Source organism: Fibrobacter sp. UWB4, assembly GCF_002210345.1.
GTDB lineage: Bacteria > Fibrobacterota > Fibrobacteria > Fibrobacterales > Fibrobacteraceae > Fibrobacter.
Window position 1 is genome coordinate 461,371 of sequence record NZ_MWQI01000001.1, and the last position, 57,671, is coordinate 519,041.

The 57,671-nt window shown below is 49.5% G+C and carries 47 protein-coding genes (2 of these 47 only partly in view); 22 read left to right on the forward strand and 25 right to left on the reverse strand.

The genetic code is table 11. The features are described from left to right. Positions 1-157, forward strand: partial view of an Rpn family recombination-promoting nuclease/putative transposase gene (locus B7990_RS01900; RefSeq protein WP_088639359.1) — the 3' portion only. It extends 827 nt beyond the left edge of the window; the window shows 157 of its 984 coding nt (coding positions 828-984); the start codon falls outside the window, past its left edge; its stop codon occupies positions 155-157. Positions 158-227: 70 nt separating this feature from the next. On the opposite strand, the gene B7990_RS01905 is transcribed toward B7990_RS01900, so the two are convergent. Next, positions 228-1,661, reverse strand: a complete 1,434-nt coding sequence (locus tag B7990_RS01905; RefSeq protein WP_088639360.1) for a sodium:alanine symporter family protein — start codon at positions 1,659-1,661, stop codon at positions 228-230. Between the two features lie 50 nt (positions 1,662-1,711). On the opposite strand from B7990_RS01905, the gene B7990_RS01910 reads away from it, so the two are divergent. The 6 genes from B7990_RS01910 to B7990_RS01935 all read left to right on the forward strand — a co-directional run bounded on the left by B7990_RS01910 (position 1,712) and on the right by B7990_RS01935 (position 9,048). Further along, positions 1,712-2,875 carry a pyridoxal phosphate-dependent aminotransferase gene (locus B7990_RS01910; protein ID WP_088639361.1) on the forward strand — a complete coding sequence of 388 codons (1,164 nt, stop codon included), beginning with the start codon at positions 1,712-1,714 and terminating at the stop codon, positions 2,873-2,875. A gap of 189 nt (positions 2,876-3,064) precedes the next feature. Then, positions 3,065-4,459: an alpha/beta fold hydrolase gene (locus tag B7990_RS01915; RefSeq protein ID WP_176407173.1), complete on the forward strand. Its 1,395-nt coding sequence runs from the start codon at positions 3,065-3,067 to the stop codon at positions 4,457-4,459. Positions 4,460-4,508: 49 nt separating this feature from the next. Continuing rightward, positions 4,509-5,699: a hypothetical protein gene (locus tag B7990_RS01920; RefSeq protein WP_088639929.1), complete on the forward strand. Its 1,191-nt coding sequence runs from the start codon at positions 4,509-4,511 to the stop codon at positions 5,697-5,699. A gap of 8 nt (positions 5,700-5,707) precedes the next feature. Further along, positions 5,708-6,052, forward strand: a complete 345-nt coding sequence (locus B7990_RS01925; RefSeq protein WP_088639363.1) for a MetQ/NlpA family ABC transporter substrate-binding protein — start codon at positions 5,708-5,710, stop codon at positions 6,050-6,052. Positions 6,053-6,098: 46 nt separating this feature from the next. After that, complete coding sequence (locus B7990_RS01930; RefSeq protein WP_088639364.1) at positions 6,099-7,514, forward strand: MATE family efflux transporter; 1,416 nt, start codon at positions 6,099-6,101, stop codon at positions 7,512-7,514. Between the two features lie 148 nt (positions 7,515-7,662). Further along, positions 7,663-9,048, forward strand: coding sequence for a glycoside hydrolase family 16 protein (locus tag B7990_RS01935; RefSeq protein WP_088639365.1), 1,386 nt, complete (start codon positions 7,663-7,665; stop codon positions 9,046-9,048). A gap of 69 nt (positions 9,049-9,117) precedes the next feature. Here B7990_RS01935 and B7990_RS01940 read toward each other — a convergent pair whose 3' ends face one another. Both B7990_RS01940 and B7990_RS01945 read right to left on the reverse strand, forming a co-directional pair. Beyond that, positions 9,118-9,888: a lysoplasmalogenase family protein gene (locus B7990_RS01940; RefSeq protein ID WP_088639366.1), complete on the reverse strand. Its 771-nt coding sequence runs from the start codon at positions 9,886-9,888 to the stop codon at positions 9,118-9,120. Between the two features lie 20 nt (positions 9,889-9,908). Further along, positions 9,909-10,148, reverse strand: coding sequence for a DUF1653 domain-containing protein (locus tag B7990_RS01945; protein ID WP_088639367.1), 240 nt, complete (start codon positions 10,146-10,148; stop codon positions 9,909-9,911). 206 nt (positions 10,149-10,354) lie between these two features. On the opposite strand from B7990_RS01945, the gene B7990_RS01950 reads away from it, so the two are divergent. Continuing rightward, positions 10,355-11,341: a guanosine polyphosphate pyrophosphohydrolase gene (locus B7990_RS01950; protein ID WP_088639368.1), complete on the forward strand. Its 987-nt coding sequence runs from the start codon at positions 10,355-10,357 to the stop codon at positions 11,339-11,341. A gap of 46 nt (positions 11,342-11,387) precedes the next feature. Here B7990_RS01950 and B7990_RS01955 read toward each other — a convergent pair whose 3' ends face one another. From B7990_RS01955 to B7990_RS01970, 4 genes are all read right to left on the reverse strand, one after another. Further along, complete coding sequence (locus B7990_RS01955; RefSeq protein WP_088639369.1) at positions 11,388-13,322, reverse strand: glycoside hydrolase family 44 protein; 1,935 nt, start codon at positions 13,320-13,322, stop codon at positions 11,388-11,390. A 137-nt stretch (positions 13,323-13,459) separates the two neighbouring features. Beyond that, on the reverse strand, positions 13,460-13,897 hold the full coding sequence (locus B7990_RS01960; RefSeq protein WP_088639370.1) for a hypothetical protein: 438 nt from the start codon (positions 13,895-13,897) through the stop codon (positions 13,460-13,462). A 75-nt stretch (positions 13,898-13,972) separates the two neighbouring features. After that, on the reverse strand, positions 13,973-14,437 hold the full coding sequence (locus B7990_RS01965) for a GNAT family N-acetyltransferase (RefSeq protein WP_254917282.1): 465 nt from the start codon (positions 14,435-14,437) through the stop codon (positions 13,973-13,975). A gap of 19 nt (positions 14,438-14,456) precedes the next feature. Continuing rightward, entirely contained in the window at positions 14,457-15,011 is a 555-nt protein-coding gene (locus B7990_RS01970; RefSeq protein WP_088639371.1) for a GNAT family N-acetyltransferase, read from the reverse strand. An 81-nt stretch (positions 15,012-15,092) separates the two neighbouring features. Here B7990_RS01970 and B7990_RS01975 point away from each other — a divergent pair, with 81 nt between their 5' ends. Together B7990_RS01975 and B7990_RS01980 are read left to right on the forward strand one after the other, a co-directional pair. Further along, positions 15,093-16,019, forward strand: coding sequence for an MBL fold metallo-hydrolase (locus tag B7990_RS01975; protein WP_088639372.1), 927 nt, complete (start codon positions 15,093-15,095; stop codon positions 16,017-16,019). A 42-nt stretch (positions 16,020-16,061) separates the two neighbouring features. Further along, on the forward strand, positions 16,062-16,772 hold the full coding sequence (locus tag B7990_RS01980) for an SDR family oxidoreductase (protein ID WP_088639373.1): 711 nt from the start codon (positions 16,062-16,064) through the stop codon (positions 16,770-16,772). Between the two features lie 242 nt (positions 16,773-17,014). Here B7990_RS01980 and B7990_RS01985 read toward each other — a convergent pair whose 3' ends face one another. Further along, positions 17,015-17,767, reverse strand: coding sequence for a ribonuclease domain-containing protein (locus tag B7990_RS01985; RefSeq protein WP_088639374.1), 753 nt, complete (start codon positions 17,765-17,767; stop codon positions 17,015-17,017). A 300-nt stretch (positions 17,768-18,067) separates the two neighbouring features. On the opposite strand from B7990_RS01985, the gene ilvC reads away from it, so the two are divergent. Together ilvC and B7990_RS01995 are read left to right on the forward strand one after the other, a co-directional pair. Continuing rightward, complete coding sequence (ilvC, locus tag B7990_RS01990) at positions 18,068-19,546, forward strand: ketol-acid reductoisomerase (protein WP_073424606.1); 1,479 nt, start codon at positions 18,068-18,070, stop codon at positions 19,544-19,546. Positions 19,547-19,918: 372 nt separating this feature from the next. Continuing rightward, positions 19,919-21,490, forward strand: coding sequence for a hypothetical protein (locus B7990_RS01995; RefSeq protein WP_088639375.1), 1,572 nt, complete (start codon positions 19,919-19,921; stop codon positions 21,488-21,490). A gap of 122 nt (positions 21,491-21,612) precedes the next feature. Here the strand turns inward: B7990_RS01995 and B7990_RS02000 are convergent, their stop codons facing one another. Together B7990_RS02000 and B7990_RS02005 are read right to left on the reverse strand one after the other, a co-directional pair. Continuing rightward, complete coding sequence (locus tag B7990_RS02000; protein WP_088639376.1) at positions 21,613-24,225, reverse strand: YfhO family protein; 2,613 nt, start codon at positions 24,223-24,225, stop codon at positions 21,613-21,615. 301 nt (positions 24,226-24,526) lie between these two features. Further along, positions 24,527-25,480, reverse strand: coding sequence for a metalloregulator ArsR/SmtB family transcription factor (locus tag B7990_RS02005; RefSeq protein WP_254917283.1), 954 nt, complete (start codon positions 25,478-25,480; stop codon positions 24,527-24,529). A 61-nt stretch (positions 25,481-25,541) separates the two neighbouring features. On the opposite strand from B7990_RS02005, the gene B7990_RS02010 reads away from it, so the two are divergent. Both B7990_RS02010 and B7990_RS02015 read left to right on the forward strand, forming a co-directional pair. Further along, positions 25,542-26,426, forward strand: coding sequence for a phosphatase PAP2 family protein (locus B7990_RS02010; RefSeq protein ID WP_088639377.1), 885 nt, complete (start codon positions 25,542-25,544; stop codon positions 26,424-26,426). A gap of 86 nt (positions 26,427-26,512) precedes the next feature. Then, a complete protein-coding gene (locus tag B7990_RS02015; protein ID WP_088639378.1) occupies positions 26,513-27,520 on the forward strand; it encodes an FISUMP domain-containing protein in 1,008 nt (335 codons plus the stop codon). Between the two features lie 335 nt (positions 27,521-27,855). On the opposite strand, the gene B7990_RS02020 is transcribed toward B7990_RS02015, so the two are convergent. Beyond that, the gene (locus tag B7990_RS02020; protein WP_088639379.1) at positions 27,856-28,101 is read right to left on the reverse strand and encodes a hypothetical protein; all 246 of its coding nucleotides are present in this window, start codon (positions 28,099-28,101) and stop codon (positions 27,856-27,858) included. Positions 28,102-28,199: 98 nt separating this feature from the next. Between B7990_RS02020 and B7990_RS02025 the strand changes: the two genes are divergently transcribed. Beyond that, positions 28,200-29,507, forward strand: a complete 1,308-nt coding sequence (locus B7990_RS02025; RefSeq protein ID WP_254917284.1) for a tetratricopeptide repeat protein — start codon at positions 28,200-28,202, stop codon at positions 29,505-29,507. A gap of 162 nt (positions 29,508-29,669) precedes the next feature. Here B7990_RS02025 and B7990_RS02030 read toward each other — a convergent pair whose 3' ends face one another. Beyond that, a complete protein-coding gene (locus B7990_RS02030; protein ID WP_088639381.1) occupies positions 29,670-31,202 on the reverse strand; it encodes an FGGY-family carbohydrate kinase in 1,533 nt (510 codons plus the stop codon). Positions 31,203-31,325: 123 nt separating this feature from the next. After that, positions 31,326-32,528 carry a class I SAM-dependent rRNA methyltransferase gene (locus B7990_RS02035; protein WP_088639382.1) on the reverse strand — a complete coding sequence of 401 codons (1,203 nt, stop codon included), beginning with the start codon at positions 32,526-32,528 and terminating at the stop codon, positions 31,326-31,328. A 186-nt stretch (positions 32,529-32,714) separates the two neighbouring features. On the opposite strand from B7990_RS02035, the gene B7990_RS02040 reads away from it, so the two are divergent. Further along, positions 32,715-34,220: a FecR family protein gene (locus B7990_RS02040; protein WP_254917285.1), complete on the forward strand. Its 1,506-nt coding sequence runs from the start codon at positions 32,715-32,717 to the stop codon at positions 34,218-34,220. 25 nt (positions 34,221-34,245) lie between these two features. Then, a complete protein-coding gene (locus B7990_RS02045; RefSeq protein ID WP_088639384.1) occupies positions 34,246-34,653 on the forward strand; it encodes a VanZ family protein in 408 nt (135 codons plus the stop codon). A 35-nt stretch (positions 34,654-34,688) separates the two neighbouring features. Here B7990_RS02045 and murB read toward each other — a convergent pair whose 3' ends face one another. Next, positions 34,689-35,615 carry a UDP-N-acetylmuramate dehydrogenase gene (gene murB / locus B7990_RS02050; protein WP_088639385.1) on the reverse strand — a complete coding sequence of 309 codons (927 nt, stop codon included), beginning with the start codon at positions 35,613-35,615 and terminating at the stop codon, positions 34,689-34,691. A 27-nt stretch (positions 35,616-35,642) separates the two neighbouring features. Between murB and B7990_RS02055 the strand changes: the two genes are divergently transcribed. Beyond that, entirely contained in the window at positions 35,643-36,779 is a 1,137-nt protein-coding gene (locus tag B7990_RS02055) for a CHC2 zinc finger domain-containing protein (RefSeq protein ID WP_088639386.1), read from the forward strand. A gap of 20 nt (positions 36,780-36,799) precedes the next feature. Here the strand turns inward: B7990_RS02055 and B7990_RS02060 are convergent, their stop codons facing one another. From B7990_RS02060 to dnaX, 6 genes are all read right to left on the reverse strand, one after another. Further along, the gene (locus B7990_RS02060) at positions 36,800-38,092 is read right to left on the reverse strand and encodes a GspE/PulE family protein (RefSeq protein WP_088639387.1); all 1,293 of its coding nucleotides are present in this window, start codon (positions 38,090-38,092) and stop codon (positions 36,800-36,802) included. A gap of 245 nt (positions 38,093-38,337) precedes the next feature. After that, a complete protein-coding gene (locus tag B7990_RS02065) occupies positions 38,338-41,502 on the reverse strand; it encodes an efflux RND transporter permease subunit (RefSeq protein WP_088639388.1) in 3,165 nt (1,054 codons plus the stop codon). A 20-nt stretch (positions 41,503-41,522) separates the two neighbouring features. Next, positions 41,523-42,572, reverse strand: coding sequence for an efflux RND transporter periplasmic adaptor subunit (locus tag B7990_RS02070; protein ID WP_088639389.1), 1,050 nt, complete (start codon positions 42,570-42,572; stop codon positions 41,523-41,525). A 20-nt stretch (positions 42,573-42,592) separates the two neighbouring features. Beyond that, a complete protein-coding gene (locus B7990_RS02075) occupies positions 42,593-43,984 on the reverse strand; it encodes a TolC family protein (protein ID WP_088639390.1) in 1,392 nt (463 codons plus the stop codon). A gap of 146 nt (positions 43,985-44,130) precedes the next feature. Beyond that, positions 44,131-44,439 (reverse strand): YbaB/EbfC family nucleoid-associated protein, encoded by a 309-nt coding sequence (locus B7990_RS02080; RefSeq protein ID WP_173353517.1) that lies wholly within the window; start codon positions 44,437-44,439, stop codon positions 44,131-44,133. A gap of 199 nt (positions 44,440-44,638) precedes the next feature. Next, entirely contained in the window at positions 44,639-46,366 is a 1,728-nt protein-coding gene (gene dnaX / locus B7990_RS02085; RefSeq protein ID WP_088639932.1) for a DNA polymerase III subunit gamma/tau, read from the reverse strand. A gap of 311 nt (positions 46,367-46,677) precedes the next feature. Between dnaX and B7990_RS02090 the strand changes: the two genes are divergently transcribed. After that, a complete protein-coding gene (locus tag B7990_RS02090; protein WP_088639392.1) occupies positions 46,678-47,061 on the forward strand; it encodes a hypothetical protein in 384 nt (127 codons plus the stop codon). Between the two features lie 183 nt (positions 47,062-47,244). Then, the gene (locus B7990_RS02095) at positions 47,245-47,895 is read left to right on the forward strand and encodes a hypothetical protein (protein WP_088639393.1); all 651 of its coding nucleotides are present in this window, start codon (positions 47,245-47,247) and stop codon (positions 47,893-47,895) included. A gap of 164 nt (positions 47,896-48,059) precedes the next feature. On the opposite strand, the gene pheT is transcribed toward B7990_RS02095, so the two are convergent. Both pheT and ispD read right to left on the reverse strand, forming a co-directional pair. Beyond that, on the reverse strand, positions 48,060-50,495 hold the full coding sequence (pheT, locus tag B7990_RS02100) for a phenylalanine--tRNA ligase subunit beta (RefSeq protein WP_088639394.1): 2,436 nt from the start codon (positions 50,493-50,495) through the stop codon (positions 48,060-48,062). Between the two features lie 48 nt (positions 50,496-50,543). Continuing rightward, positions 50,544-51,278, reverse strand: coding sequence for a 2-C-methyl-D-erythritol 4-phosphate cytidylyltransferase (gene ispD / locus B7990_RS02105; RefSeq protein ID WP_088639395.1), 735 nt, complete (start codon positions 51,276-51,278; stop codon positions 50,544-50,546). Positions 51,279-51,396: 118 nt separating this feature from the next. On the opposite strand from ispD, the gene B7990_RS02110 reads away from it, so the two are divergent. Further along, on the forward strand, positions 51,397-51,741 hold the full coding sequence (locus B7990_RS02110) for a hypothetical protein (RefSeq protein ID WP_088639396.1): 345 nt from the start codon (positions 51,397-51,399) through the stop codon (positions 51,739-51,741). 122 nt (positions 51,742-51,863) lie between these two features. Here the strand turns inward: B7990_RS02110 and B7990_RS02115 are convergent, their stop codons facing one another. Next, positions 51,864-52,568 (reverse strand): hypothetical protein, encoded by a 705-nt coding sequence (locus tag B7990_RS02115; RefSeq protein ID WP_088639397.1) that lies wholly within the window; start codon positions 52,566-52,568, stop codon positions 51,864-51,866. Positions 52,569-52,762: 194 nt separating this feature from the next. Here B7990_RS02115 and B7990_RS02120 point away from each other — a divergent pair, with 194 nt between their 5' ends. Continuing rightward, entirely contained in the window at positions 52,763-55,186 is a 2,424-nt protein-coding gene (locus tag B7990_RS02120; protein ID WP_088639398.1) for an ATP-dependent helicase, read from the forward strand. 136 nt (positions 55,187-55,322) lie between these two features. On the opposite strand, the gene B7990_RS02125 is transcribed toward B7990_RS02120, so the two are convergent. Together B7990_RS02125 and B7990_RS02130 are read right to left on the reverse strand one after the other, a co-directional pair. After that, on the reverse strand, positions 55,323-56,426 hold the full coding sequence (locus B7990_RS02125) for an RluA family pseudouridine synthase (RefSeq protein WP_088639399.1): 1,104 nt from the start codon (positions 56,424-56,426) through the stop codon (positions 55,323-55,325). Between the two features lie 136 nt (positions 56,427-56,562). Continuing rightward, positions 56,563-57,671, reverse strand: partial view of an NAD(P)/FAD-dependent oxidoreductase gene (locus B7990_RS02130; RefSeq protein WP_088639400.1) — the 3' portion only. The gene runs 547 nt beyond the window's last position; 1,109 of the gene's 1,656 nt are visible here — the last part of the coding sequence; its start codon lies beyond the right edge, outside the window; the stop codon is at positions 56,563-56,565.

The window sequence follows — 57,671 nt, forward strand, 5'->3', positions numbered from 1 at the left end:
TAGGGCGGAAGGCTTTGCGGAAGGGGCTTCTACCGAGCGGACGAAAGCGGATCAGGAAAAACGCCAAATGGCGAAAAGTCTCAAGGAACAGAATGTCGATGTTTCTATAATCGCTAAATCGACTGGTTTTTCTGAAGAGGAAATTCGCAGTTTATAGCTAAAATTCAGTTTTTAAGAATGCAAAAAAGCAGGCCGCGTGAACGACCTGCTTTTCTTGTACCGTAATTTTACAGCTTCTGACCTTCGTTCCAGTAATCGGTGGGTTGCTCGACGCCGCATTCTTTTGCGATGTAGACGGGTTCGAGGCCTTTCTTCTTTTGGTCGGTGTAGTTCTTGAGTGCCTTGATGGCAATTGGCGAGAGTATCAAGATGACGGGGATGTTCACGAGGACCATGAGGCCTTGGCAAAGGTCTGCGCTGTCCCAGGCGAACGATGCGCTGGAGGTGGCGCCTAAGAAGACGATGGCGGTCGCGATGGTCTTGAATACGTTGCGGATTTTCTTGGTGGGGCGTCTGTTCAAGATGAAGCGGAGGCAGCCTTCGGTGTAGTAGTAGTTCCCGATGAGTGTGGTGTAGCCAAAGAGGCACATGGAGAATGTGATGAAGATGGCGCCGTTGCTGCCGAGGACGGAGGCGAGAGACTTTTGTACGTAAATGATTCCCGAAATGTCCTTGCTGGGTTCGATGTTGGTCGAGAGGCACATGAGGGCTGTGGCGGAGCAGATGAGAAGTGTGTCGATGAATACGGAAAGCGATTGCACGAGGCCTTGCTTGACGGGGTGCGAGACGCTTGCGCTTGCGCTCGCGTTCGGGGCGGAACCCATACCTGCTTCGTTGGAGTAGAGGCCGCGCTTGATGCCGTACATGATGCAGCTTCCGGCGAAGCCGCCGAATCCTGCGTCAAACGAGAATGCGTTCTTGAAAATCGTGCCGAACATGGCGGGAACATTTGAGATGTTGTATATGATAATGCCGAAGGCGACGATGACGTAGATAGTTCCCATGAAGGGGACGAGGTAACTTGTGATGGTGGAAATTTTCTTAGCGCCTTCCCAAATGCAAAGAGCGAAGAGGGCGGCTAAAATGAATCCGACGATGAACGGTGTGGATGCCTGATCGTAGAATTTGTATCCGGTGAGGGAGTCTTGAATGTTGTATGAGGCGAGCAGGTTGTAGCCCACGATATAGGTGAGGAGCACAAAGCCCGAGAAGAGAACGCCGAGCCAGCGCTTGCCGAGTGCAGTCTGAATGTAATAGGACGGTCCGCCGTAGGAGTGTCCCGTGACATCGTCGTGGCGCTTGTAAATCTGGGCGAGGGTAGATTCTACGAATGCGGAGGCAGCGCCGAGGATGGCAATGACCCACATCCAGAAAATGGCGCCCGGGCCGCCGAGGCAAACGGCCGAAGATACGCCGACGATGTTTCCGGTGCCGACGCGGGAGGCTGTCGAAACCATCAATGCCGCAAATGACGAAATTCCGTGCTTGTGCAATGGCTTTTCGCGAGTAACGCGGAATGTTTCAATCAGGTAGCGGACTTGCGGAAATCCCAAGCGAACGGAAAGAAATACCCCGGCTACAATCAAAAATAGCGGGACTATGTAGAAATCGTAAAGGGCGGTGTTAAGCGCCGAAACAATGGGATGTAAGGGGTTTGACATAGAAATCTCCTATTGGATAAATAGTAGAAAAATTTTTAAATTTGCCTGCCATGCAACCGTTAAGTAAACGTACTGAAACTTTTACCGATTCCGTTATCCGCCGAATGACCCGTATTGCCAATGCTTGCGGGGCTATTAACCTGTCGCAGGGATTTCCTGATTTTGACCCGCCTGAGGCGCTCACGAAGCGTCTTTCGGAGGTGGCATTGACGGGTCCGCACCAGTATGCGATTACTTTTGGCGCGCAGAATTTCCGCGAGGCGCTGAGCGACAAGCAGTTCCATTTTAGCGGGCTGCGTTACGATCCGCAAAAAGAGATAGTGATTACATGCGGCAGTACCGAAGCGATGATGGCTTCGATGATGTCGGTCTGCAATCCGGGCGATAAGGTGGTTTTGTTCTCGCCGTTTTACGAGAACTATTCCGCGGATACGATTTTGTGCGGGGCGACTCCTGTCTATGTGCCGCTTTCGCCTGTTGACTTGAGTTTTGATGCGAATGTGCTTGAAAGTGCGATGGCGCAACCTGGCGTGAAGGCGCTAGTGCTTTGCAATCCAGCAAATCCGAGTGGTAAAGTCTTTACGCACGAAGAGCTTTCGATCATCGCATCGCTTGCAATCAAGTACGACTTGTATGTGATTACGGATGAGGTTTACGAGCATATTGTTTTTGCTCCGCATCGCCATACTTACATTGCAACGCTCCCGGGAATGTTCGAACGCACGATTGAATGTAGCAGCTTGAGCAAGACTTACTCGATTACGGGCTGGCGTTTGGGCTACGTACTTGCGGCAGAACCGGTTATGGAACGCATCAAGAAGGTTCATGACTTTTTGACGGTGGGGGCTGCGGCTCCGTTGATGGAAGCGGCAGTGACGGCGCTCCGTTTTGATGATTCGTATTATACGGGCTTGCAAGCGCATTACACGCACATGAAGGATGTGTTTACAAGCGGACTCCGCAATCTCGGTTTGCGTTTTACAGAACCGCAGGGCGCTTATTTTGTACTCGTTGATACTAGCGAGTTCGGGTATGAAGGAGATGAACAATTCTGCATTGATATGGCGCAGAAGGTGGGTGTCGCGGCAGTGCCTGGCTCAAGCTTCTTCCGTGAACCGGTGGACCATCTTGTTCGCCTGCATTTTGCAAAGAAAGACGAAACGCTCTACGAAGCGCTCAACCGTTTGGAAAATTTGTACAAACTCAAACGGTAATGCTGTAAGAGATGATTTTACTTTGAAAATTGCGAGGCTCTGTGCTTCGCTTTTTTTATACAAATTTATTTTGAATAGATTTGTTATAAATAAATTGTATCATCAGTAATGAAATAATAGTATTGGACAAAAGCCTCCGCAGAATCTATCATTGTGCCTACAAAAATCAACTTAACAATGGAGGATTCAATGAATATCTTTAAAAAACGTACGAAACTTTCGACTATTATTTTAGCATCGCTCCTTTCTCTTTCTGCATGTTCTGATGATGATTCAAATTCTGTCGCTCCATCAACCTCTGAAGAACATGAACATCATGCTACAGATGAACACTCCGGTTCTGGCGAAACGCATTCCGGTGCTGCCGATGAACATTCTGGTCATGCTACGGAATCTGGTGACCACAAATCTGCATCAAGCGGCTTGACGCTTGGCGAAGAAAATATTAAAGACTGCATCATCTTCTTGCAAGATACGACGATTGATGGCGTGTTGACGGTGAATGCTTCAACGCCGGGCGCAACAGTGCTTAAAAACGTCAAGGTCACGGGCAATTTGCTAATCAAGCGCTCGGGCCGTGTCGATTTTTCGGGCAGTGCCGATGTGGTTCACGTGGGTAGCAGCAATACGGATGTCTACGCTTTTGAAGACAACGCAAAGGTGAATGGTCATCATTTTATGGGCAAGAACAATACCTTTACGAGCACGAGGTTTTCGGATTATCAAAAAGTTGATTGGACCGAAAAGGCTGCGCATTTGTCTACAGGAATCCACTTGGCTTATACGGTTACGGGTGACGAAAAGGGAACTCCTGTCATTTTGATTCATGGGCTTACGGATGGTCGTGTTTCGTGGTCGCAGGTGGCGCCGGCGCTTGCAAAGAAGGGCTACCGCGTTTATGTTCCGGAACTCCGCGGTAACGGAAAGACGGACAAGCCTATTGAAGAATCCGCTTATGCGGTCAAGGAATTGACTCACGATATTGCAGCCTTTATTGACAAACTAGAACTGAAGAAACCGCATATTGTGGGGCATTCTTTTGGTTCGTTTATTGCTCAGGAATTGGCTGTTTCGCATGCGGATAAAATCGGTTCCATTACATTGATCGGTTCTGCTGCCGCTGTCGATAAGAAAAATTCTACTGTAGATTGGCTTGTGAACGGCTCGGACGATAAGTCGTTCGATGGCGTTTTCGCTTACGATTCCATACAAAAGCTTCCTGAAACGTTCTTTGAAAAGTGGGGCAACAGCACGAATCCGGATAAGGATTTCCAGACGGCTTATTTGGAACATTTAAAACAGGTTCCGTATTACGCATGGAAATTCCTTGTCAAGAGCTTTGTTGCCGTTGACAACGCAAAGCGCCTTTCTTCGATTACATCGGATGTCCAGATTATCTGGGGTACAAAGGACGCTATATTCGATAAAAAGTCGCAGGAAGCGTTGCAGAATGGCCTTTCTAAGGCAAAGAAAGTCGTGTTCCGTGAAGTCAAAGATGCGGACCATAATACACATTGGGGCTCCAAAGCTGCTGTAGAAACTGTGACGGACTACATCGACAACTTTATCAAAGGCGACAAGTAATTAATCATTATAGGGAGGAGCGTCTGTAAAAAGGATGCTCCTTTATTTTATGAATAAAAGAATTTTATCATGCGTTTTATTGTCTGCGGGTGTTGCTTTTGCTGAGGCTCAGCCTAAATTTGACCTTTCGGGAATGGTGATGGTGCATGCCTATGCCGACTGGAATACTGATGAAACGAAGGTGACGCATCGTTTTGAATCCATGCTTGATTTAGATTTTGACTTTCATTACAATGAACGTTGGTCGGCGTGGCTTGAACTCGAAGCGATGGGGATGGCGATGAATGGAATGGAGGGTATGGAAGGTATGGAGGGAATGGACATGGGCGATGGTTCGACCATGGATCCGGTCAACCCTGCGGTTATTTTTAACGGAGCGTATATTCAATACACTCGCTCGGAGCGAACTTTCTTCCGTATCGGTGATTTGAATTTTTACGAAGGCCTGTTCAAGAACTATTATGATTTTGGAGACCCTCGCGATGATGCGGCAGGTATGTCGCAAAAGACAATTCGCGGTCTAGAGTTTCAATGGAACGGCTTGCAGCTTGATGTTGGCTTTGGCACCGCTAGCAATGACCAAAGTTGCTTTTACCACTTTATGTTTGGCGAGTACATGGGAATGGATTGTAAGGATGGCTACACGTATGAGGTTCACACCGCCTACAACTTTGAAATTGCCGAGCAAGTTTTCCATCCTTATTTTGCCTATAAAAGCTACCAGCGCAAGGACTATAACGAACTCTACGCGGGCTTAGATTTATCACTTTCGTTTGAACCATTCGCCTTCCACGGATTGTACGGATTCCACTCCGTGTTCCTTGCGAGCGACGATGCGGTTTCGTATCATGCTCTTTTGGCGGAACCGTCGTTCGAAATTTCGAGATTCTGCATTATCGGTTCATTATTTTATGCGTTTATTGATGATCCGGTACGCACTAGCCTTGAAATAACGAGCCGACCGGAATACTTTTTTGCGGCCATCGAGCCAAGCGTTGCTTTGAATGAATATTGGACGATTGGTGTTCCGCTAGAATTACATACAAATACATTAGATAAAAAAGACGACTTGGGTTCGGTACGTGTTGGCGGACGATTCTACTTTAATGTTCCTGATTTCAAAATCAACGTAATTTCGATGGTGCTTGCTGATATTCCGTATGGCGATGATTGGTCAATCGAAGAGAATAAAGATGATCCTTCCTTTATTTTCGGCGTAGAAGCGATGTTTGATTTCTAGAGGTGCACATGAAAAAGATTCTATTGCTCTGTATTTTGCTGAGTTCCTTTGCAATGGCCCGTTTTGACTGCTGTGCGCGAAAGCGTGCAACTATTAAAAAACAAGAAACTTCATTGACTTTTTCGGTGGGAGTGGTCCGTGATGAAGATGAGTCCCTGCTGAAGAAGGCTTCATCTTCGCTTGCCAAGGAATCTATCACATTACAGATAAAAAAGTGGGATACTCAGGAGCATGCCAACGAGGCGCTTGCCAAGGGCTTTGTGGATGGCCTGTATATCGATAGTCTTTGGTTTAACTCGGATTCCGATAAGAAAGAAGTTCTCTTGAGGCTGAAAAAAGAAATAGGAAAGTAAAATCGGCTGTCGCGCGGTCTTTGATTTTTTCTATCTTTGCCAAGCTATGGTTGATGCTATTTTAAATAGGTTCTATAAACCTTCGAAATTCAAGAAGAACGGGGACGTGAAGGATGTGCTCGTGGTGGCACTCCCGATGCTTCTGTCGATGTCGTTTGATACGTTCATGACGTTCATCGACCGTTTGTTCCTCTCGAAGCTTGGCCCTGCCGAAATGAATGCGGCGCTTGGGGCGGGGGCGGTGCAGCTTGCACTCACGATGTTTTTTACGGGCGCGATTAGCTATACGACGGCAATGGTGGCTCAGCGCTTGGGTGGTAAAAAACGCTGGGATTGCGCCCGCGTGTTCATGCAATCGGTGTACTTGTCGCTGATTTCTGTGCCGCTTTTGTACCTCACAATTCCGTTGGGACATTTTGCGTTTGGACTGGAGCATTTGCCGGCCGACCAGCTTGAATACCAGAAGACGTATTTCAATATTTTGATGTTTGGCGGCGTGATCAACTTGTTGCGTAACGCGGCTCCGTGTTTCTTTAGCGGTATTGGCGAAACCAAGGTCGTGATGAAGGCTGCTTTCGCTGGCATGATTGTGAACGTGGCGTGCAACTTTGTGTTGATTTACGGCTACGGTCCGATTCCTGCGATGGGCGTTGCGGGCGCTGCTTATGGCACGCTTATTGGCAATGTGGTTTCTACGGTGATTCTGTTTGCGAAGTTCTTTAGCAATAGCTGCCACCGCCGTTTCCGTACGCGTTTTGCGTTTGCGTTTAGCTGGCCGTTGACTCGCGAACTTTTGCAAAAGGGCATTCCGTCTGGCGTCGAGATGTTCTTGAACATGGCGGCGTTTCAGTCGTTGATTTTGATGTTCCATGCGCTCGGGCCTGAGGCGGCGACCGCTTCTTCGATTATGTTCAACTGGGACTTGGTGGCGTATGTGCCGCTGATGGGACTGGAGGTCGCGTCGACAAGCTTGGTGGGGCGTTACGTGGGCGCCAAGAATGCTGCTGCGGCAACACGTTCGACTTATTCCGGGCTTAAGCTTGGCTGGGGCTATTCCTTGGTGATGGGTATATTCTTCATCTTCTTGCCGGGAGTGTTGACTGATATCTTTAAGCCGGATGTTGCTGGAGCGACGGATAGTGCGCTTGCGATTTTTAATGCGGCTCGCCCGATGAGCATGTTCATGTTGCGGATTGCGACGTTCTACATTTTTGTTGAAGTCTTGCTCGTGATTTATGCGGGTGCGCTTCGCGGTGCGGGCGATACGGTCTGGGTGATGTTCGCTTGCGGTATCATGAACTGGTTCGTGGCGATTGCCTTGTACATCGTGGCTTACGTCTTCCATTTGCCGGCCCATTACGCTTGGATTGTGGTAGTTGCCGTTTATAGCACGGCTCCGCTGATTTTCTGGCGTCGCTGGAAGAGCGGAAAATGGCGCAGACACGTGATGAACGCTAAGTAAAGCTCGAAAATCGTAGATTCGGGGGCTTTTTTACAACTTTTAACTAGGCTTATCGAAGTGCTGTAGGTATATTTATAAGACCTGCGGCATTTTTGTTTTTGGTGTGGGCTATTTTTGCAGAGGTCGTGGGTGAGGATTGGAATTGGATATGAAGAAAAATCACGTCATTGCGGGCTTCGTTGCGCTCGCATCTATCGCTTTTGCTGCGCCGCCGTCTAATTTTAGCGGCTGGGAACTCGTTTTTGAAGATAATTTTGACGGCTCATCTTTGGATAAAAAGAAGTGGAACCCGACTTACAACTGGGGTCCAACGCACAACCACCGCGCCTATTGTGCCGAAGAAAACGTAATTGTATCCGATGGTACACTCAAGCTCAAGGGCGAAAAGAAAAAGCATCCAAAGGCTACGGGAGACCGTTCCAAGGCAAAGTTCAACAACAAGGAAATTCCTGTCGATTACACTTCGGGCGCTATTGACACCAAGGGCCATTTCGAAGTCAAGTACGGCTATATTGAAGGCCGCTTCAAGGCACCCTCACAAAAGGGAACCTGGCCTGCATTTTGGACTTTGCAAGACGGCTGGCCTCCAGAAATTGACATTTTGGAAATCCCCGCATCGCGCAAGCAGCATCATTACTATCTGCATTACACCGACCCGAGTTGGTACAACAGTCATGGCTCGGCGTGGGATCACGAAGCTTCTTTTGGCGGACATAAGGACGACAATGTGGACCGCTCGGCGGATTTCCACACGTATGCAGTAGAATGGGACGAGTCTACGCTTAGCTTCTATTTTGACGACAAGAAGTTTGCAAGTTACAACCGCCCGACCGAAATCAAGCAGCTTTCGGCTCAGTACATCATCGTGAATTTGGCGATTGGCGGCTGGGCGGGCGACGATATTGAAATCACGGCGGACAAGCCTGCATATTTCGAAGCGGACTGGGTGCGCGTGTGGCAGGCGAAACCCGCAAAACCCGATACCGTGCGTATTTTCTCGATGAACTTTGGTACGTGCATGACGCGAACTGCCGAGAACAAGCTTGCGCTAGGCGACTGTAGTGGCGATAACGCGATTGCGACGATGACTCCGCTTTCATCGACGACTTACCGCATCAACTTTGGCGATATCTCGCTTGATACGCCGAATGAATCAACTGAGGCTGGCATAACGATGAGCCTTTACAAGTGGAACGGCGGCGCTCACCAGAAAGTGGCTATGGAAAAGCAATCGGGTTACGAAGGCAATGTAGTCCGCATGAAAATGCAACACAGCAATATGTACCTCCGTGCAACGACTGACGGTGAACGCGTGGTGCAAAGCTGGGCTGATGACTGGGAATGGAACCAGATGTGGCGCTTGCTCAAGTCTGGTGATGAAATCCCGACGAAGGACCCGTCTGTTGGAATCCACGAGACTGCGCGGACGATTGCCCCTGCTTATGGCGCCAAAGTTTTCCGCAAGAACGGGATGCTTTACGTGCAGTTCGGCGAATCCCGCGCCTACGATTTCAAAGGCCGTATCATTAAATGATTGTCATGCCCGCCGGAGCCTGAACTGAGCGAAGTCGAAGTAAGCGGGCATCTCCATCTTGTATAAAAACTACTCTTTTCTCTTGTATCCGCTGAGCCCGAGTAAAATCAGGGCCGGCGTGTAGAAATACCATACAAAGTTGTTGGCGACTGTGGCCACGATTTCTTGAACGCTGTGGTCGTCGCCGGTCGCAAGTGAAATGCCTACGCACACGTCGCAGCAGACGAATAGAATCATGCCGCGCTTGATGTTCCTGGCGTTTTTAGTAGGGAAGTATCCCTTCTTTGGAACTTGGAGGGCAACGGCGAGCGAACAGAATAGGAATGAAGCATAAGTGGCGATAATTGGAACAGTCGGTCCTTCGAAAATGCGGAACAGGTGAAGCGCGTTCGTGATGAACATGACCGTAAACGGAATAATTAAAATCCACGGTGAACTTTTGTCCGTATCGCTTGTGCGCGTGTGGCGGTAAATGAACAGCGCTTGCACCACCATGAAAAAGCAGATGCCGAGAAGCGTGTAATCGCTGCGGTGTTCCAACACGTGAGCGTAGTTGTGCATGATTTTCAAACAGAAATCCGCGCACAAAGCCATAGCGAAACCCGCCTGCAAAAAGTTACGGTCGCGCTTGCAAAGGCAATTCCCGCCAATGAAAAATACGACAATTGTCATGATGGCGGTAACGGCGAACTTGGCAATGTTCTGGTAATTGCTGCTTTCGACGAGGCACTGCTCGACAGCACCGCAGTTGTAAAATACAAGCCAGTCTCTCACGAAGAATGTAATCATGAGAATCCCGACGATGAAAATAAGCGAAGTTATAAGTGTTTTCTTGTTCATAACATATAATATAATCAATTTTATCCTAATTCGACTTCTTCAAAACGGTATTTTTGTTTGACGTCTGGATATTTTTCGTGATCAACTTCACTTAAGAACATGGATTTCTCGCGGAGCCAAGCAGTGTTGTCGCCGTAAAGAGCGCGGTAGATGACGTATTCTTCTTCGGTCTCGGAATGCTTTGCGATTCCTTCGACAATGTAGTAGCGCTTTTTGAAGTGCTTGTAAATGCCGTGTATTTTAAGTTCTCTGTTTTCCATAAATTTTATCCCTAGTATTCAATTTTTTTTTCAAGTTTTTGAAACTTGTTACAATTCGTGAAGCCTCTTTTACATCTTACGTAATATTTTTGAATTGCAAAAAAATATTTGTTTTGCAATTTACCTTATTTCGTGGGAATTCGCAAGAGCTTTTGTTATATTATGACACGTAAAGACGCGAGTATTTTTGCTTCGGGAGGCGTAAGATGATTTCTTTGAATGACTATCTGTTTTCTGGAAATACGGTGCTGAAAATTTTGCATCAATATTCAAATGATCTCAGAAACAGCGCTAAGGAAACGCATAATAGCATTGATCTTGCGCATTCGAATTTTTTAATTCAGATTATTGAATTGCTAGAACACAATGACTTCTTGACTTCGCAATCTCAACGAATAAAAGAATTCTACAAGTACATGACGAGGGAATATCCCTTCTTGGCATTTACGTTCAAAGGACGCATCAAGTCCTTGATTCGTGCTGAAGAAAAATTCAACGGATATATCCTTGAATATGTTTACGACTATTACAAGAAAAATGGGGTGTTTCCGTCTGAAGCCGAAATTAAAAGTCAGCTAAATTTTCGTGACCTGATTGCTTATCGAATCGTCATTTCGATGCCTGCTTGCCACATCAAGAAGGGCGAAGACCGCACTGAAGTAGAACGGAAATACCTCTACGAAATTGCGAATGTAATGCCAGAATTTTTGGAAGAGCGTGGATTTACGCCAGAAATTTCAAGGCATAAGGATGGCGGTCATTGCGACTTGCTAAAAGATGCTGTCCAGCCGTATTACCATGATTCGGTGGCGACTCCGCGAAGCTCCGGTTACCAATCGTTGCACATAACGATGTATGATAATCTTGCGCGTTGCTATACGGAAGTGCAACTTAGAACAAAGGATATGGATGACTTTGCTGAAATTGGTGAAGCGAATCACTTCGGTTATGAAAAAACGCAAGAAACGCGTCGTTCCAAGCATGACCAAATTCCGAGTGGCGAGTGCGTTTACTTTGACGATGCTTATGAGCGCCTGACGAAATTGCAGGAGCTTGAGCTTTCGAAGCTGGATGTGAACATGTTCAAGGCCATCAACAACCAACTGATTAACGATGGTTGCGGACTTTTCAGAGGTCGTCAGATTTTGCCGTTCGAACACCTGTCTAGATTCCAAAACGACTTGATTGATTAGCGTTCTGGTATGATAGGCTTTCGTTAGTTGTTGCTATAGATAAATTCTACTTCACTGTTATTTTTTGCATTTGCGTTCCGCTTGCAGTTTCTATGCGCACAATGAAATTGCCTTTGCTGAGCACTTCGCTTGCAATGCGGAAGTTTCCGCGGGCGGGCTGCTGTATTTGCAGTACGTTTTGACCTAGACTGTTGAACACGCTTATGCAGCGCACGTTGCCCGAGCCGTTATTGATGAACCAGTTGCCGTTTTCATGGTGCAGCAGGTTCCCTGTGAGTGCGCTTCTCGTGGGGGCTATGGCGTCGATTTGTTTTGGCGTAGTCGTAGTGAGTAGCACCGCGGTGATGGATTTTGCAGGGAGCGTCATCTTGAATCTGTTTATGCTGTAGCTTGTTGCAGTGGTCGTTCCGCCCTGCGCATTTGCTTCAACTGCGTTCTCTTTCAAGGCGTTGCTTGTGTGCGAAACGAATGTCTCGCCCTTGAGATTCTGCAAGGTGAGCGTTTTAACCGTTCCGTCGGAGGCAAAGTTCGCAAGATTGAGGTCTATATCTTGTGCGTCTTTTTCGGCTCGGTTTACAAAAATCACTGTGAGCGAATCGCCCTTGTTACTGATAGAACTGTAGGCGGATACCAGCGAATCATTACTTGAAGTCGACAGCACTCGGTTTGGATGACCATAGCGGCTGAAAAGGTGCACCGTTTCGTACATGCCGTCGCCCCAGGTCCACGGGGTGAAAATCTCCACACCGTTATCTTGCATGGTGCCAAGGAAAGACGCATAGATGAGCGCTGTCACCATAGGATCAGAATCGTTCAGGTCGGTTTCGGTAATGCCGAGTGTGATGCCGTGATTCTTGCCGAAGTACTTTTCGAGCCACTGGTTGATGCGCACGAATATGTATTCCTTGGTAATTTTATTGTCCCAGTTGCCACCGACCATCTTTATGCCGTTTGCGCCGGGATAGTTATAGGTCGTGTCAAACAAGACGCGGTGCCAATTCATTCGCGATTCGTAATCTTTTTCACTCGGATACCAGTGAATGTCGAAAACATCGAGAAGACGTGTGCCAGAGGACTTTTGCGTCTCGGCAACTTTCATGATGAAGTATTCTAGCCAGCAGTAATCGCGATCGGGGCCTTTGGGTCTATCCTGTTTGTTGTACGAGGACACGGAGCACCAGAACCATTCGTTTGCGACCACCGGGCCGGTGAGCTTGATGTCGCCCCAGGCGGCGCGGGCCTTCTTGGCGACATCGATGTAGCGTTCAACGAGAAAGTCTCCCGTGACAGGCAAATCCAGGTCGGAATGTGTACCGCGCCAGATTTCCATTTCGTTATCCATGCTCCAGTACTTGAATCGGCTCATGTCGAACTTAAGTTCGTCTTTCCAGTGCGGGATAATCGCTACCGTGGAATCTGCGGGCCATTCCATATTGTAGAGCGAGGCGTCGCCCGCTTTGATGAGCGTCTTGCCGTCTTCTGAGACTTCGCCGCCGCCCGCAAGGTCGAACGTTTGCGTTGCGTACGTGCCGTGTTCTTGTTTCCAGTTCCAGTCGGGAAAGTTGTAGTCAGTGCTGCTAGCTGCATAGCCTGTGAGCTGGAAGGCGTACATAGCGTCGACTCCCGGCATCTTGTCGAGTACCTTTTGTGCGGTAATCGCCCAATCGTGCGAGTACACGTTGTTATACCAGTCGGGGTGAACTGTCATTTTGTGACGCCAATTGTAGCGCGTGGCGTTGTTGCCGTTGTTCGCTCGCAACATGTGGATGCCTGCTTCGAGCATCTGGTTGATGAAGGCAGACTCTTCTTCGGTCACCTCAGCGTCGCCATCGCTGATTTTGTCGATGTTTCGCCCGTAAAGGTACGGCGAAATTTTCTTGATGCCCGCATTTGCATCAACGGTAATGTCGATGGCCAATGTGGGGGAGATAGCAAATAGCGTGCCGAATGCAGCCACTGTGAAAAAATTTGAATATCCCATAAACAACGCCTTTTAAATGGTCCCTGCGGAACGGTTTTCCTGTAAATATATACTCAAAATATAGTTTGGCAAAAATTAAATAAACGCCTGTGGACATTTGTGACTACAGGCGCATTTTTAGGGATGGGCGTTTTTTTTTACGGAGATTCCGCCTTTTTAGGACTTTTGCGCCATTCCTTGAGCTTCTGCACGCCGTCAGTGGACCAGAGCGCCCAGGCAATCAGCACAGGCTGGAAGAACAGGCGGATAAAACGAGCCTGGTCAGTGTCAAGTCCGAATGCGTTGATGCCGTTCACGTACTGGCTGATGTTGCCCGGGAAAATAGCAACGTAGAACAGCGCAAGCAGTACGCCAACCGTACCCTTGTGCTTGTACAAGAATATCATGCTGAGGCCGAGCAAAATCTCGACGACGCCCGAGGCCAATACCACGAAATCCAGGAATCCCGGATTCTGCGGAAACCACGATGGGACCTGCGCCAGGAATTCCTGCCTAGCGATGGTCAAGTGACTGATACCTGCATAGGTCATAAATAACCCTAGCAGCCCCCTACAAAACATTTTTAAGTATTTCATACTTTTAATATAGGATAAAAAGGGCGGAAAAGTCAAAAAATTTTTTTGCCACGAATGAGTGCTAAAAGGCTAACGTTAAACTAAAATTTCTATTTCAAACAGTTGGTTCGCAAGCCCGACCGTTGGTTCGAAATCAGCAATCTTCTTGAACCCGTATTTTTCGTATAGGCCGTGGTGCTCGCTTTTGAGATAAACTTTTTTGTAGCCGAGCCTTTGGGCGTAATCAAGCGCCGCGTCAATTAAGCTTTTGGATAGCCGCTCTCCCCGGAATTTTTCGCTAACGTAAACGAGATTTATAAAAGGGCTGCAACTGAATTTCGCAGGGATGTTCCCGTTCTCCTCGAGAACGCAAAAGCCGACAACATCTTCACCGTGTACAGCAACGAAAACTTTTTCCCAGTCTAGGAAATCGTTCTTTGACATTCGCTCGGCTAAACGACGCCCCGGCAGCCATGGGCAATCTTTCGCGAAAGCGCGGGTCTTTTCCCACCACGGATCATCTTTGCTAATCGCGATTATCATTGCTTTACCTCCGCTCATAAAGAGCCCTTATAAGATTTTACGGGTACTTCGCTCCGGGAATGTCCTTCAGAATTTCTTTCCAAAAATCGCGGAATTCTTTTTCGGTGACGGAGCCTCCAGCGGAAAGTAGCCGGTAGTGTTCTCCTTGCCAGACGTAATCGACTGGGGAGGCGTCAAAGCCGTTGCGAGTGTAAAATTCGCGCCGGCGGTTTCTGCGTTTGAGTTCTTCCGCGTTCTTGGAATCTTCTTCGACTTCGATATCGACGACGATGCGTGTGTCGGGGTGTTGCCTGCGAATGACTTGTAAAATTTGCGAACCGTACCCGTGGCAACGCAATTCAGGCACAACCGCAAAATAGACAATGTTCGTGATGTCGCCGTGTGAAATGGAATTTGAGAACCCGCAGAACTTGGGAGCCGCGGCGTTCTCGCCATTATCCTTGTTAAAAAATGCCCAAAATTCTCGCTTGATTTTATCGTCGAGCAAATGCTTTATTGGAATGCGTTCGTTCGCCGGGAACGCCGATTCGTACAGCGCCTTGACCTGCGGAAACCAGGGGGCATCTCTTGTGACATCGAAAAACTGGAGCATTTGCAGAAAGAATAGGATAATGAGTCTTGTGTGTCAAGTTTGCGAATGTAATCCTGCGTCTTTTAGTATATATTTATTCTTATGAAACTGTTTGACAATATTTTTATTCCTTTTATCGCAGCGCTTGCTTTGACTGTCGTTTGTTGCAACGAATCGAAAAATTCTACGAAAGAATCTGCGGAAAGTAAGTCTGCGGTAAATCTTGAAACTCCTGCGAAAGTGACGATGCCTTCTGCTGCGGTGAACACGCCTGAAGTCGAGGAAACCAAAACCATTGCGCTTGCGAACGGAGCTTCGGTCACTTGGATTCAAGACAACGAGGGTAAAAAGTTTATGCCTCGCGAACTGTTCAGCGATGCAAGTGATTCGCTTTATGAAAGCTTGAGTATGCTTGCGGGACTTCCGGCTTCTGTCAGCACATTCTTGGTGAAAACGGATGGCAAGTATATTTTGTTTGATGCAGGTCTTGGCGCGTGGGGTGGGCAGCTTTTAAAGCGTCTTGCGACTTTGAGCGTGAATTCGGATTCCATTGGGCTTGTTTACTTGACGCATTTCCATGCAGATCACATTGCGGGACTTGTGAAAAATGGCAGTGCCGGGAAAATGGAAAAGGTCTTTAAGAATGCCGCCGTTTATGCGGGCAAGGTGGAATATGACGCTTGGATGAACGAAATCCCGAAAAATGATTTGCAAAAGAATATCATGGCGCTTTATAAGGATAGCCTTCACTTGTTTGCGTTCGGTGACAGCTTGCCGCATGGTGTGCTTGCGATGGATGCCGTTGGCCACACGCCGGGACACGCTGCCTTCCAAATTTCAAACCTGCTTATAATCGGAGACTTGATGCATGGCTATGCTTTGCAAAAGGACCATCCCGAAATCAATTCCAATTACGACATGGACAAGGAAAAATCTGCCGCAAGCCGCAAACGCATTATGCAGTACGCACACGAACATAAACTCCTGATGGCCGGTATGCACTTGCCGCCTCCCGGATTCGCGGAGTAAAGGCTGTTCACTTGAAAAGAACAGGAATGTATATTTATCCTTATGAAATTGTTTGAAGATAAAGTGGTCGTGGTGACGGGTGGGGCGCACGGAATAGGTGCTTCCATTGTGAGTGAATTCGAAAAAGAGGGCGCAAAGGTCGCGTATATCGACATCCGCGAGAATCCTTGCTTTGTGGGGGATCTTTCAAAGAAAGAGACTTTGGAAAAGTTTGCGCAGTTCGTTATCGAAAAATACGGGCACGTGGATGTGCTGGTGAATAACGCGCTCCCGTTGATGAAGGGAATAGACGAATGTAGCTATGAGGAATTCAGCTATGCACTCGCTGTCGGCGTGACCGCTCCGTTCTACCTTGCAAAACTTTTCGCGCCGCATTTTGCAAAGGGCGCGAGCATTATAAATATATCGTCATCTCGCGACCGTATGAGCCAACCACAAACGGAAAGCTATACGGCGGCGAAGGGCGGGATTGCGGCGCTTACCCATGCGCTGGCCGTGAGTTTTGCGGGCCGCGTTCGCGTGAATTCCATTTCACCGGGCTGGATCGATACGGATTTCAAAACCTACGAAGGCTCCGATGCCATTCAGCAGCCCGCGGGTCGTGTCGGTAACCCGCTGGACATCGCGAACATGGTGCTTTACCTTGCAAGCGGCAAGGCGGGCTTCATCACCGGCGAAAACATCTGTATCGACGGCGGCATGACCCGCCAGATGATTTATCACAACGATTGCGGCTGGAAATTTGAAGGTTAAAGTTTCTTTGCTTGATAGGTGGGTGAGTGGATAACGTCGGCGCTAAAGAATCTTAATGCTACGACGCGCCAAACAGATGCGATAAGAACGAATATACGGCGCTGCCTATAATGATAAGGGCCAATATTATCAGAATATGCTTCCAATTGAGCAACGCAAGCAAAAGATCGGTTAGAAAATTAAATAGAAATCCCATGTTTCTCCTTCCTTAAAACTACCCCAATAACAATTGGGATGGACTGCTAATTTCCGAATTCTATCTTGCTGAATGATTTGTAGTGATCGGTGGTGTAATAAATGTTACAGCCGCTACTATAGACGAGTCGGTTTGTACCGCGATTGTCTCCAAAGTAATCGACATCTGCTTCGTAGTAATACGCTGGCGGGAGTTTACCCTCGCGATTGTCAAAGTAGTCGCCGCCAATCATCACGCCGAGCGTTGTGTGCGGATTGAAATTCCATTTCACAAAAGTTTTGCCAGTCTTTTGTTCGTAAAGCTTTTTACCTTCGCTCTTGGTGACATAATAGACCGGCAGGCGATCGTTGTCGCAGATGTATTTTGCAACGTGGAGCCTCGAGGTGTATTCCTTTTCGGCGGGATTTTCTTTTAATAGGCAGACTTTTTTCTTGCGGGGTGCATCATCGGGGGTTGTGTAAACTACGTATATGTCGAATGCGAATGCCAACGCGATGCATATTGCGGCTATTATTGCAATCTTGGATTTTTTGGCCTTACGATAATTTTTGTGTGCTGAGGAGGTTTGGGCTTGCTCTTCTCGTGAGGCAACTCCTTCGAGTAATCCTTTTTCGATTCTTGCACCTTTCTCTGTTTTGCCGAAGCTGCAAATGATGATTGTGTCGCCGACTTTAGGCGGTCTCACGGGATGCCCTAACGCAGAAATATGGACAAAGTATTTTGTCCCATTTGCGGTTGCAAAACCGAATCCTTTTTCTTCGTTCCATTGCGTGACGGTCGCTTTATTTGTGATGGGCATGGGGAAACCTTTTGTTGTTGGACTTTTTTAATGTAGCAAAGAATTTTTTTGCTGATGAATCCGGGGTGTTAGGGGTGGAGCCCCTAGGAGTAGGGGTAGCGGAAGACTTGCCCTGGAAGGAGGTGCCTGCTCGGTGGCGGGCATGACAATTGGGCAAGGCTGCAGCGAGGGGGAGGCTTCCCCCTCCAGTCCCCTTTTTTCTCATTTTCTAGTAACTAGTAACTAGTAACTAGTAACTTTTTCCACTTTACTTTGCTATCTTTCCGCTTGGAACATTTTATTTAACAGAGGTTCAAAAAAATGAATTATTTCAACTCTATCCCTATGCGTCGCCAACTCGAAGAAATTGGCCACTGCCGTTTCATGGAACATTCTGAATTCAGCCGTGGTGTTGAAGCCCTCAAGGGTAAGAAGATTGTGTTCGTCGGTTGCGGTGCTCAGGGTCTCCATCAGGGTCTCGACCTTCGCGATAGCGGTTTGGATGTTTCCTACACGCTCCGCAAGGAAGCCATCGAACAGAAGCGCCAGTCCTGGAAGAACGCTACTGAAAACGGCTTCAAGGTCGGTACTTATGAAGAAATGATTCCGGATGCAGACCTCGTTTGCAACCTCACACCGGATAAGCAGCACCACAACGTGATCCCGGCTATCATGAAGCTCATGAAGAAGGGCGCAGCTCTCTCTTACAGCCATGGTTTCAACATCGTCGAAGAAGGCCAGGAAATCCGTAAGGACATCACTGTGATCATGGTCGCTCCGAAGGGACCGGGTTCCGAAGTTCGTTCTGAATACCTCCGTGGTTTCGGTATGCCGTGCCTTATCGCTGTCCACCCGGAAAACGACCCTGAAGGCAAGGGCTGGGACTATGCCAAGGCTTACGCTGCTGGTCTCCATGCTGACCGTCCGGGCGTTCTCGAAAGCTCTTTCGTCGCCGAAGTGAAGTCTGACCTCATGGGCGAACAGACCATCCTTTGCGGTATGCTCCAGACCGGTACGATCCTTTGCTACGACAAGATGGTGAAGGAATTCGGTATCGACAAGGCTTACGCTGTGAAGCTCCTCCAGTACGGCTGGGAAACGATTTCCGAAGCCCTCAAGCATGGTGGCATCACGAACATGATGGACCGTCTCTCCAACCCGGCTAAGATCCGCGCAACGGAACTTGCTGAAAAGATGAAGAAGATCATGAAGCCGCTCTATCAGGAACATCAGGACAACATCATCTCTGGCAAGTTCTCCAGCACGATGATGGTTGACTGGGAAGCTGGCGACAAGGACCTCCTCAAGTGGCGTGGCGAAACCGGCGAACTCGAATTCGAAAAGGTTGCCGCAACTGACAAGCAGATCACCGAACAGGAATACTTCGACCGTGGCGTTCTCATGACCGCTATGATCAAGGCCGGTGTGGAACTCGCTTTCGAAACCATGTGCTCTGTGGGCATCAAGCCGATGAGCGCTTACTACGAATCCCTCCACGAAACTCCGCTCATTGCAAACCTCATCGCTCGTAAGAAGCTGTTCGAAATGAACCGCGTCATCAGCGATACTGCAGAATACGGCTGCTACCTCTTTGCTAACAAGTGCGTTCCTCTCCTCGCTGACTTCATGAAGAACGAAGTCAAGAAGGGCGACATTGGCGATATCTTCAACGAAGGCAATACCAACGCTGTCGATAACGAAGAACTCATCAAGGTGAACAAGAACATCCGTCAGCATCCGGTGGAAGAAGTCGGTGCTTGGCTCCGTGACCGCATGTCCGGCATGACGAAAGTTGTCTAATCTGCGCAATACGGCGTTGCTCGCCCCTTCACGTACGTTTTAGTACGCTACGGGGGCTCGCGCCTTGTCTTGCTTGATTATACGACTTTTGATAATCATTCTGCTTGATTAAACTTGCGGGAAGAAGGTTGTGTAATCACACCCTTTGGCTGTCATTCCCGCGCAGGCGGGAATCTCCCTTTTAAAATCTCGTCAGGTAACCCCTGGCGGGATTTTTTTTGTATATTAAAGACAAGATAATAAGGAGGAAATAATGAAATTATTTTCAATGTTTGGGGTTTTGGCTCTTGCTGTCGGTAGTTTTGCCGCAGATCAGGGATCAAAGGACGATCCGCTCACCATCAGTTCCGCAATGCCGTTTTGGATAGCGGTATGTATAAGGGCGTCAAGTTGAAAAACGGTGGCGAGGGCTTGCATTTCAAGCTGACAGAAGATTTGGACTTGAGTACGGTTTGCGGTCGCGATGTTGGCAACTGGAAGCCGATAGGTCCTTTCGAAGGGAGCTTCGATGGCGCAAACCACAAGATTTCGAACTTGTATATGGACGACTCGCTGGGCAGGGTCGGGAATACGGGATTCTTTGGGCCGGTGTTCAACAACGGCAACGATACGCTCTATTTCAACAATGTCTTTTTCGAAAATGCCTACATCCGCACGTCGGGAATTGCTGGAACGCTTGTTTCCCAGGTGGTGACGGGCAAGGTCGTCTTGCGGAACAATGTTGTCAATCTGAAATTCGAATCCATTAAAGACGAGAATGCCGACCTCCAGTTTGGCGGCTTGATGGGCAATACTGTTGCGGATTGGGTTGGCTTCTATGATAATACAGTGAAGGGTTCCATCAGTGTTTCTTCCGTGAAACAGCTTGCTGTTGGTGGCATCATGGGTGTGCTTGTGGATCCGGGTGCGTTTGAACGCAATGTGAACGAGGCTGACATTACTGTCGATGGGAACGGCTATTCTCAGGTGGGTGGCATTGTTGGCGAAATCATTGCTCCCTACACCTTCAAGGATAACGTGAACAAGGGTAAAGTGACGGTCAGTGTCCCTGCGCAATACGCTTTTGTCGGTGGCCTTGTGGGCGTGAACCCGTCACTCCCTTCTGAAAAAAATATAGTCGGAAACGTTAATTACGGTAAAGTCGAGGTGTCGGCTTCGTATGCCGCGGTCGGTGGGCTTTATGGCTATGTTTCGGGAAATACCAATACGGTTCTCGACAGCTGCATCAATAATGGCGATGTCGTTTATCACGGCAAAGAAAAGCAAGAAAATGTTCAGATTGGCGGTATCGCTGGCATTTGGGAAGTCAAGCAGGCGAGCCGCATGGAGAACAACGGAAAAATTATCATTGATAACGCGGTAAGCCCCAAAGTCGGTGGTATTGTCGGCTTTGTTCGCCCAGGTGCTGCAAGCCTGGACTTGTTCAAGTCCGTAAATGCGGGTGATATTTCTATCAATAACGACGCTGTTGCCAAGGGGTGGATTTCGGGCCTTATCGGGCTGACCGATGTGCTTGAAACTGTGAATCTGGACAGTTGCGTAAATAAAGGGAACATCTTGATCGAAGGTGCTACTGATAACAAGGTCCTTTTTGTCGCTCCGCTTGCGTTAGTGTCTACGGGTACAAATCTTAATGCCAAAACAAGTTCTAACGAGGGAACTGTTCCTGAAGGCTTTGATAACCGTGTTTCCCTTAAGAATGTTGCACAGGCTCCTAAAATGCGCTTGCAGAATTTGGGTTCTGGCCGTGCAATCCTTGAAGTTCCTGGCTTGAAACTTTCTGGCCGTGAACAAGTGGAACTGTGTTCTTACAATGGCAAACGAGTTCCGGTGCAGCAGATGCAATCTGGAAATATCTTTTACCTCGAAGGTGTTCCTGCGGGTCGCTATATTGTCCGAATCAGGACTCCGCTTGGAATGCGTTCGTTGCATGCAACGTTCTAAGTTATCTTTCGTTGATGGGGAACGTCGCGAACTCTAGCTGAAAGACCTTGTTGCAGTTCTGCTCTATTAATAGCAAAAGCCCACCGGATGGTGGGCTTTATGCGTTTGAAAATTGCATTTAGCTACTTCGCTTGAACCGTATTGCGGTTTTTTACGAAGACGAACGCTCCGAAGGCGATGAGCAGGATCGCGGCGAGTAAGCTGACTTTGAGGCAAGCGTGGAACGGCTTAGAGCGGTATTCCATGCGGACTTCGGATTTGCCCTTCGGAATTTCGACAGCGCGGAGGTTTCCGAATGCCTTGTAGACCTTGGCTTTCTTGCCGTTGACGGTTGCTTTCCAGTAGGGGTGGTAGTTGCCGGCGACGACCATGAAGCCTGCGCGGTCGCTTTCGACCTGGAACACCTGCGTATCCATTTTCGGGCTTGCGACAAGCTTGGCTTGGCCCTGTGCCACGCCGCCTTCGCCCTTGTTTTGCGGTTCTTCGGAGAGGATGACTTTTTCGCGGTATTCAAATCCGTTCTTGAGCGCGTCGATTGCCTTGGAATCTTCCATCGTGGTGGATTCTCCGTAGATGTAGGCTTCGCCCATGGCGGTCGGGATCGGCATGTAGGTCGTGCCGCGCTGCGTGTCGAAGATGATGGCGTTGATGTTCATCAAGTCGAGGAACGGGTGTGCTGCGCTTTGGTCATTGATGTTCAGGAGGTAGTTCGCATTACCCTGACCACCACGGAATTCGCGGTAGCTTGCAAGTTCGTTGTCGTGGAATCCGTCTGCATTGCGCATGTGGTACTGCGGGAAAATGTTGCCGCTGAGGGCCTTGCTGCGGGAGAGCGAGAGTACACGCGGCTGGTTGATCGGATCTGCTTTGTATGGAGCCTTGAGCGCAGCAACAACGCCGTTATTTGGCTGCAAGTATTCTTTAGCGGGAACATTCTGGATGAATGCTCCGTTGATCGTCACAAGTTCGATGCCTGCGACAAGGGCGAGGATGCCGACCTTGGCGGGAGTGCTTCCTTTCCATTTGAACACGGCGAGGCTTGTGCCGATGACGACGAGAATCAGGATGAAGCTCGGGATGATCTTAGAGGCGGTCATGTTCATCACGACTTCATTCAGCGGCTTGAAGTACGGGGCTGTGACCGGGTCGTTCAGGAGTTTCTGACCGCTCATGAGGAAAATGCCGATGACTGCAAATCCGATAACGACGGCGGCCTGGACGCCTCTCGATGTTCCCGGAAGTTTCGCCTTGAACGCGTCCACAAAGTTCTTGACGTTGATTTCCTTGCCTTGATCATCGAGGCTCATCACGCCGAGGCATGCGGCTGCGTAGATAAGGCAGACGACAAATCCGAACGGGCTGATAAAGAGAGTCCAGTCGAAACGTGCTATCACGACGAGCAATAGCAGGATGACGAACATAGCGGTCCCGTGCAGGAGTGCACGACGGTTCTTGGTCGTATTTTCGTTCGGGTCGCTAACGGCGCGAAGCACTGGGCCTGCCATCATCACGAGCAATAGCGGGAGCCAGAAGAGAGCCATGCCTGGTGCGCGGAAGTTCTTGACGCCCGGCAGAATATTGTACCAGAGCTTGAAGAGCGGGGAATGGTCGCCCATGCCGTAGCTCAAGGCGACGACGGCGCCGAGTCCCCAGAAGCTAGCCCAGCGGCGTTTGCCTGGGAGGAACAGGCAGAGGAATCCGAGGAACGTGAGGAGTGCACCCGCATTGTTATGGTCGAGCTTGAAGCTGTTGTGGCCCCAGTAGAACGGGCTGCCCTGGCTGCCGGCTTCGGCCATCTTGCGGTATTCGTCCATCGAGACATCGACAAAGGAACTGCCCTTGAACGAATTGGACTTTTCATCTTGTTCATAGACATCGACGCCGATAAATCCCGGAATGAGCATCTGTGCCATTTCTTCCTGGTGGAATGACCAGCTCACGGCGTGACCGTAATTGGTATGTTCGCCTTCACCGCGAACGGACTGCGTCGTGGTGTAGAGGTAGGGCGGTACAATCTGGAAACAGCTGAGGGCAAGTCCAAAGGCGAGTGCTGCAGCTGCAAGCCCGATGCGTTTACCGCGTACGGCAAGTGTGTTGCAATGGAATGCGGCTTCATAGAGCGTGTAAAGCCCGGCGCCCCACAAGAAGAGATACGTGAGCTGCAAGTGGCTTCCGAGAATCATCCATGTGATGCTCAGTGCAAAGACGATGAGGTAGGGGAGGCTTCCGTCACGGACAATCTTGCGGATGGCAAGGAGAGCGAGCGGGGCAATCGCAAAGACCATCATCTTTCCGTCGTGACCGCCATAAATGTAAGTGAAGTATTCTGGCGAAAATGCGTAGAGGAATCCGAGAAGCGAACCCCACCACTTGTTGCCGGTCAAGTTCCAGGCGAGGAGCATTGCACTCATGAAGGCGACCCACACGGTCAAGATGAACTTGAAACCGACGGCACGTGCCGGATCCATGATGAACTGCGTCCACACGAGCGGGTGGTAGGCGTCTGCAAAGAGCGCGTCAATTGTCGGAACACCGCCAAGGCGGCTATCGTCCCATTCCGTGAGGATGACGTCGAACGTGCGCAAAATGCGGCTGCCGATGCCGTTCAGCTGGTCGCTGTTGAGCATGAGTTGACTGGAATCGAAAGCGAAATCGCGGAATACGAACAGCAAAATCGCAAAGAAAACTGTGGCCATTGCCACAAAGAATGCGGGTTTCTTGTTGAGAAAATTCATATAAGGAAATATAAAAATACCGCAGAGGTTGCCCGCTACGGTTTGTTAAATTGTTTGCTTTTGAACGAATTTGCGATCGAACCGTTATTCGAGCGTATTTTCGTCGGTCTTAGCCGTCTTGACGAGGCTGTAGATGCCGAATGCAGAAATGATGCAGATGGCAATGAATACGGTATATTTGATCAGTTTGCCCATGAGTTTCTCCTTGAATTTTTTTATAAAAATATTTGATTTTCCCGAAACGGTCAAGTGTTTTTTAGAAGTTAGCTCTGCCAACTAACCACTTCCTACCGCCTACTTCCTACTCTTTAGTAATAATCATGCAAATCACGGGGAGCTTTTTGTCGACTTCGTTTTCGCTTGGGATGATTTCGCTTTCGACCACCTTGCAGTTGAGTTCCTTCACAAAGAATTCGAGCTGACTGCGTTCAAACCCAAGCCAAATGTGGCCATGCGTCGTACGGAACGATTCTTCCTTGTGCTGGGCGAGGTCCAAGAGCGCAAGCATTCCACCTGGTTTCAGGATGCGGGTCGCTTCCTTGAGGGCGAGGCGCGGGTCCGTGGCGTGGTGCAACACCTGGCTCATCAAGACGAGGTCCGCGTAGTTGGAGGGGAGGCCCGTCTGCGTCATGTCCGCGACTTTCGGCGTCACGTTTTCGATGCCCTTCTGGTGCAAAATCTGCTGGAGTCCGCTGATGATTTTCGGATCGTAGTCGAGGGCTGTCACGTTCTTGCAGCGGCTCGCGAGCATGAGCGAGAGGTCGCCGCCTTCGCCGCAACCAATGTCCACGGCATTTTCGAACGGCACCATGAGCTTGCTGAACAGGCTGATTTGCGCCTTGAGGCTACCGCCTGCTTGGTCTAGCTTATGGATTTGCCCTTTGGTCTTGTCGGTGCGTTCTTCGAGCGCTTGTGCGGCGCGGCACTTGAGAATATCCTTGTCCTGCAGTTCGTCGTAGGCTTCGCGGATAATCTGCAACAGGCGGCTGCTCATGTAAAGTTCTTCGCTCAGGCGGTAATAAGCCTTGATGCCGTCGCGGCGGTCTTTCACGAGTCCGCATTGTGAAAGCTTTGCCAAGTGGCGGCTCGCGTTACTCTGGTGGATATCCAGAATGTCCTTGATTTCGTTGACAGTGAATTCGGACTGGTCCAGTAGGAGCAATATCTTGAGGCGCATTTCGTCGGAAATGGCTCCAAAAAGTTCCATGTTCGGGATGATCGGTTCTCGGTTCTGGTTTAAATTCGAATTTGTCACGTGGTCCGCCAATACTTTTGTATGTTTGTGTCTGTGAATATAAATTTTTAGATGGACTTTGATGTTTTCTGGGCGATTTAAAAGCTTATTTCGAGTGCTTTTTGCGGTGCTGTGCTCGGCAACGCTTGCTTTTGGTACGCCCGGCGCATCTGGAATTGCATCCGGCGCATCTCGGAACATGCTCGGCGCATCTGGAATGGCGTCAAGCGCTCGCCACTATGAAGTCTCGGTCCGCTTGGATGTTCCGCTCACGCTCGGAATTGTCATGACTTCGGTGCTGGGCGTTTATCAGTATTACGGGATGTCGCGCATTTCTTCGAGCAATCTGAAGCCTAAATCGGAGCTTTTGCCGTGGGATCGCCCTTTTGCGGGGCGTTACAGCGGGTGGGCGACGACCGTGAGCCATTATTCGGGAGCCTTGGCTGTAGCTCCTTTGGCTTTGGCGGGGTACTCCTGGTATAAGGGCGATGCCGATGGTCATGACTTTGGAACCTTCACGCTCATGTTTGTGGAAGCGATTGCCTTGCAGAACGCCTTGAACCAGCTGGTGCGTTCGACGCAGTTATGGCCACGCCCTTACATTTATGCTGAACGTGGTGAAGGTCGCAAAAAGGCGGAGGCCGCACGTGGGGAAGCTTACGGCTCGTTCTATTCTGGGCATGCATCGGCGGCGTTCACGGTAGCCGTGTTCACAGGGGAGTGGTTCTCGGAAATTTATCCGAATTCTCAGTACAGAGGTCTCGTGTGGGCATCGTCATTGACGCTTGCCGGGGCTGTTGGCGCCTTGCGCGTTGTCGCGGGCAAACATTATCCTACTGATGTTGTAGTTGGGGCGCTAGTGGGAACGGGCGTAAGCTTTGGTGTGCTTAAATTGCATGAAATTTGTAAAAAGAAAATTTCTTTTTGGGCAATTCCGGGCAATATCGGCGCTATTTTTTACTTTTGACAATTTTTTATAGCATTTTTTTTGAAAAAGCGTATATATATTGTGTAGGCTTACTTCGTAAGTCTTTTTGCTAGAAGAGGTTTTTGATGTTGGATGAGGTGTGGCATCGTTTGTGTGCCGTTGCTATTTTGACCGTGTCTGTGGTCAGCCATAATTATGCAGCCGAATTTAAAGATTACAGGGATGGGCGTGTTTATCGCGGAATTCCTTCTGGTTCTCTAAACTGGTTCAAACAAAGTCTCAAGTACAGCAAAACCTCTTACTTTACTGACGAAAATGGGATTCCTTTTTATCGCAGCGATAGCTGGCAAGCATCATGCCCGGAAGGAACGCTGCTCCCGGATGAAACAGACTGGGATGAACTGATTGAAGAAAAATTCTCCGGTCCGGATAAAGTCCAGAGCATGAATGATTTTGTTGGACATTCTGCGCTCGGCTTTTACAAGTTTGAATTTGATGAAGTGGTGAATGCCAGAAAAGGCTTTGCCTATTTTGCGGTCCGTGGCCCTGCCAATCACGCCATAAGGCTTGAAACCAAGCGTGGAACAACGAAGTACGTGGATATCGAAGAAGCCGATGCCATCCAGATCCGTTGCGTTTTTGCACGAGACCAGTTTGCCGAAAAGAATATCTCTCCGAAGGATATGATTTTTACGGACAAACGCGACAATAAAAAGTACAAGGTCGATGTCCGTGGCGGCAAAATCTGGATGATGAAAAATCTCGCATTTAGCGTAACTTCTGAAAAACAGTGCTATGTGGAAGATAAAACTTATTGCGAAAAGTTTGGACGCTATTACACTTACGATGATGCGCTCAAGGCTTGTCCTTCGGGATGGCACCTGCCGGATGACGGCGAATGGCGTGATTTCCAGAAGGACCGCGCCACGCTCGATTGGGATAATTTAGGGCAGGGAGGTTGTCAGGACTGGGATAATTTCTGCGACGGGATGAATTCTGGGCATTACTGGTCGAAAACCTCTATTCAGGCGAATACCGCCCGCTCTTGGGAGTTTAACCGCGCAGACAAGGATATTGAACGCACCGATGCCAGCGTTTACAAAGGACTCTATGTCCGCTGCGTCGCAGATTGATGTTTAGACGTCATCCTGAACGGTCCTTGCAAAACGTCATCCTGAGCAATCGTTGCAACTCGTCATCCTGAACGGCGAAAGCCGTGAAGGATCCAGTTAAATTTTATTAATCGGCTATTGCAAAAAAGGCGTACAGTATAGAAAATACTGTCGCAGAGGCATAGCTCCCCGAAAGGTAAACGAAAAGCCCGAAGACGATTACCGTTAATGAAAGAAGAAATATTTTGCTCGGGCTGAAGGAAAAGTGGATGTTGAACATGTGCGACCTTTAATGATTATCTTTAACTGTTTATAAAATAGATAAAGAGTGTGTCATTAAATGTCACTATATGAATTTACAGTTCGTCTTCGCTTTCTGAAACGTCTCCGAAATGGCTCCCGTATTCGTCAAAATTGATTTCTTCGGCGATGTCGTCGTTGTCTAGGTCTTCGTTGTCGAGGCCAAGTCCAAGTCGTGCACAGATGCGGTCAAGGAGGATGAGATCTACATCGTCGGTGTCGCCCCCCTCGCGTTCATAAGCTTCGATGATGAGCTCTTGTTCGTCTGGTTTATATTTATCGACAGCTTCAGTGATTTTCATTTTTTCTCCTTTGCAGATAATTAAAATTATCCGCGTCTCTGCTTGTAATATCGTCAATCTGTGTCATAAAGTCAATGGTTTTTACTAAATTTTTTACTATGAACAAGAAATTGTCTTTTATCGCACTTGCGTTGTTGGTTGGAATGTCTCAAACTTGGGCTGTGGACCCCCGTATTGAACAGGGTGCCCGCTTTGAGGCCAAGGGTCAATATGACAAGGCTCTTGGGGAATACCGAGCCATGTTGGCTGAAAATAAGAAGAATACTGAAGCCTACATGGCGGCAGGCAAGGTTCGCATGAAGATGAAGGACTATAAGGGCGCTGTTGCAAACTTCCGCCTCGCTTATGGTTATGATCCTAGCTTGACCGAAGCGTACGAAGGTGCCGCAAAGGCTTACGAAGCCATGGGCCAGCAGGCCAAGGCTGACGCTGAACGCGCTAAAATCAAGGGCGCTAAGGCTGCTCCTGCTGCTGCAAGTGTGCCGAAGGCCGAAGCTAAGGCTGAACCTGCAAAGGCCGCCCAGCCGGCGCCTGTTGCTAAAGCTGAACCAGCTAAGCCCGCCGCTCCTGCAAAGGTTGAAGCTCCGAAGGTCGAACCGTCGCCTGCAACGGCTGCTTCTGAAGATCCGTTTGAAAAGGGCAAGGCATTGCTTGCCGAAGGCCGCTATGCTGAAGCCGCTCCACTCTGGAGAGCTGTTCTCTCGAAGAAGCCTGGCGATGCTGGTGCATACTTCTATGCAGGCTTAACCCGTTATGAGATGGGAGAATACGACAAGGCCGAGTTCAACTTGAAGAAGGGTCTTTCGTACAAGGAACGCGGTAATGACGCAAACTACTATTTGGCAAAGATCAACCAGAAGAGCAAGCATACCGATCAGGAAAAGAAATATCTCTCCGCGTATTTGAAGAAGGCCGCCCCGGATGCCAAGTTCCGTAAGGCAGCCGAAGACCGCATGGCTGAAATCAACGCTGTCGCGAGCGCCGCTGCTGAAGAAAAGGCTATGCAGGAAGCCGAAGCTAAAGCTTTGAAGGATGCCAAGAAGAGCGGGAACGACAAGGCGAAGTCTGTTGAAGCTGTCGCTCCGAAGGAAGAAGTTGCTTCGACGGCAACGAATTCCATTGCCAATGCCAACGCCTTGTTTGCGGATGGCTATAACGAAGCCGCTCTCCAAATGTACAAGGCTTTGCTTGAAAATGAAATCACTCCGGATGAACGCTATTTCGCCATGCTCCAGATGGGCAACATCTACCGCGAAATGCGCGACTTCCATAGTGCTGTAACGCGCTACCGTGAAGTTCTTCGTGGATATCCTGATTCGGACTGGGCTGCTGAAGCCGAACGAGCACTCGAAGATGCTGTATGGCTTGAAAAACACGCCAGCGAACTTCCGCGTAACAAGCGCTAATTAGCCATTAGTCAATGGTTTTTAGTTATTAGTTACAACTGAAAGATTTTGTACAATGTCATGCCGGGCTTGTCCCGGCATTAACTTTATGATGTCATGCCTGCTCAGGTCCCTGAGCTTGTCGAAGGGCAGGCATCTCCCTTTCATCTCTCTAGGGAAAAATTATCCCTTCACAAGCTTTCGATCGCTCCTGACTTTTTCCAGGAACTTCTTATAGAGCTTGTTGTAAATCTCGTGATTTTCGGAGTCTGGAGTGTATGTGTTCGTGACTTCGATATAGCTATGGATGTCTTCGAATTTCATCTGTCCAAGGCCGATGGCGGCGACAGCCGCTGCGCCGAGTGCTCCTACGTATTGCGGGTGCTTGACCGTTTCAATTGTATGTCCGGTCACGTCTGCAAGAATCTGGTTTACGATGTTGATTCTTGCAAGGCCGCCTGCAAAGCGGATCGTATCCGATATCTTGCACTTCTTGGCCTGGCATTCCAAAAGCCAGCGGAAATGGAAGCAAATGCCTTCGATGACGGCGCGGAGTAGGTCCCCACGGCTCGTTTCCAAATCAATGCCCGAGAGGGAACTGCGGATTTCGCCATCTTCAAAGGGGGTCTTGCAACCATTCATGAATGGCGTGAACAGAAGCCCATGAGAACCCGGTTCTGCTTTGGAAATAAGCGAGGCGCATTCTTCGTAGCTGTATTGGGAATTGTCTAACTTCCCGATGAGTTCGCGCGCCCAGGCAAAGCATTTACCAGCCGTTTCCAATTCGCCGTACAGATATTTTTGTGCGGGATTCGGGCCTTTGACGGCGATCATCATGATGTCTGCAAACTGGATGATGTGATCGACGACCGTGCATACGGAGCCTGAGGTCCCGCAGTAGATGCCGGTGAGATTGCTTTGCGTGTCGCCGCAGCCGATTGCGACCATCGCGACGTCTCCACCACCTGCGATGACCGGAGTATCTTTTTCTAACCCCATCTGTTCTGCGGCTGTAGGCGTTACATGACCGACTATATCGGTGCTCTGCACGATTTCTGGCAAATGATTTTCATTGATGCCATAAGCCTTGGCCATCGTATGGCTCCAGCCAGAATGACCTTTGCGGCAATCGTTAAGCGCTGTGCAGAATGCGGAATCTTCGGTGCGTACAAATCGACCTGTGGTCTTGAATAGGAGGTAGTCACCGACATCCAGGAACTTGTCGACTTTGGCAAAGTTTTCGGGTTCATTATTTTGTACCCACTTGTACTTCCATACTGGGCTGTAGCCTCCCACTGGGACCATGCTCGTATGGCGCATGGCCTTGATGAGCTTAAAAATGTTCAAGCCATGGAAGCGCAACCCGTGGTTGAAGTAGTCTTTGAATTCCTGATCGGCGCGCCTGTCGAGGAACGTCATTGCAGGGCGGACTGGGGTGCCATTTTCATCGACTAGAACCGTTCCGTTCATTTGTGAACAGAAACTGATCCCCTTGATTTGGTTGCTTGCAATGCCGTAATTTTTGAGCAGTTCCTTTGTGCTGCGGCAGATGGAATCCCACCATTGTTCGGTATTCTGTTCGACGCCTTTGCCACCTAAGGTTGTGGTGCTGTGTGTGCTGACTACGGTTGCACCTACAAATTCAATGGAGTTCGCTATTTTTGTGAGTGTTGCTTTTATAAAGGAATTTCCGATATCATAAGTAACTAGATACATTTCTGACCTCTATAAAACCGTCCACATATAATTTTTTTCTTCTACCAAAATTATAAAAAAATAACGCAGGCTTTGTCACCTGCGTAGTAAGTTTTTTGAAAGTTTTTATATCGGCAGAGTCTGTTAAACGACCTGGACCAGGAGTCCCTTGAGGTATTGCCCTTCGGGGAAGGCTGTGTTTACGGGATGGTCGGCGGGCTGTCCAAAACGCTCGATAATCTGCACACGACGGTGAGCGTCGGCTGCGGCGTCGGCGATAATCTTCTGGAACAGGTCCATTTCCATGAGGCCGGAACAGCTGAACGTGGCAAGCATGCCGCCTTCGGCAAGGAGCTTCATTGCAAGCAAGTTAATATCCTTGTAACCGCGGGCGCCTTTCTGCAAGTTGTCCTTGCTTTCGACGAATTTCGGCGGGTCGAGTACGATGAAGTCGAACGTCTCGGCCTTGTCTCGGCACTTGCGCAAGTACTGGAACACGTCTGCTTCGACATGCGTTGCATGCGCCGTGCTTAATTTGTTGCGCATGATACCTTCCTTAGCGAGCTTGAGGGCGTCCTTGGAAACATCGACCTGGTAGACTTTTTCGCATCCGCCACGGAGGGCGTAGAGGCCAAAACCTCCAGTATAGCAGAAGCAGTTGAGCATCTTCTTGCCACGGGCGAGTTCGCCTACTCGGCGTCTGGCATCGCGCTGGTCGAGGTAATAGCCTGTCTTGTGTCCGTTCTTCACGTCAATCGGGAACAGAATCCCGTTTTCGTTGATGATGACCGGCTCGTCGGGAACCTCGCCATACACAACGCCCGTGCGGAGCGGAAGCCCTTCTTTTTTGCGAACTTCGGAATCGCAACGCTCGTAAATGCCTCGGCAACCCGTCTTTTCGGCGAGCAATTCGTAGATAATCTGGCGGTTGACTTCGGCTCCTGCTGCGAGAATTTCGACGGAGTAGATGTCGGCGTACTTGTCGATGATGCAGCCCGGAATGCCGTCGTTTTCGGCGTTCACGAGGCGGAATGCGCTTTCCTTGTCCTGAATGTCGAACCCGCGGCTTTTGCGCGAGGCTATTGCGCGGTCCAGGATGTCGCTAAAGAATTCACGGTCTATCTTGACGTTCTTTCCTTCGGTCCCGAAGGTCCAGAAACGGCCACGAATCTGGGATTTGGGGGAGTAGGCGGCAAGGCCCAAAAAATCGCTGTGGTAGCTGTAAACTTCGACAACGTCACCAAGTGCGGGGTCGCCAACAACTTCATCAATGGCGCCGCTGAAAATCCAAGGGTGGTAACGGAGGGCGGACTTGTCACGTCCGGCTTTCAATGTAATTGCTTTCATAGCTAAAAATTTAGAAATTTTTATTATATTTCTTTTAGAGCGCTTTTCTGAGAATGTGACGGAGCGCAAATTCTTGTTTTTAATCGAGGGGGTAAAGTGATTGTAAATTTCTTTTTTGAAATTTTAATTACTAGATTAAAAAACATGGTACATTGCCTTCACACAAAGATTTATCGAGTTGGACTATTGGGGTTAATCCTGGTTGTTCTGTTTTTGTGTGCCTGTGGCGATTCTGAGACTTCTCGTAAAAATGAGTCTGTACAAACTGCTCCAGAGAATTCTTTTTTTAATGGTATTATACGCGATATTGTAGGGAGTGCCCGCGTTAAATCTGCTGATGGCGCCGCCAATAAGTTAAACGTTGGTCAGCTGGTCCATGGAAAATCGTCCGTTGTGACAGAAGCGGGTTCCTCGGTTGTGATTTCTGTGGCGGATGGTTCTGCGCTTAAGATTGATGGCCGCTCGGAAATTGCATTCGGTACGGAAAATGTGGAAAACCTGAAACGAAAAGCTTCCGTTTCGCTCCGTTATGGAAAATTGCTGTTTGACGTGCAAAAGCAGGCTGTCAAGGACGAGTTTGAAATCCGCACCGAGAATGTGTCATCTATAGTCCGTGGAACGGCCGGCTTTATTGAGAATGTTGATGGATTGGAAGTTTCCTCTCTCAAGGACGGGTGCCTGGATGTTGTGGTGAAAATGGATACCGTGCCGTCCTTAAAATCTGGGCAAACCATGATTGCCAATGTAAATGGGGTAAAAGTTCTTTCCCTTTCCAGTTCTGGTTCGTTATTTTTGGCTCGTGCGATTGATTCGATTGCGACGGAAATGGCTATTGAATCTGGAGTGCATGCTTCAAAGCTGAATCTTGATAAGGTTGAAGCTAAGTTGTTAGAATTTGATGATCTATACAAGAAAAAGGCTGAGGATTTTATGGTGCGTTCACAGTTGGCTTTCAAGCCGAAAATGCTGAACGAGTATATCGGAAAACCGAGTGTTACGCTAGAAGCTCTGTTTGTTCCTGGAACATTTGTCTCGATACAGGGTGTTGTTGATAAAATCCCTGAAAGTGGAACGTATAAGCGTACTTTTGAATGGGGTGATTCCACGGCGTTTGGTCCGAAGCGTTTTGTTGTAACTTGCAGCAATGGCGAAGTGGAATTCGTTTGCCATACATGGCTTACGAATTTTGTTTCGGCAAAGATGGCGGAGGTCTTGACGAAGGCGGATGAACGCAAGTCGAATGTCGCTAAGGATACGGTTCAGCCTAAGAAGCTCAAGCCTTCGATTGTCGTCGAAGGTTCTGGTCGTGAACGAGTACATGTGCTACCTGAAGAACGCGATATCCCGGCAACGCTCCGTTTTAGTGTCGCAGGCTTGATGGGATCAGGCATGTCGCAAATCAAGAACATTGTCGTGAAACGTAAAGGCGCAATTGTTAAAACCTATAGCGATGATGAATTAACAACAAATTCTTTTAAACTTCCGATTCGCCTCAAGCAGAACAGGATTGCCCATTTTGAAATTATAGCCACGTTTGTGAACGGCAAGAAGATTAAGGCGCGAAAGGTTTACGAGACTTACTGCTTCTTTGAGAATTACGAAGATGGCAAAAAAAGCAATCGTATTAATGACATGACGGCAGAAGAAGAATATAAAAATGTCGTTTCCAAGCATTTGCTCAAGGATGAATAGCGTCTAAAAAGCTAAATTTGGGCGCATGTTTGAATCTTTATTTGACAAGTATCCGTTTTTCAGAAAAGTTCCGGCCATCCTCTGCATGGCAATTATCTTTAAAATTTCTTCGATGACTTCTGTTGAATTGGAAGGCTTCCCGCATGTGTGGGATAAGCTTGCGCATACTTGCGAATATGCGACTCTGGCGGGATGCTTTTGCATGTGGTGGGCGCGCGGTCAGTGGTCTATGAAGCCGTGGCTCAAGGTGCTCATTATCATGGCGATTGCGCTTGCCTACGGTTGCACGGACGAATACCACCAGAGCTTTGTGGAAGGCCGCGACTGTAGCGGTTACGACTTGATTGCCGATGCGCTCGGTGGCATGATCGGCGGTCTGGTCTATTGGCTAATCGTTAAAATCTTGAACAAGTACGATCCGCTTGTTAAGTAGACAGTAGGAATCACCTTCTTGTCGTTTTTTAAATACTAAAATTCTCCGAGCAGAATCACTTCTCTGTGAAGCTGAATGCCGAATTTTTCGGCGACAACTTTTTGAACGTATTCGCTGAGTGATTTGATGTCTGCGGCGGTAGCGTGGTCTGCGTTTACGATAAAGTTTGCGTGTACACGGCTCACTTCGGCGCCGCCTATGCGGTAGCCTTTTAAACCCGCCTGTTCGATGTAGTAACCTGGTGCGATTTGTGTCGGCGTTTCGGCGGCGCCTGCATCTAGACGCTTGAAGGTGCTGCCGGCATTGGGCATGGAAAGCGGCTGCGAATTGCGGCGCTTTGTCATGCATTCCTGCATTTCGCTTTCGAGATCTTTGGCCGTCTTGTTAAGTTCTGTCGCGGGCGTGAGCTGGAATGTGGCAGAAAGAATTGTTTCTGCATTTTCGCGAGATGCGGCGAGATCCTGGAAAATGCTGTGGCGGTAGCCGAATTTGCAGTCTGCTGCGGTTCGCGTGTGCAAATTGCCTGCGGAATCGATGCTTTCGACTTCAATGCAAGTCTGCGAAACATCTTGACCGTAAGCGCCTGCGTTCATGTAAATCGCACCGCCGAGACTCCCGGGAATGCCGGCGAGCTTGTGGATACCGGCAAGGCCTTCGTTAATCGTGTAGCGGGCGAGGCGGGCGAGCGGTGTGGCGCCTTTGGCGCAAATCTTTCCATTTCCGATGTTCGTGATTTCCGAGAAAAATTTACCGAGCTGGATAATGACGCCTTTGTATCCGCTGTCGGAGACGAGCAAGTTCGTGCCCTTGCCAATAACGAAACTCGGAAGCGCATGTTCATTTGCAAATGCAATTGCGTCTTTGATATCGTTTACGGATTCAGCTTTGACGAAATATCGTGCGGGACCGCCTACTTTAAAGGACGTGTGCTCGCTCATCGGTACATTTTCTTGAATAATCATGACGAAAATATATATATTCTTGGAGCCATGACAGAAGAGGAACTGAAACAATTTAAGGCGGCGTTGTCGATTACGGCTGTTGCTACAGCGCTTGGTGTGCCTGTGGTGCGTGGACGCTGTCGTTGTTTTTTTCCGACGCGCCATTCGCATGGCGATAGAACGCCTTCGGTTTCGTTTTCTGAAGAAAGAGGAACTTTTCGTTGCTGGGTTTGCGATGACGTTCGCGGTGATGTGATTTCACTTGTCCAGATTGTGAAAAATTGTTCGTTCCTGGAAGCTCTGAACTGGCTCAAGGAAACGTATGGATTTTTGTTGCGCGGGGCGCCTGCATCTGCAACTGCGCTGCCGAATGGATCTTCGGCGTCGAATGTGTCAACGGCTCAAAGTGCGACTCTTGTTGCGAAAACAGTGACCCGTGATGCGGCTCTTGAATATAGCTCTCCAGAACCCGCAAAGGAGCTTGTGAGCGAAGAAGAACGTAAAAAGATTATCCTCTCGTTCTTGAAAATGCTGAGTCCTGTTGACAAGACGCCTGCGGCATCATACCTGGCGCGTCGCCGCATCTACAAGCCGATTTGGGATAAAATGCTTTTGCGTACGATTACGGATTACGGTGCGCTTAACAACAAACTAAAGGAAACTTACGATTTGGAAGTCCTCAAGTACGTGGGGCTTTTCAGTGAAAAGGGGAACTTGAGGTATTACAAGCATCCGCTGTTTTTCCCGTATCTCGATAGCAAACGACGTTCGTTCTATTTCCAGGCGCGAGCGATTGATAGCACGGTTGTTCCAAAGGAACTGAATCTGCGCGGAACGGTGCCGTACCCGTATAATGTTTCTGCGCTTGATGAAAAGCCTGGCTGGGTTTACCTGTGCGAAGGCGTGGTCGATACGCTTACGTTCTTGGGCCAACGCATTGCGGCGATTGGAATTCCTGGGGTACGTTCGTTCAAGACGGAATGGCTCCCGCTTTTCAAGAACAAGAGTGTTGTGCTTTGTTTGGACAAGGATGAGGCGGGCCGCAGTGGCACGGAGTATTTGCAGACCGTTTTTGCTCAGGCGGGAATCCGCACGGTTGTGCTTGGTGATGGTGTGGATCAATTTGGCAAATTGTCGATGAAAGAAGGCGAAGACATCAACGATTGGTTTGGTGGGAAGAAGTGAACTAAGAAATAGTTCACTTGTTATGATCCTAACACTCTTTTAACTTCTTCTTCGGTGGTGATGCCGGATTCTACGAGCTTTCTTGCGTTTTCTTGCATGGTGCCGTCGGCGTAGGTGTTGTTGGGTAAAAGCAATTCGCAGACGACGGTTCTGCCTTTGTAATGCGGTGACGATTCGCAAGAAATTGTTTTGTCTATTTTTCTTACGAGGCGCTGGGCAAAAACGCCAAGCAAAGCTTCTTCCAAGATGCTTTTTTGTATGCCTAGATCGAGTAGCCTTGATGCTGCTGCTTTTGCGCTGTTCGTGTGCAATGTGCTCAAAACGAGATGCCCTGTCTGTGCGGCCTGCAATGCAATTTGTGCGGTCTCTGCATCGCGAATTTCTCCGACAAGAATCACGTCCGGATCTTGGCGCAAAATGGAACGCAATGCGACTGCGAACGTGAATCCGCATTTCTCGTTGACGGGAACTTGATTTGCTCCTCGGAGTTCATATTCCACCGGATCTTCTATGGTCGTGACGTTGAGCTTTCGCTGGATGATTTCTCGCAATCCGGCGTAAAGCGTTGTCGTCTTGCCGCTTCCTGTGGGGCCTGTAACGAGGAACAGCCCTTGCGGGGCGCTGAAAATTTTCCGAATTGCATGGAGCGTAGACTTGCTAAAATCAAGGCTGTCGAGTGTTTGCGCGGAGTCGTTTGCGGGGAGCAATCGCAATACGCATTTCTCGCCGTTGTTTACGGGAATGGTACTGACGCGGATGTTCACCTTTTCACGAAAATCTTCAAAGGCGAAACTCCCGTCGTGCGGCAAGCGGCGCTCCGTGATATCGACATTGGCCATGACTTTCAGGCGTATCAGCACAGGCTCGGCAAGCCATTGCGGAAATGTGCGGTATTCCGTTAAAAGTCCATCAATGCGAAAACGTACGCGGAACGCTTCTGCCATTGGCTCAAGGTGGATGTCGGTTGCTTTTTTCTGGAGCGCCTTGATGATTAGGCTATCTACGAGATTTATAATCGGTTCCGATTCCCAAGAAGAATTTCGCGAAATCTCGAGATGATTGAGATGCTGGAGTAAGTCTTCATCGATCGAATCTGCGTGACTGTTCATGAGCCTGATTTCGGCAGGGGTGTGCTGTTCCGGGATAACGCACTGTTGCGTGACAAATCGGATTTTTTCGAGAAGAAATTCGTCGTTTGCATTAGGCACGGCGACTTTCATGGGCGTGGTGCTTTCCTCGACGCACTCGTTGCGTTCAACAACCGCAATTCCGTTTTTCTGGCACCATTTTTTGGACAAGTTTTTTGCATTCATCCCCATAAAATACATACAAAAGTTTTGAAAAAGCACAATCACGCAAATTTTGCAACCAACCGTTTGCAAAGTGCCGTAAAGTCATCCTGACACCGAAGGGGGAAGGATCCAGTAATTTCTTGTTGTGAAAAATCAAAGCTTAACTGGATCCTTCACGTCGCCCTTACGGGCTTTGTTCAGGATGACACTGCACAAAAAAAGTCCCCCGGGTGGGGGACTTTGCGGAGTTGTCTAATGAAATTTAATTATGCCTTGCTGAACTTTGCCTTGACTTTATTGGCGCCTTTCTTAGCCTTGCTAAAGAGGGCGTTCGGGAGCCAGAAGAATGTCGGCACAAGGAACATCGTGAGGATGGCGGACACGATCAAGCCACCCACAGATGCGATACCCATCGGCTGAGTCATTGCAGCGACGTTACCACCGAGAGCGAATGCAAGTGGAAGTTGTGCAATCACGGAGGCAAGAGTTGCAAGCACGATCGGCTGGAACTTTGCCTTGGCGGCGGTCAACATTGCCGAGCGGCGGCCCATGCTTCCACTACGCAGCAAGCGGTTGGATTCATCGAGCAAAAGAATAGCGTTGTTCACCACCACTCCGATCAACATAACGATAGCCATGAGGGCGATCATGGAGAGCGCCTTGCCAGTAATGACGAGGGCGAGGAGCACACCGATTGCACCCATCGGGATGGTTGTCATGATGATAAACGGCTGTGCAAAGCTTTCGAGGAGAGCAACAAGCAAGATGTAGGTAAGGATAATTGCCATCACGATTGCCGTCATGAATTCCTTCTGCATGTCGTTCTGCATGTCTGCGTTACCACCGAAGCTGAACGAGATACCTTCTGGGAGTTCGTCCTTCATGCTGTTTGTAAGTTCCGTGAGTTTGCCCATGATTTCACCGGTCGTGTGGCCAGGGAGCAAGTTCATCGAAACGTCTACACGTCTCATCTTGCGCTTACGGTCAATACGTGTCGGACCAGCACCATCTTCGATGTGGAAGAGTTCGCTAGCACTTACGTAGCCCTTCGGTGTCTTGACAGGCAGGTCTTCGATGTCGGCATGGCTCTGCCTATCCTTTTCCATTAAGCGTACGTAAACGTCGTATTCTTCACCGTCTTCGGTGTACTGGCCTGCTTCGAAACCGTTCACTGCAATGTAGTTGTAGTTTGCGACTGTTTCTAGCGTTACTCCATAGTCGGCCATGGCGGCGCGGTTCGGGATCAAGCGGATTTCAGGCTTACCGGCTTCATAGCTTGTCTTGATATCCACGATGCCGTCAATCTTTTGCTGGACTCGGTCAAGGACGATTTGTGATGCCTTGATGACGGAGTCTGCATGGAGACCGCTCACTTCGAGCACCACATCGCCAGCGGAGTTGTTCTGCATTTCAGAGGCGGAGGTGGACTTTACGGAAATGTAAGCGTCTGGAATGTTGGCGAGGTACGGACGGATGGAGTCGACGATTTCGTCCGTACTGCGATGTCTGCCCTTCCAGTTGGGATTGTTCTTCTTTTCCCAGTCCTTCAAGAGTCTAACACGCATGGTGGCCTGGTTTACGGTCGTAAAGCCGTTGGAACCACCCACGTTCATACTGTAGTGAACAATTTCAGGAATATCCTTGACGCGGGATTCAATAATACGAGCCACGCTATCGGTTGTCTCGATGTTTGTACCCACAGGCATTTCGAGCTTGATGCTCATCATGCCCTGGTCCTGTCTCGGGGTAAGTTCAACAGTCAAGTTGTTCTTGGCGAGGGTTCCGACAAAATAAAGTGTTGCAGCGAGAGCGAGAACCTGGAAAATCACACCTGGGATAGAAAGGCAGAATCCAAGCATCTTCAAGTAGACAAAGCGAACACCGTTCAAGGCCTTGGGGAAAAGTCCCAGCAGGCTTCCGATAATGCCCGGCTTTTCTTCGATGATATTGCCGTTTTCATCTTTCTTCTTGCCCTTGAACAAGTAGGCTGCCATGAGCGGTGTGAGCGTGAATGTCACGAGGAGTGACACGAACGTTGCAAACACCATAGTCATACCGAATGTTCTAAAGAAGATACCCACGATGGATTTCATGAATGCGATCGGCACGAACACGGCAACGTTTGTAAGCGTTGATGCCATGATGGCGATCATGATTTCAGAAGTGCCCTTGTAGGCGGCTTCCTTCGGATCAAGGCCTTGGTTCAGCTTGTTGTTGATGTTTTCAAGCACGACGATGGAGTTCGTCACCAACAGACCCACGGAACTTGAAAGAGCCATGAGGGACATCATGTTGATGCCAAAGCCTGCAAAGTACATGAGCGTGAATGCGCCAATCACGGAAATCGGCATCGTGAGAGCCGCGATAATCATCGTCGAGAACTTGCCGAGGAACAGGAGCAGGAGGCCTGCGGTAAGCGCAATAGCGATAATGATGTTCTGGATAACGTTATCGATAGATTCGTTCACGGCTTCGGACTTGTCGTAAATGAGCGTGAGCTTGAAGCCTTCCGGGAGAGTCTTGTTGACTTCTTCCATGCGCTTGAGCACGCCTCTGGAAACATCCACGACGTTTGCGTCGGAGCGTTTCTTGATATCGAGAGCGACTGAGTTGATGCCGTTAAAGCGGGAAGTCGATGTAATCGTTTCGATGGTATCTTTCACGACGGCAATTTCAGAGAGCTTGACGACTCCCTTTTCCGTCGGAATTTCCATGTTGCGCATTTCATCGAGGTTCTTGAACTTACCTGCGGTACGCACAGACGTGTTCTTGTGCTTGCCGATAACTTCTCCAATCGGGAGGTTTACGTTGGACATGCCGTAAAGGCCCATCATGGTGCCGATATCGACACCGCGGTCCATCATTTTTTCCTTGTCTACTTCGATGGCGATCTGGCGGGTTGTACCACCGAAGATATCGACGCTTGCGACACCGGAAACAGAGGTGAAGAGCGGTTCAATTTCGTCTTCGACTTTCTGGCGGAGTTCTGTAGAGTTTAGAGGACCGGTGAACGAGATTGCCATGATGGCAGCACCGTTAATATCGACCTTCGAAATAATCGGCGCCTGTACTGCATCCGGAAAGTCCGCAGAGGCGAGGTCCACCTTGGAACGCACGTCATTTGCGGCAACGTCCACGTTCACGCCCATGTTGAACATGGCGACGATAATGCCGTAGTTTTCCAAGCAGATGGACTGCACGTAGTCGATACCGTCCACGAGTTCCACTTGTTCTTCAATCGGCTTGATAATTGTGGTTTCGATTTCTTCAGGGTTTGCGCCCTTGTAAATGATGGTGGCCGTAACCACGGGGACTTCGAATTTCGGCATCAAGTCCACCACCATCATGGAATAGGTATAAAGACCGAACACCACCACGGTCAAGATGACCATGAGCATGGTGATTGGTTTGTAAATACTGGCTTTAATCATTGGCTATTCTCCAGTGTCGATTATTCGACAATCAGCACCTTGTCGCCGTCGTTCATGCGGTTCTGGCCTTCGACCATCACGACATCGCCTTCGTTAAGGCCGTCCTTGATTTGGATGTCTGTTTTGGTCTGCACACCGAGCTGCACGATTTTGCGCTTGGCCTTGCCTTCGTTATCGACAATCCAGACCGAGTTCACGCCATTGCTATAGACAATGGCTTCGACAGGGACTGTAACGCCTGTAACTTCACGGGCGTCAATCTTTGTGGTGAGGTACATGCCCGGGAGGAGCTTTTGACCCTTGTTCTTGAATGTGACTTCAACCGGGAAGAAGCGGGTTATCGGGTCTGCGGCAAGCGGGATGAGGCTCACTTCACCGACGAGCTTTTCGCCGTTGAGTTCGATCGTTGCCTTGGCGCCCTTCTTGAAGAATCCGATTTCGCTACTCGTGACGTTGAGCTTGAGAATCACCTTGTCGAGATTGGCTATGGTGAACATGGCGCCACCGACACCCGGAACTTCACCGACCTTGAACTTGACTTCGGTAATGGTGCCAGAGGACGGAGCGATTACGAGCGTTGCGCGGCGAGCGGCTTCCAACTGCATCTTGGCTACGTTCAGTTGGGTTTCTTGCTGGTCGATGCTTTGTTGGGACACACCGCCCTTAGCTTGAACTTCCTTCATGCGGGCAAGCGTTTTTTCAGTCAATTCCAGAGCAGCCTTGGCTTGCTGGTAACCGGAGTTGTCGCCTGTAAAGACGAATTCTGCGAGAACCTGGTCTTTCTTGACCTTGGAACCGACGCGGACGTTGATCTTGGCAATCGGGTCGCTGAGCTTTGCCGTTGCTTTTGTCTGTTGGCTACCTTCGATGGTACCGCTGAAGGCTCGGACGTCGGTGAGCTTGACTGTGGCTGCTTTTACAACGCGGGCAGGTTTGCCATTGACCTTCTGGATTTCTTCGATGGTCGAAACTTTATTTTCGGACTTGGCGTCTTTCTTGGCGTCGCCGCATCCAGCGAGGAGGAGCGACAGGGCAGAAATTGTAATGATTGATTTTGTAATAGTCTTCATAATTGTCTTCCTCTTAAATCTTAGTATTCACCTGTGGTCTTGAGCAATGCGTTGTAGGCTTCGTTCCATTGCATGATGCCTTTCAGGTAGTTGTTTTTGGCATTACGAAGGTCCAAATTTGCAGCGAGCAGTTCAAGCTGGGACTTCATGCCGTTTTGGTAGGCCGCTTCGGTCATCTGGTAAATGCGTTCGGCTAGTTCTACGTTGCCCTTTAATACGACGAGGTTTCTTTCTCTGTTTTCAAGGGCTTTGACGTTGTTTTCAATTTGGAGGCGGATATAGCGTATTGTGCTTTCCTTTTGGATTTGTGTGCTGCGGAGGTTGGATTTAGCCTGGACAACAGCTTCCTTGGTCTGCATACCGTTAAACAGGTTCATGGTCAAGCTCAAGGCGACATATTTATTGAGCTTGTCCCACTTGGGGGCATCCCATTCGGTAATCTTGTTTTGGTTGTTGGCGTATTTGAGACCACCGACCAACGCGATTGTCGGCTTGTAGCCGCCTTCTTCAATTTCGATGTTCTTTTCGGTCATTGCTTCCTTGGCATCAAGCATCACCAGTTCCTTACGGCGCTTGATAATGTTTGCCATGGATGTATCGGGGAACGGAAGGTTTGAATCCGGGTTGCGGAGTTCACCGATAAACTGAACGTCTTTGTCGTAATCGACACCCATAAGGGTGAGGAGGGCGTTCTTTGCCGTGAGGCGCTGTTCTTCAAGTGTTTTCCTGTCTATGGAAAGCGCATCCATTTTAAGCTGGATGCTTGCAACTTCAAGTTCCGTGGCAAGACCGCTTTGGTACTGCTGCTTTACGAATTCAAGGTTGTTTTCGTAGAGCTTGAGGCTTTCATCGATGATTGCCATAGAGGAATCTATCATGATGAATCCGTCAAAAGCCTGGTCAATATTGTAACGGACCGTAGATTTTACGTTTTCGAGATTGACTTCTTGCAAATGCTTGTAAGCTTTGGCGATATCGATCGCTGTACCGACCTTGCCAGCGGCGTAGAGGACCTGGGTGAGTGTGAGACCCACGCTGGATTGCCAGCGGTAGCCCTGTGCGCTCATGCCGTTTACCATTTTATCGATGGCGGGAGCGAGGACGTTCTTGTCGAACTTGCTTGCATCCATGCTGGAATCTTGAGCAGCGTCTGTTATCGGGGTGCCGTTCTTGACATCCTTAAGTCCGAAAATACGGGTGATGTTGGCGCTAAGGTCGATAGATGGGTAGGCGTTGCCGTATCCTGCATCAACTTGAGAAGACGCTTTGATGAGGTCTTCTTCTGCAGTTTTGATGTCTGCCGAGTTTTCCATGGCGGTCTGAACCGCTTCATCTCGGGTGTAGACTTTTGCCGAGGCCGGTACAATCAACCCTAAAGCGAGGGCAGAAAGGACTAAAAATTTCCTTGACATTCGTTCTCCTAATATATTTAGCTCGCCAAATGTAAAAAAAAAGCACCCTGTTCATAAGGGTACTTTTTAGTGTTTTTGATGAAGTGCAAATATCGGGGATGAAGTGCACCTAAAATTCGCCAAAAATGGTCAATTTTGCCGAAAAACTACATCAAACCGGGGATTTTCATGCCGCCGGTGATGTCCGAAATGCTTGCCTGCTGGGCGTCGTCTTTCTTCTTGACGGCGGCATTCACGGCGGCCATGATGAGGTCTTCGAGAGCTTCGACGTCGTCCTTGTCTACTGCATCCGGATTGATTTTCACCATCGTGAGTACGCCTTTTCCGTTCATGGCGACCTTCACCATTCCGCCGCCGGCTTCGGCGTCAAAGCTCTGTGCCTTGAGGTCGTTTTGTGCCTTAAGCATCTTGCTCTGCATTTTCTGAAGGTCCTTAAGCATCTTGCTCATGTCCATGAATATATCCTCGCTATTAAAGGTTTTGTTTATAATTTTGCATCTCGTCATGGGGGCTATAGCCCGATCTAGTTAAGTTACTGGATCCTTCCACTTACGTGTCAGGATGACGGAGACTTGTTTCCCGTTCGTAATTATAGAATTTTTTTTGACGGAGATGCCCGCTCGGAGGCGGGCATGACAAATGTCTAACCGGACTCTAGGAATCCATCTCCTCGTCTTCGCATTGTGAAACGATGGCCGCTTTCTTGAGCTTCTTGGTGAAGACGAGTTCCGTCGCAAACATCTGCTGGAGCTTTGCAAGTCCCGGTTCTTTTTCCAGATCGAGTTCGTACGGACTCATTTTGGCGGCGCGCTGCTCGGCTAGTTCACTTTCGGTGAAGGCGCGTGTGCGGATGGAAAGCGCAATTTTTGTCTGCAGGCGGTCTTCCAAAATTCTCGTGACGCGATCGACGTACTCGGAATGCTCCATCATCTGGCGGTAGCCCCAGTTTTCGGCATTTTCGGTTGTGCCCGCGTAGGTGAGCGCAATCGGGAACGGGGTCTGTTCTGGGTCGCCGGTTTCAAGAGTGGTACCGGCAATGGCGGCGGAGAACACGTAGTCGCCGTCGTTAGCGATGTTGGAGAGAATGGATGGCCATGCGGCTGCTATCTCGTAACGCGAAAATCCCTGTACGCCACCTTGATCGTAGCCTGCAAACGGGTCATCGTAAGACGCCTGGACTTCTTCCTGGGCGTCTATCATGGCGCTGATTTCAGTTACTTTTTTTTTTACCGCGTCGTTTTCGGCGCTTTTAGGATCGTTAATCGCTGCAAGAGCTTTTCGCAAATCGACCAGTCGGTCGAGCCAAGCCATTCGGGCGAATGTCGTTTCGACGAGGAGGCGCGGGTTCGTGCTGTAGCGGAGCGTACCCTGCAAGTCGATAAGCATCTTGCTTATGCGGAGGATGTCGCCGTTCGTGAGACTTTGTGCGCAGCTCTTGTACTTGGTATAGAGTTCTTCGGTGATGTTGAGTGCATCCGGCGTGAAGGCGTCGAGGCGGGCGTAGAGCAAGTTGCGGAGGAACTTGCCAAAGCCGTCGAGCAGCGGGATGAACTCGATACCGATTTTCACGGCGTCATCCACCATGCGGAAACAGCCCTTGATATCGTGATTCTCGATGGACTGGATGAGCGAGAAGAACAGTTCTACAGGCGGGATGCCGAGGACGGAGCGGACGGATTCCGCGGTCATCTCGTTCCCGGTAAAGGCGTAGGCCTGGTCAAAGTAGGTGAGGCCGTCACGCATGGAACCGTCGGCCTTTTCGGCAAAGATGTCGAGGGCTTCGTCGGTAGCCTTGATGCCTTCCTGTTCGCAAATGTAGCGGAGGCGGCTGCGGATCTGGTCCACGGTCAGGCGCTTGAAGTCAAAGCGCTGCACACGGCTCAAGATCGTCTGCGGGACCTTGTTGACTTCGGTCGTTGCAAAGATGAAAATCACGTGGGATGGCGGTTCTTCGAGCGTCTTGAGGAGCGCGTTGAAGGCGCCTGTCGAGAGCATGTGGACTTCGTCGATGATGAAAATCTTGTACTTGCCGATGACGGGCGGGTACTGCACACGTTCAATCACATCGCGGATGTTATCGACGCTGGTGTTGGAGGCCGCATCTATTTCATAGACGTCCATCGGATTTCCGCCGGCGATATCCTTGCAGCTGTCGCACTCGCCACACGGATGCAGCGGGTCGGAACCCTTGCAGTTGAGTGTGCGGGCGAGAATGCGGGCGCTAGTAGTCTTGCCCACACCACGGGTGCCGGTAAAAAGGAATGCATGATGGAGACGACCGCCCTGAATGGCGTTCTCAAGAGTCTTTGCGATATGTTCCTGACCGACCATATCGCTGAATGATTGCGGGCGCCACTTACGCGCCATTGCGATGTATGCCATGACTAAAGTATAGTATTTAGACGAGAGACGATAAATGCGTAAGGCGAATATTGCGGCAAAAAACTTGTTTTTTGACATAATTGAGCCTAGCATTTAGCACATGTGCAAAGACGAGAGAATGGGAAAAGTTGCGTTTTTGAGGTATGGGGGATTATAGTAGGCAGTAGACAGTAGACGGTAGGAAGGATCTAGTGAAGGTATGGGGTATTGCTGAAAGCGGAGTGTGCTCAGAGCGAGTTTACGAGCGCCCTCATTGCCCATAGCTAATTGTTTTTCGTATCTTTATAGAAAAATTGCAAACAGAGGTACTTATGAATTTTGATATGGCGCTTTTGATTTTGTGCTGGCAGACTGCCTGCCTTTCGCATAACCACGAAAATGAACAGCTTTTGCCGGGGGCAACTTCGGCGACGAAAGCGGAAAGTGCTGAACTCGACAAGATTCATGACGAAGTGACCCCGAACGTTAGTTGGGACGAATTCAACAACCTTTATGCAAGTTTCAAGTCGGCGGGCGACCGCACAAAATCTTGCGTCAAGGCGCTCCAGTCGGCGACAAACGATTTTAAAATTCAGGTGACGAACTGCATGATGCGCATCGCCAATGCTTCTCGCGAGGACGAAAACAAGAGCAACATGTCGCCTGAAGAATATGAATTTATTAAAAATGTCCGTACGCAGCTGGGAATGAATTAATCGCGACTTTAATTTCTTTCGATGAGGGGAAAAAGGCAAAAGTTTTGTTTTTTGCGTGAAATAAGTTTTTTTTTACTTATTTGTAATGTGGTTTGACTGGACCTCGGGGTTAGGATAATGTTAAATTATTTTACTAGATTTACAATATCTCAAACAATATTACATAAAACAAAAGGAGTTTGTATGAGAAAATTGAAACTTGCTTTAGCATTTGCTTCTGCTTGTGCACTTTTGGTTGGCTGCGCTGCCCCGCGTTCTGTGATGGATCAGGGCTGGACTCAGAAGCCGGCTAAGGTGAAAGTTGTGTTCACGGAACCGTTTATTGCAAATCCGGATGACTTGATGGACGACCTTCCGGAATATGTGAACAACTTCTCTGATTGGTATAAGACTCAGCTTGAAGCAAATCTTGGTTCTCAGACGAATGGCGTTCTTTACTCTGTTCAAAAGATTTCTCAGGACCAGATTAAGTTCGAAGCTGCTGCTGTGCGTGGCGTGAACATTAAGGTTCCTCGAATCACTGAAATGGAAAAAGAAGCTGATGTTTACCTTGTCATCAATGACATCTGGATTGGTAGAACTCAGTCTGAAACCACTTGCTCGACAGGTGCAGGCTTTGGCGGCATCGGTATGTCTACAACTTGCTCCAGCCAGAACTATTTTACCGGCAAGGGCAACTACGCATACTTTGATCCTAAGACTGGAAAGCGCCTTGGCTACGGCGATTTCGAAGCTCAGTCCAGCTATACGTTTGCTGTTTCCCAGAGCGACTGGCTGAATGTTGTTGAAGAATCTGTTTCTTCCATGTTGGATAACACTCCGATTAAGCAGTAATTCTATTTCCTGTAGGCATTTGCCTTTAGGATGATTTTAAAGAAGCGTTGGTCAATGTTTGGCCAACGCTTCTTGTAATTACGCATCCAGGGTCGAGGATGGCAAATGAAAAACGCTCCCGATGGGAGCGTTTCTTGTAATTGTTAATTGCGGCGCAGTTGCTATTAGCGCAGCACGATGTCGCCGTTTTGAACGAGCTTGTCGCGGAGCTTGTTGTGAGCCTTGTTGACTTCGTCGTCCGTGAGCGTGCGGTCCATAGCCTGGTAGGTGAGGCTGTAAACCATGTTCTTCTTGCCGGCTTCAATCTTTTCGCCTTCGTAGATGCTCTTGAGAGTAATCTTCGCGAGGTTCTTCGGGTTGAGTGCCTTGATGCGGGCGAGCACGTCTTCGTGAGTCATCGACTTGGCAACTTCGATAGAAATGTCGCGGGTCGAAGGCACCTGACGGCTGAATGCCTGGAACACAATCTTCTTGTGGCTTTCGTGTTCCATCTTGTCCATGTCAGCTTCCATCACGTAGGTCTCGTAGCTGATTTCGTTAGCCTTGAGGCAGTTCGGGTGGAGTTCGCCCATCGTTCCAAGAACTGTGCCGTTGCAGACGATTTCGGCTTGCTTGCCCGGGTGGAGGAAGAGTTCCGGCTTTGCAGCGGCGCGGAATTCTACGACGAGGCCGAGACGCTTGAAGAAGCTCTGGACAAAGCCCTTGAAGGCGGCAAAATCAATCTGCTTCGGCTTGTCGTTGAGCGGATCGGTGTCAAAGTTACCGGCGATGGTGAGGGCGACGAGGTTGGATTCGTCAAAGCCCGGATCGCGTTCGTCCTTGCGGGCGCGCTTGAACTGGCCCTTCGCCACTTCGAACAGACGGACAGAACCCGGACGGTTCTTTTCGTTTTCGGCAACAGCCTTGAGCAAGTTCGGGAGGAGGCTTGTCGGCACTGCACCGAGTTCTTCGGAAAGCGGGTTCAAGAGGAGAGCCGGCTTGCTGCGACGGTCGTCACTTTCGGGGCCAAAGAGGGCTTCGGTGCGGGCCTTGCTCGTGAAGCGGAGGCTCAAGCATTCGTGGAGACCCATGGCAGAAAGCGTCTTGCGGATCTTGCGGTTCAAGACTTCGATCGGCGGGAGTTCGTTCGGCTGCATCGTGAATTTCGGCAAGCTGTACGGAATGTTGTCAAAGCCGATGAGGCGAGCGATTTCTTCGATGAGGTCAACTTCGCGTTCGAGGTCCGGGCGGAAGCTCGGGATCTTGAACGTGAGGGATTCAGCGTCCTTCTTCACGACTTCGAGTGCGATACCCGTGAGGAACTTTTCAATTTGTTCGGCGGAAACTTCCATGCCGATGACTTTTTCGGCGCGGGCAATGCGGAGCGTGACAACGTTATTTTCTTTCTTGTGGTCTTCGCCGGTGTATTTGACACTGCCCTTGAGGATGCGGCCGCCAGCGACTTCCTGAATCATGGCGCAAGCGTACTTGCTGTATTCGTCCTGTGTCGCAAAGTCGATTTCACGTTCGAAGCGGTAGCTGGAATCCGTCGAGATGCAGAGGCGCTTGGCCTGCTTGCGGATAACGGTGGGGTTGAACCAGGCGCTTTCGAGGAACACGTTCTTTGTGGCATCGACGATTTCGGATTCGACACCGCCCATCACGCCAGCGACGCAAGCCGGACGGTCACCGTCGCAAATCACGAGGTCGTTTTCGACGAGTTCATGTTCGGTGTGGTCGATCGTTTCAATCTTTTCGCCCTTGACGGCGCGGCGGACCTTGATCTTGTTCCCGTGGAGCTGGTCCATATCAAAGCTGTGGAGCGGCTGACCAACGTCCATCAAGATGAAGTTCGTGATATCGACGACGTTGTTGATGCTGTTCATGCCGACAGCGTGCAAAAGCTTGGCGAGCCATGCCGGGGACTTTTCAACCTTCACGTTCTTGATGACGCGACCCACATAGCGGGAGCAACCGCAGCCCGGAACGACTTCGAGGCTGATGGCGGCGCTTGCGTCTTCGGAATCTTCCTTGAAGTTGTAAGCGAGCGGCTTGAGCGGACGGTTAAACTTGGCGGCGAGTTCGCGAGCGACACCGCGGTGGCTGAGGGCATCCGGGCGGTTCGGCGTGACGTTCAGTTCGAAGCAGACGTCGTACATGCCGAGGCTTACGAACGGCGTACCAGCCGGGATGGAATCGTCGAGAACCATGATTCCACCGTGGTCGTCAGAAAGGCCGATTTCATCTTCGGCGCAAATCATGCCGAAGCTTTCGACACCGCGAATCTTGGATTTCTTCATCTTGAGCTTGGTGCCGTCAGGGAGCGGGAGTTCTGCGCCAATCGGGGCGAGCACAACCGTCTGGCCTGCAGCGACGTTCGGGGCTCCGCAAACAACCTGGATGGTGTTCGTGCCGTCGTTCACGGTAGTGATGTGCAGGTGATCGCTATCCGGGTGTGGATCGCAAGTGAGAACCTTTGCAACGAGCAACTTGTCATAGACCTTGCCCGGTTCTTCCATGCCTTCAACTTCGAGACCGATGGAGGTGAGCGCCTTTGCGACATCTTCCGCAGATTCTGGAAGGTCAACGTGACGTCTAAGCCAATTCAAAGAAACTTTCATTTTAATACCCTTTAAATTTTTCCGGCGGAAAATATAGAAAAAAGGACCTTATTTGCTTGCTCGGTTCACGAAGATTTCGAAGTCTTCGGGAGTGGTAAGCTTGTCGTTTGCGGATTCGCCTTTCACGATATAGACGGGTTCGCCAAAGAATTCGAGGATGCTAGCTTCGTCGGTCGGCGTAAAGTCCAGCGGTTCTTTTGCGATGCGGGCGTACAGGCTCTTGAGCAAATCAATGCGGGCCGCTTGTGGCGTCTGTGCTAGCCAGACCTTGTTACGGTCAATCGTATTTTCAACACGGCCATCCTTTGCAATTTTGATGGTGTCGATGGCAGGCTTTGCCACGAGACAGCTTCCCTGGTTGATAAGCGTTTCGCAGACATCGCGAATGATCTTTTCGCTGATGAACGGGCGTGCGACATCGTGGACCAGTACGTATTCCGCATTGCTCGTGAGGGCGTTGACGCCGTTTTCTACGGACTGCCAGCGCTCTTTTCCGCCAACGATGATCTTTAGTTTGTTTAAGCCGTTGGAATACCCGGAACCAAATGTGGGGCTAATTCGGTCAAAAATGTCTTTCTCGAAATAGTCCTTCCAGTCGGCAGGAACGGCGATGACGACTTCGGCGATTTCGTCCATCTTGAGAAATGTTTCCAGGCAATATTGGTAAACGGGCTTGGTGCCGAGAAGCATCAATTGCTTGGGAATTGTCCCGCCCATGCGCTTGCCGAGACCGCCAGCGGGGAGAACTGCTGCAAATTTTCCGAAAAGTAGTGTATTGGCCATGACCGAAAAATAGAAAGATTTGTGATGCTAGTCACCGTGTTTAAAAAGTAAGAAGTAAAAAGTTTCTAGAATGCAGAGAATGTTTTTACTTTTGGTCCGGTGTTAATGGGAGAAACAAATGGATTTTTGTGAATTAAAGCCGCGAAATCGAACCCGGATGGCCGTGGTTGCCTGTCTGGGGGGATTTTTGGGGGTTCATAATTTTTTGCTTGCGAACAGTGTTTCAGGAAGCATTAAAATATACTTGACTCTGGTCGCTATTATTGCGCCGCACCATGTCGGTTTAAGCCTGGCTGTGGTTAATCTTGCATGGATCCTGTTTGATTTGTGGCAGATTTGTTTTGTGCAGACATTGCCTGAAATTCGTTTGGAAGGCAGTCGTAAAAAGGCGGTATTTTTTGTGCTTACTTACATGGCTTTGGCGACTGTGCTTGCCATATTCTACTTAACCCGTGGCGCTTAGCCTCTATTTTTAGAAACGCTCAATAACTCTCGAATAAGCAGATGGTAAATCGCAAAACCCCTGCACTTTTGGTGCAGGGGCGGGTTTTTGAGAGAATAGTATGAATAGAGAATCGTATAAAATTAGAAGGCGAAGAACACTCCGAGATGAGGGATTATATTAAGTCCTGAAAATACGTAATGCAGTTGTGTAGCCTTGGAGGCTTTCTTTGGTTCTCTGGAATAGGCTCCTATCCCAAATGCATTGGTTGTGATATCGACTCCTGCAATTACGCCTATGGTCTCGAAAAACTGATAGCCGACAATGAAATCTCCGCCGATCATGGCATTGACATAAATGGCGCTAGGGTGGTATTTTCCCTTTTTGTTAATTGTCCTGTTCTCGTTAGTCGTTTCTCCTTCGACAAGTTTTACATCGGCAACGAGTATCGCATGCAAAGCGATAATTAGTTTGTTTGATATCGGCGCTGCGCCCAAACCAAACTTGATATTAAAATCGAGACCGCCCATATCGACGTTGGTCTTCAGAAATTTTTCTTTAAGTTCTCCTGTTAAGTAGCCCGCACCTAGCCCGAATACCGTAGAAATCATGCTTTCATCGACTTTGTATCGGATCCAGCGGAATTGGAAGCTTAATGAACTCCATTCATATTTTTGCGATCCCACATCCCAAGTTTCTGACTCTATAGGGAGATAGAAGTTCAAACTTTGGATGCTTTTGTTGGTTCTCCATTTTTGGGGTTGGAGGGTGCTGTTGTCTTGAGCAAATAAAGTTGTTCCTGATAGGATCATTACGATAGCCACAGTTTTGAAAAGTTTTAGAAGCATATGAAACTCCTTTTCTGAAAATGTGGTTTTATCATTGCTCCGATTCTAAATATATTCAAATGACGTAGGAAAACTTAAATTTTTGTTACAATTATATTCCAAGATGGAATCCTAGTGCGTGAACTTGACGAATCTTTATAAATAGATTACTTTTTGTGCAGTAAAACAGATGTTCACTACAAGGCGACTCGCGTATGGAAAAATGCCCTCAAAAAAGCGAAAATGTTGAAAACTCCCTCGAATGGGAGCGTTCCCGCCTGGACAAGGAACAGCTTGAGGCGGTCGAGACGACCGAGGGCTACGTGCGCGTGGTGGCGGGTGCTGGGTCGGGCAAGACTAGGACGCTGACGCACCGCTATCTGTATCTCGTGAAGGAAATGGGTATTTCGCCTGCGAACATTCTCTGCGTGACATTCACGAACAAGGCGGCTGCCGAAATGAAAAAGCGCATCCGCTCGATTCTGGGCGGCGACGACAGCGGCTACATTTCGACGTTCCACGGCTTTTGTGTGCGTTTTTTGCGTGAAGAAATCCATGTGCTGAATTATCCGAAGGAATTCATGATTCTGGACGAGGATGACCAGAAGTCGCTTTTGCGCAAGGCGTATGCGGATTTGGGGTTCTCGCTCAAGGATTTGAAAATTAGTAGTGTCCTTGATTTTGTGGGTGGCCGCAAGGCGAATGATATTAATTATGTGTCTCTGTTTGCGGAACACTTGGCGGATGAGGAGAATGCATCGGCTGCCGGGAATGCGCCGGCGGTTGAAAACGAGAAGCGCGAGCATCTGGTGGAACTTGCGGACGAGGCTCCGGACAAGTGGATGGCTGTTTATTACCGCTATTTGTACGAGCAGAAGAAAAATTACGCGCTTGATTTTGACGACTTGATTCTGGTGACGCTATATATTCTGGAAAATTTCCCGGAAAAGCTCGACAAGTGGCGCAAGCGCATGATGTACGTGATGGTCGATGAATACCAGGATATTGACGGGCAACAGTACCGCTTGGCGGATTTGCTTTCGAGTTACCACAAAAATTTATTTGTAGTGGGCGATCCGGATCAGACGATTTATGGCTGGCGCGGTGCCGATATCAATCGCATTTTGGAATTTGACCAGTTCCATAAAGGCACGAAGACGATTCTGTTGCAGAACAACTACCGCTCGACTCCGAGCATTTTGAAGGTGCCGGATGCGGTTATCAAGAATAACAAGTACCGAATCGAGAAAGTCTTGAGGCCTGTCCGTGCAGGCGGCAAGACTCCTGTTTTTTACCATGCAAAGAACACTCGCGAAGAAGCGAAATGGATTGTAGAACGCATCCAGAATGCGGTACAGAATTCTGTGAAAAATGGTGCTGGTGGCGTACATTACAAGGATATTGCGGTCTTGTACCGTATGCATTCGCAGTCGCGTTCTGTCGAAGAAGCGCTGATGTCGGAGTCTATCCCGTACAAGGTCTATAGCGGTGTAGGCTTTTACCAGCGCAAGGAAATCAAGGATATCATTTGCTATTTGCGGATGCTCGTGTATGCCGACGACTTGTCGTTTATCCGGACGGTGAATACGCCAAAGCGCCAGTTCGGGCCGAAGAAACTTGCAATTTTGCAGGCGTTTGCAGATACGCGCAAAGTTGGACTTTACGAGGCTCTGCTTGAAATTGTGTACGAGGCGGGGCGCTTGAACGATGTGGCGCCTGATGTCACGACGCAGGCGGAACTTTCGTCGGTTGGCAATGATCATCGGAAAGTCGATTTTGACTGCAAGGAATTCTTGTCGAGAAGCAATGTCGTTGAATACGTGAAGCTGATTGAAAAGTACCGTTCGCGTTATAAGGATATGCGCGTCTCGGAATTGCTTTCGAAGATGCTTCGTGAGACGAAGTACGAGGAAATGCTTCGCTTGGATGGCGATGAAGACCGCTTGGACAATCTTGCGGAACTCAAGCAGGGGATTCTCGAATTCGAGAATTACTACGAAGAAGATGCTTCGCTGGATGAGTATTTGCAGAACATCGTGCTGTTCACGAATGCGGATGAAGATTCGCAGGAAAAGGACCGTGTGCAGCTCATGACGATCCACAATGCGAAGGGATTGGAATTCCCGTACGTTTTTGTGTGCGGCTTGAACGAGGGCTTTTTCCCGGTGAAGCGTGTGCAGAACAAAATTCAGCTTGAAGAAGAACGCAGGCTTGCGTATGTGGCGTTCACGCGCGCCGAAAATGTGCTATGCCTGAGCGATGCTGAAGATGGCGTGGCGGGCGAGAGCGGGTCGCGCTATCCGTCGAGATTCTTGCTAGAAATGGACATGGGCGAGCTAGATGTGGCGCGTGGATTCTCGGATGATTTGCTTTTGGCGGCACGGGACTTTATTGCAGAAGCGGACCGCAATCGCGATTTGATGGGCGATTTTGATGAGGACGAGAGTCTTGGCGTGGTAAAGAAAGCGCCTACGGCAGAATTTGCGGTAGGCAATCGTGTGGTACACAAGATTTTTGGAATCGGGACTGTCAGCGCTGTTGACAAAAAGAATTTCTGCTACGAAATTACTTTTGACAAGTTTGCGACCCCGCGCTCGATTCAATTCGATTTCCCGCTAGTTTTGTCATCCCCGACTTGATCTCTTTGACTACTTGCAGCTATGCTGCTTAGTAGTCATGATCCGCGTATGGGGAGGGGAACTCCTTTTCAAAAACAGATGGAGATGCCCGCTTACTTCGACTGCGCTCAGCACAGGCTCTGGCGGGCATGACATTTTAGCGGCGTTCGTAGCGCATCGGCTTGAGCTGCTTGATGACATCGCGGAGTTCCTTGGGGAGCGGGCAATCGAAAACTTTGTGTTCGCCTTGCCAATCGAATTCCAGGCGGCAGCTGTGCAAGAATAAACGGTTCAGGCCGAACAGCTTTTTGACTTCGCGATTGAGCGCGAAATCGCCGTAACGCGTATCGCCAAGAAGCGGATGCCCGATGCTAGCGAAATGCGCGCGGATCTGGTGCATGCGGCCCGTTTCGAGCTTGATTTTCACGAGATCGTAGCCTTCGTAATGTTGCTTGACGCGGTAATGCGTGATGGCCTTCTGTGCGTTTTCGTCATCTTGGCCGACGAGCATCTTGCTGCCCTTGGCGCTGTCTGTGCGCAGGAGCGATTCGCTGATGGTGCCGCGGTCTTTCTTGAGGTTGCCTTTGACGAGCGCAAAGTAGAACTTGTCCACGACATGTTCGCGAATCATGCGGGTAAAGTCTCGAAGCGTGTCGCCGTGGAGAGCTGCAATGATGAGGCCGGAAGTTTCCTGGTCGAGGCGGTGGGCGATGGTCGGCTTGAAATCGAGACCTTCGCTACGTCCCCATTCCCAGAGGTATTCCACGAGACTTTCACCTGGGCGCGTACCGCTGCCCGGCTGGCTTGCAAGTCCCGAGGGCTTGTTCACAATCACGTAATCTTCGGTTTGCACGACGAGGTCGAGTTCATGAGCGCCCCAGTGTGCCTGCTTCTCGGCACCTGTGAGGTGGCGGCCCCAAGTGGACTTGTTCTTGGCAAATCCTGTTGCATTTTTTGCATCGGGGCGTTGCGGGGTGTCCCCGCTCGAAGGGGTAGCGGGAGCCGCTTCGGCGGCGGAAGCGAGGGGAAGGCTTTCCCCCTTTTTGTCGTCTTCACTTACCGATTTGAAGTTTTCGTAAATGTTGACCACGTCGCCTTCGACGAGCATCTGGTTTGCCTTGCCGACAACGCCGTTTACACGGACTTTCTTTTTGCGGATGACTGCGAAGAACACCGAGAGAGATTCTTCGGGGAATGCCTTGCGGAGGAAACGGTCAAGGCGCATGTTAGCAAAATTGCGATCGATAGTACGTGTAATCATTTTATAGTTACTAGTTAATAGTTGGTAGTTACTAGGATTGATGCAAAGATTGTCATGCCCGAATTAGTCGGGAATCTCCCGTTATTAAGATAGGAGATTCCCGCTCGGAGGCGGGAATGACATAGTGCGTTTTTCATTACTTGCATCTCCTGGCATAGTGTGCAAGTCGTACGCCGTCCGCGGCACTGGTGACGATTCCGCCTGCGTAGCCGGCTCCTTCGCCGAGGACGAAGAGTCCTTGGGTGTTTACGCTTTCGAGTGTATCGTTGTTGCGCGTGATGCGGAGTGGTGAACTGGTGCGCGTTTCGGGGGCGACGATCAGGCCTTCGTTGATGAATCCCGGAATTTTGCGGTCAAAATTTTGGAAGCCTTCGGCGAGACTTTGGCAAATCGTCTTGTCCATCCAGTCCCACAGATTGCTTGGCACAAGCCCGCAAGGGTAGGTGGATTTGGGGAGCGTTTTGTCTTCGCTGTGGGCGAGGAAGCTCTTGATCGTTTGCGCGGGCGCGGCGTAAACTTTTCCGCCAACGTTGTAGGCGTCGGTTTCGATTTTTCGTTGCAAGTCGAGACCGCCAAAAAGCGAACCGCTTGAAGGAATGTCGAAGCCTTCGGCGCCTGCTGTAATCGGGACGGCGATGGCCCCGTTAGCGAATGCACCGTTGCGGCGGCTATAGCTCATGCCGTTTGTCGCAAGTGTTCCCGGTTCCGAGGCACATGGCACAAGGACTCCGCCGGGGCACATGCAAAAGCTGTAGGCGCTTGAAGTCTTGTTGATTGTCGGCGTGGCGAGGAAATATTCGGCGGCTCCGGTGAGTCTTGTATCGACGTTCAGCCCGAGCTGTCGCATGTTGATGAGCGACTGCGGGTGTTCAACGCGGACGCCCATGGCGAACGCCTTGCTTTCGAGAGTCACGCCGCGAGCGTGGAGCATCTCGTAAACGCTACGTGCGGAATGCCCGACCGCAAGGACCAGCGCTTCGCACGGTTGCCAATGAGATTCGGCGGTTCCTGTGCCTGCGCTTGTCATTCCCGCGCATGCGGAAATCTCCCTTAGCTTGATCGCGCAGATTCGCCCGTGCTTGATTTCAATGTCTTCAAGGCTTGTGTTGAAATGGATATGCCCGCCGAGGCTGACAATCTCGGCGCGGACTTGACGCAACATGAGTACGAGTTTGTCTGTGCCGATGTGCGGCTTTGCAAACGTGACAACACTTTCGTCAACGCCGAAGTCCACCATGTCCTTGA

Excerpts from the sequence above, each read along its gene's own strand:
- B7990_RS01905 (WP_088639360.1), bottom strand. The coding sequence starts at position 1,661 with ATGTCAAACCCCTTACATCCCATTGTTTCGGCGCTTAACACCGCCCTT.
- B7990_RS01910 (WP_088639361.1), top strand. The coding sequence starts at position 1,712 with ATGCAACCGTTAAGTAAACGTACTGAAACTTTTACCGATTCCGTTATC.
- B7990_RS01915 (WP_176407173.1), top strand. The coding sequence starts at position 3,065 with ATGAATATCTTTAAAAAACGTACGAAACTTTCGACTATTATTTTAGCA.
- B7990_RS01920 (WP_088639929.1), top strand. The coding sequence starts at position 4,509 with ATGAATAAAAGAATTTTATCATGCGTTTTATTGTCTGCGGGTGTTGCT.
- B7990_RS01925 (WP_088639363.1), top strand. The coding sequence starts at position 5,708 with ATGAAAAAGATTCTATTGCTCTGTATTTTGCTGAGTTCCTTTGCAATG.
- B7990_RS01930 (WP_088639364.1), top strand. The coding sequence starts at position 6,099 with ATGGTTGATGCTATTTTAAATAGGTTCTATAAACCTTCGAAATTCAAG.
- B7990_RS01935 (WP_088639365.1), top strand. The coding sequence starts at position 7,663 with ATGAAGAAAAATCACGTCATTGCGGGCTTCGTTGCGCTCGCATCTATC.
- B7990_RS01940 (WP_088639366.1), bottom strand. The coding sequence starts at position 9,888 with ATGAACAAGAAAACACTTATAACTTCGCTTATTTTCATCGTCGGGATT.
- B7990_RS01945 (WP_088639367.1), bottom strand. The coding sequence starts at position 10,148 with ATGGAAAACAGAGAACTTAAAATACACGGCATTTACAAGCACTTCAAA.
- B7990_RS01950 (WP_088639368.1), top strand. The coding sequence starts at position 10,355 with ATGATTTCTTTGAATGACTATCTGTTTTCTGGAAATACGGTGCTGAAA.
- B7990_RS01955 (WP_088639369.1), bottom strand. The coding sequence starts at position 13,322 with ATGGGATATTCAAATTTTTTCACAGTGGCTGCATTCGGCACGCTATTT.
- B7990_RS01960 (WP_088639370.1), bottom strand. The coding sequence starts at position 13,897 with ATGAAATACTTAAAAATGTTTTGTAGGGGGCTGCTAGGGTTATTTATG.
- B7990_RS01965 (WP_254917282.1), bottom strand. The coding sequence starts at position 14,437 with ATGAGCGGAGGTAAAGCAATGATAATCGCGATTAGCAAAGATGATCCG.
- B7990_RS01970 (WP_088639371.1), bottom strand. The coding sequence starts at position 15,011 with ATGCTCCAGTTTTTCGATGTCACAAGAGATGCCCCCTGGTTTCCGCAG.
- B7990_RS01975 (WP_088639372.1), top strand. The coding sequence starts at position 15,093 with ATGAAACTGTTTGACAATATTTTTATTCCTTTTATCGCAGCGCTTGCT.
- B7990_RS01980 (WP_088639373.1), top strand. The coding sequence starts at position 16,062 with ATGAAATTGTTTGAAGATAAAGTGGTCGTGGTGACGGGTGGGGCGCAC.
- B7990_RS01985 (WP_088639374.1), bottom strand. The coding sequence starts at position 17,767 with ATGCCCATCACAAATAAAGCGACCGTCACGCAATGGAACGAAGAAAAA.
- ilvC (WP_073424606.1), top strand. The coding sequence starts at position 18,068 with ATGAATTATTTCAACTCTATCCCTATGCGTCGCCAACTCGAAGAAATT.
- B7990_RS01995 (WP_088639375.1), top strand. The coding sequence starts at position 19,919 with ATGTATAAGGGCGTCAAGTTGAAAAACGGTGGCGAGGGCTTGCATTTC.
- B7990_RS02000 (WP_088639376.1), bottom strand. The coding sequence starts at position 24,225 with ATGAATTTTCTCAACAAGAAACCCGCATTCTTTGTGGCAATGGCCACA.
- B7990_RS02010 (WP_088639377.1), top strand. The coding sequence starts at position 25,542 with ATGTTTTCTGGGCGATTTAAAAGCTTATTTCGAGTGCTTTTTGCGGTG.
- B7990_RS02015 (WP_088639378.1), top strand. The coding sequence starts at position 26,513 with ATGTTGGATGAGGTGTGGCATCGTTTGTGTGCCGTTGCTATTTTGACC.
- B7990_RS02020 (WP_088639379.1), bottom strand. The coding sequence starts at position 28,101 with ATGAAAATCACTGAAGCTGTCGATAAATATAAACCAGACGAACAAGAG.
- B7990_RS02025 (WP_254917284.1), top strand. The coding sequence starts at position 28,200 with ATGAACAAGAAATTGTCTTTTATCGCACTTGCGTTGTTGGTTGGAATG.
- B7990_RS02030 (WP_088639381.1), bottom strand. The coding sequence starts at position 31,202 with ATGTATCTAGTTACTTATGATATCGGAAATTCCTTTATAAAAGCAACA.
- B7990_RS02035 (WP_088639382.1), bottom strand. The coding sequence starts at position 32,528 with ATGAAAGCAATTACATTGAAAGCCGGACGTGACAAGTCCGCCCTCCGT.
- B7990_RS02045 (WP_088639384.1), top strand. The coding sequence starts at position 34,246 with ATGTTTGAATCTTTATTTGACAAGTATCCGTTTTTCAGAAAAGTTCCG.
- murB (WP_088639385.1), bottom strand. The coding sequence starts at position 35,615 with ATGATTATTCAAGAAAATGTACCGATGAGCGAGCACACGTCCTTTAAA.
- B7990_RS02055 (WP_088639386.1), top strand. The coding sequence starts at position 35,643 with ATGACAGAAGAGGAACTGAAACAATTTAAGGCGGCGTTGTCGATTACG.
- B7990_RS02060 (WP_088639387.1), bottom strand. The coding sequence starts at position 38,092 with ATGAATGCAAAAAACTTGTCCAAAAAATGGTGCCAGAAAAACGGAATT.
- B7990_RS02065 (WP_088639388.1), bottom strand. The coding sequence starts at position 41,502 with ATGATTAAAGCCAGTATTTACAAACCAATCACCATGCTCATGGTCATC.
- B7990_RS02070 (WP_088639389.1), bottom strand. The coding sequence starts at position 42,572 with ATGAAGACTATTACAAAATCAATCATTACAATTTCTGCCCTGTCGCTC.
- B7990_RS02075 (WP_088639390.1), bottom strand. The coding sequence starts at position 43,984 with ATGTCAAGGAAATTTTTAGTCCTTTCTGCCCTCGCTTTAGGGTTGATT.
- B7990_RS02080 (WP_173353517.1), bottom strand. The coding sequence starts at position 44,439 with ATGGACATGAGCAAGATGCTTAAGGACCTTCAGAAAATGCAGAGCAAG.
- dnaX (WP_088639932.1), bottom strand. The coding sequence starts at position 46,366 with ATGGCATACATCGCAATGGCGCGTAAGTGGCGCCCGCAATCATTCAGC.
- B7990_RS02090 (WP_088639392.1), top strand. The coding sequence starts at position 46,678 with ATGAATTTTGATATGGCGCTTTTGATTTTGTGCTGGCAGACTGCCTGC.
- B7990_RS02095 (WP_088639393.1), top strand. The coding sequence starts at position 47,245 with ATGAGAAAATTGAAACTTGCTTTAGCATTTGCTTCTGCTTGTGCACTT.
- pheT (WP_088639394.1), bottom strand. The coding sequence starts at position 50,495 with ATGAAAGTTTCTTTGAATTGGCTTAGACGTCACGTTGACCTTCCAGAA.
- ispD (WP_088639395.1), bottom strand. The coding sequence starts at position 51,278 with ATGGCCAATACACTACTTTTCGGAAAATTTGCAGCAGTTCTCCCCGCT.
- B7990_RS02110 (WP_088639396.1), top strand. The coding sequence starts at position 51,397 with ATGGATTTTTGTGAATTAAAGCCGCGAAATCGAACCCGGATGGCCGTG.
- B7990_RS02115 (WP_088639397.1), bottom strand. The coding sequence starts at position 52,568 with ATGCTTCTAAAACTTTTCAAAACTGTGGCTATCGTAATGATCCTATCA.
- B7990_RS02120 (WP_088639398.1), top strand. The coding sequence starts at position 52,763 with ATGGAAAAATGCCCTCAAAAAAGCGAAAATGTTGAAAACTCCCTCGAA.
- B7990_RS02125 (WP_088639399.1), bottom strand. The coding sequence starts at position 56,426 with ATGATTACACGTACTATCGATCGCAATTTTGCTAACATGCGCCTTGAC.